This window comes from Microbacterium sp. P2_F9 (genome assembly GCF_056403635.1).
The window spans coordinates 1-41,282 of record NZ_JBFUFC010000009.1 but is presented as its reverse complement, the minus strand read 5'-3'; the positions used below and the strand labels follow the sequence as shown (position 1 = coordinate 41,282).

Annotated in this window: 35 protein-coding genes, 2 tRNA genes, 1 other RNA gene and 1 pseudogene; 12 read left to right on the top strand and 27 right to left on the bottom strand. The window is 69.5% G+C overall.

Translation table 11 applies throughout. The annotated features are described in order from the left end of the window. Positions 1 to 505 (bottom strand): annotated as a pseudogene (locus AC1DVT_RS02055) (hypothetical protein); the annotation flags it as partial. Between the two features lie 396 nt (positions 506 to 901). Between AC1DVT_RS02055 and acs the strand changes: the two are divergent. Then, entirely contained in the window at positions 902 to 2,872 is a 1,971-nt protein-coding gene (gene acs, locus AC1DVT_RS02050; protein ID WP_477386086.1) for an acetate--CoA ligase, read from the top strand. Positions 2,873 to 2,956: 84 nt separating this feature from the next. Here the strand turns inward: acs and AC1DVT_RS02045 are convergent, their stop codons facing one another. Next, complete coding sequence (locus tag AC1DVT_RS02045) at positions 2,957 to 3,424, bottom strand: RidA family protein (RefSeq protein WP_457099241.1); 468 nt, start codon at positions 3,422 to 3,424, stop codon at positions 2,957 to 2,959. Positions 3,425 to 3,428: 4 nt separating this feature from the next. Further along, positions 3,429 to 3,644, bottom strand: coding sequence for a DUF4177 domain-containing protein (locus AC1DVT_RS02040; RefSeq protein WP_457099240.1), 216 nt, complete (start codon positions 3,642 to 3,644; stop codon positions 3,429 to 3,431). A gap of 134 nt (positions 3,645 to 3,778) precedes the next feature. Between AC1DVT_RS02040 and AC1DVT_RS02035 the strand changes: the two genes are divergently transcribed. The 4 genes from AC1DVT_RS02035 to AC1DVT_RS02020 all read left to right on the top strand — a co-directional run bounded on the left by AC1DVT_RS02035 (position 3,779) and on the right by AC1DVT_RS02020 (position 8,308). Then, positions 3,779 to 6,412, top strand: coding sequence for a transglycosylase domain-containing protein (locus tag AC1DVT_RS02035; protein ID WP_477386083.1), 2,634 nt, complete (start codon positions 3,779 to 3,781; stop codon positions 6,410 to 6,412). Beyond that, complete coding sequence (locus AC1DVT_RS02030) at positions 6,412 to 7,344, top strand: metallophosphoesterase (protein ID WP_477386081.1); 933 nt, start codon at positions 6,412 to 6,414, stop codon at positions 7,342 to 7,344. Before AC1DVT_RS02035 ends, AC1DVT_RS02030 begins: the two co-directional genes overlap by 1 nt. Before the next feature lie 65 nt (positions 7,345 to 7,409). After that, positions 7,410 to 7,483 (top strand) — tRNA-Pro (locus AC1DVT_RS02025). A gap of 60 nt (positions 7,484 to 7,543) precedes the next feature. Beyond that, complete coding sequence (locus AC1DVT_RS02020) at positions 7,544 to 8,308, top strand: HAD-IIB family hydrolase (protein ID WP_477386079.1); 765 nt, start codon at positions 7,544 to 7,546, stop codon at positions 8,306 to 8,308. A gap of 74 nt (positions 8,309 to 8,382) precedes the next feature. Here AC1DVT_RS02020 and AC1DVT_RS02015 read toward each other — a convergent pair whose 3' ends face one another. Next, positions 8,383 to 9,666: an alpha-hydroxy acid oxidase gene (locus AC1DVT_RS02015; protein ID WP_477386077.1), complete on the bottom strand. Its 1,284-nt coding sequence runs from the start codon at positions 9,664 to 9,666 to the stop codon at positions 8,383 to 8,385. 14 nt (positions 9,667 to 9,680) lie between these two features. Then, positions 9,681 to 10,415: a FadR/GntR family transcriptional regulator gene (locus AC1DVT_RS02010; protein WP_457099235.1), complete on the bottom strand. Its 735-nt coding sequence runs from the start codon at positions 10,413 to 10,415 to the stop codon at positions 9,681 to 9,683. A 91-nt stretch (positions 10,416 to 10,506) separates the two neighbouring features. Between AC1DVT_RS02010 and AC1DVT_RS02005 the strand changes: the two genes are divergently transcribed. Continuing rightward, positions 10,507 to 11,349 (top strand): DUF1295 domain-containing protein, encoded by an 843-nt coding sequence (locus tag AC1DVT_RS02005; protein ID WP_477386075.1) that lies wholly within the window; start codon positions 10,507 to 10,509, stop codon positions 11,347 to 11,349. 12 nt (positions 11,350 to 11,361) lie between these two features. On the opposite strand, the gene AC1DVT_RS02000 is transcribed toward AC1DVT_RS02005, so the two are convergent. Genes AC1DVT_RS02000 through AC1DVT_RS01975 form a run of 6 tightly spaced genes read right to left on the bottom strand, consistent with a single transcriptional unit; the run spans position 11,362 to position 17,867 of the window. Beyond that, on the bottom strand, positions 11,362 to 12,009 hold the full coding sequence (locus tag AC1DVT_RS02000; protein ID WP_457099233.1) for a thymidine kinase: 648 nt from the start codon (positions 12,007 to 12,009) through the stop codon (positions 11,362 to 11,364). Between the two features lie 9 nt (positions 12,010 to 12,018). Beyond that, positions 12,019 to 12,456 (bottom strand): pyrimidine dimer DNA glycosylase/endonuclease V, encoded by a 438-nt coding sequence (locus AC1DVT_RS01995; protein ID WP_477386073.1) that lies wholly within the window; start codon positions 12,454 to 12,456, stop codon positions 12,019 to 12,021. Beyond that, complete coding sequence (locus AC1DVT_RS01990) at positions 12,453 to 14,447, bottom strand: DUF2207 family protein (RefSeq protein ID WP_477386071.1); 1,995 nt, start codon at positions 14,445 to 14,447, stop codon at positions 12,453 to 12,455. The genes AC1DVT_RS01995 and AC1DVT_RS01990 overlap by 4 nt, the downstream gene beginning before the upstream one ends. Before the next feature lie 33 nt (positions 14,448 to 14,480). Beyond that, positions 14,481 to 15,953, bottom strand: a complete 1,473-nt coding sequence (locus AC1DVT_RS01985) for a malate:quinone oxidoreductase (protein WP_477386069.1) — start codon at positions 15,951 to 15,953, stop codon at positions 14,481 to 14,483. A gap of 53 nt (positions 15,954 to 16,006) precedes the next feature. Next, positions 16,007 to 17,095: an aspartate-semialdehyde dehydrogenase gene (locus AC1DVT_RS01980; protein ID WP_477386067.1), complete on the bottom strand. Its 1,089-nt coding sequence runs from the start codon at positions 17,093 to 17,095 to the stop codon at positions 16,007 to 16,009. A gap of 40 nt (positions 17,096 to 17,135) precedes the next feature. After that, positions 17,136 to 17,867 (bottom strand): NRDE family protein, encoded by a 732-nt coding sequence (locus AC1DVT_RS01975; RefSeq protein ID WP_477386065.1) that lies wholly within the window; start codon positions 17,865 to 17,867, stop codon positions 17,136 to 17,138. A 71-nt stretch (positions 17,868 to 17,938) separates the two neighbouring features. Here AC1DVT_RS01975 and coaBC point away from each other — a divergent pair, with 71 nt between their 5' ends. Then, a complete protein-coding gene (gene coaBC / locus AC1DVT_RS01970) occupies positions 17,939 to 19,150 on the top strand; it encodes a bifunctional phosphopantothenoylcysteine decarboxylase/phosphopantothenate--cysteine ligase CoaBC (protein ID WP_477386063.1) in 1,212 nt (403 codons plus the stop codon). Here coaBC and AC1DVT_RS01965 read toward each other — a convergent pair. The 9 genes from AC1DVT_RS01965 to ffs all read right to left on the bottom strand — a co-directional run bounded on the left by AC1DVT_RS01965 (position 19,147) and on the right by ffs (position 31,251). Beyond that, on the bottom strand, positions 19,147 to 20,433 hold the full coding sequence (locus AC1DVT_RS01965; RefSeq protein WP_457099425.1) for an aspartate kinase: 1,287 nt from the start codon (positions 20,431 to 20,433) through the stop codon (positions 19,147 to 19,149). The genes coaBC and AC1DVT_RS01965 overlap by 4 nt on opposite strands. A gap of 141 nt (positions 20,434 to 20,574) precedes the next feature. Then, the gene (locus tag AC1DVT_RS01960; protein ID WP_477386061.1) at positions 20,575 to 21,501 is read right to left on the bottom strand and encodes a DMT family transporter; all 927 of its coding nucleotides are present in this window, start codon (positions 21,499 to 21,501) and stop codon (positions 20,575 to 20,577) included. After that, entirely contained in the window at positions 21,501 to 22,094 is a 594-nt protein-coding gene (recR, locus tag AC1DVT_RS01955) for a recombination mediator RecR (protein WP_457099225.1), read from the bottom strand. Before recR ends, AC1DVT_RS01960 begins: the two co-directional genes overlap by 1 nt. Before the next feature lie 3 nt (positions 22,095 to 22,097). Next, positions 22,098 to 24,257, bottom strand: coding sequence for a DNA polymerase III subunit gamma and tau (locus AC1DVT_RS01950; RefSeq protein ID WP_477386059.1), 2,160 nt, complete (start codon positions 24,255 to 24,257; stop codon positions 22,098 to 22,100). Between the two features lie 55 nt (positions 24,258 to 24,312). Beyond that, the gene (locus AC1DVT_RS01945; RefSeq protein ID WP_477386057.1) at positions 24,313 to 26,838 is read right to left on the bottom strand and encodes a glycoside hydrolase family 65 protein; all 2,526 of its coding nucleotides are present in this window, start codon (positions 26,836 to 26,838) and stop codon (positions 24,313 to 24,315) included. After that, positions 26,835 to 27,566 (bottom strand): HAD family hydrolase, encoded by a 732-nt coding sequence (locus tag AC1DVT_RS01940; RefSeq protein WP_477386056.1) that lies wholly within the window; start codon positions 27,564 to 27,566, stop codon positions 26,835 to 26,837. Before AC1DVT_RS01940 ends, AC1DVT_RS01945 begins: the two co-directional genes overlap by 4 nt. A gap of 132 nt (positions 27,567 to 27,698) precedes the next feature. Next, complete coding sequence (locus AC1DVT_RS01935; RefSeq protein WP_457099221.1) at positions 27,699 to 28,922, bottom strand: acetate/propionate family kinase; 1,224 nt, start codon at positions 28,920 to 28,922, stop codon at positions 27,699 to 27,701. Continuing rightward, a complete protein-coding gene (pta, locus tag AC1DVT_RS01930; protein ID WP_457099220.1) occupies positions 28,919 to 31,063 on the bottom strand; it encodes a phosphate acetyltransferase in 2,145 nt (714 codons plus the stop codon). Before pta ends, AC1DVT_RS01935 begins: the two co-directional genes overlap by 4 nt. 91 nt (positions 31,064 to 31,154) lie before the next feature. After that, positions 31,155 to 31,251: signal recognition particle sRNA small type (gene ffs / locus AC1DVT_RS01925), an RNA gene on the bottom strand. A gap of 148 nt (positions 31,252 to 31,399) precedes the next feature. Here ffs and AC1DVT_RS01920 point away from each other — a divergent pair. From AC1DVT_RS01920 to AC1DVT_RS01905, 4 genes are all read left to right on the top strand, one after another. After that, positions 31,400 to 32,416, top strand: a complete 1,017-nt coding sequence (locus AC1DVT_RS01920; protein ID WP_457099219.1) for an AAA family ATPase — start codon at positions 31,400 to 31,402, stop codon at positions 32,414 to 32,416. A gap of 21 nt (positions 32,417 to 32,437) precedes the next feature. Next, complete coding sequence (locus AC1DVT_RS01915; RefSeq protein ID WP_477386053.1) at positions 32,438 to 33,685, top strand: DUF58 domain-containing protein; 1,248 nt, start codon at positions 32,438 to 32,440, stop codon at positions 33,683 to 33,685. After that, positions 33,672 to 35,999 (top strand): transglutaminase TgpA family protein, encoded by a 2,328-nt coding sequence (locus AC1DVT_RS01910; protein ID WP_477386051.1) that lies wholly within the window; start codon positions 33,672 to 33,674, stop codon positions 35,997 to 35,999. Before AC1DVT_RS01915 ends, AC1DVT_RS01910 begins: the two co-directional genes overlap by 14 nt. Before the next feature lie 91 nt (positions 36,000 to 36,090). Beyond that, positions 36,091 to 36,178: transfer RNA gene (locus tag AC1DVT_RS01905), tRNA-Ser, on the top strand. A gap of 49 nt (positions 36,179 to 36,227) precedes the next feature. Here AC1DVT_RS01905 and AC1DVT_RS01900 read toward each other — a convergent pair. From AC1DVT_RS01900 to AC1DVT_RS01880, 5 genes are all read right to left on the bottom strand, one after another. After that, positions 36,228 to 36,890, bottom strand: coding sequence for a dihydrofolate reductase family protein (locus AC1DVT_RS01900; protein ID WP_477386049.1), 663 nt, complete (start codon positions 36,888 to 36,890; stop codon positions 36,228 to 36,230). 43 nt (positions 36,891 to 36,933) lie between these two features. Beyond that, positions 36,934 to 37,449: a glycine cleavage system transcriptional repressor gene (locus AC1DVT_RS01895; protein WP_477386047.1), complete on the bottom strand. Its 516-nt coding sequence runs from the start codon at positions 37,447 to 37,449 to the stop codon at positions 36,934 to 36,936. After that, positions 37,446 to 37,901, bottom strand: coding sequence for a hypothetical protein (locus AC1DVT_RS01890; protein WP_477386045.1), 456 nt, complete (start codon positions 37,899 to 37,901; stop codon positions 37,446 to 37,448). Before AC1DVT_RS01890 ends, AC1DVT_RS01895 begins: the two co-directional genes overlap by 4 nt. A gap of 12 nt (positions 37,902 to 37,913) precedes the next feature. Further along, positions 37,914 to 38,426 (bottom strand): bifunctional nuclease family protein, encoded by a 513-nt coding sequence (locus AC1DVT_RS01885; protein WP_477386043.1) that lies wholly within the window; start codon positions 38,424 to 38,426, stop codon positions 37,914 to 37,916. Positions 38,427 to 38,488: 62 nt separating this feature from the next. Beyond that, on the bottom strand, positions 38,489 to 38,854 hold the full coding sequence (locus AC1DVT_RS01880; protein ID WP_477386041.1) for a bleomycin resistance protein: 366 nt from the start codon (positions 38,852 to 38,854) through the stop codon (positions 38,489 to 38,491). Positions 38,855 to 38,938: 84 nt separating this feature from the next. Between AC1DVT_RS01880 and AC1DVT_RS01875 the strand changes: the two genes are divergently transcribed. Next, entirely contained in the window at positions 38,939 to 39,976 is a 1,038-nt protein-coding gene (locus AC1DVT_RS01875) for a serine hydrolase domain-containing protein (protein WP_477386039.1), read from the top strand. A 15-nt stretch (positions 39,977 to 39,991) separates the two neighbouring features. On the opposite strand, the gene AC1DVT_RS01870 is transcribed toward AC1DVT_RS01875, so the two are convergent. Next, positions 39,992 to 40,714 (bottom strand): NUDIX hydrolase, encoded by a 723-nt coding sequence (locus AC1DVT_RS01870; RefSeq protein ID WP_477386037.1) that lies wholly within the window; start codon positions 40,712 to 40,714, stop codon positions 39,992 to 39,994. A 4-nt stretch (positions 40,715 to 40,718) separates the two neighbouring features. Beyond that, positions 40,719 to 41,282, bottom strand: a 564-nt coding sequence (locus AC1DVT_RS01865; RefSeq protein ID WP_477386035.1) for an NUDIX hydrolase, incomplete at its 5' end; no start/stop codon positions are given.

Genomic DNA, 41,282 nt, shown 5'->3' with positions numbered 1-41,282 from the left:
GCGCCACCGGCGGCAGCACCGCGTGCACACGCAGTCCGTCCTCGAGCCGCACGTCCGCACAAGGCCAGGCATCGTCGAGGTGCCGGCCGCCGAGCGCGATCAGAGCGACCGCGAGTTCGCGCACGTCGTCTTCGGCCGCGCGCCACTCGGGAGCGCGAACGGCACCGGTTCCGCGATCGACGAACAGCCCGTCAGCGCCGTTGACGAACAGATCGGTCACATCCGGATCCTCGAGGTAGCCGGCGAACGGCGCCAGCACGGCATGACGCACTTTGGGAGCCGACGGCGGAGGGGGCGCCACCGCGGATTCCGGCCGCTCCCGGTCGACTGCGCGAGGCGGCCGCGGCGGTGTCCATCCTCCGGCGGGGGCATCGGACGGCGCGGCTGTCGTGCGGAGCAGGATCGGCAGATCAGCCGGGTCAGCGGGGGATGCGGCGAGGACCGGCGCAGCGGCGGAACGCGCGGGCGCCGCTAGGCGCGGATGGATCACGAACGGCTCGGGCATGCCCCGAAGCTAGAGGTGCCCATCACGGCCGGCCGAGGCATCCGTCCGCTCCGTGGACGGGCGCAGGACGCCGCAGCGTGGGGAGGAAAGGGCCCCCGAAACAGGGGCGGCATCCCATGGGGGGAATGGGATGCCGCCGCGCGCGACACCCGCATATCGGGGGGTGCATCGGGTGCCGCAATGCCAGAATCGATGTTCGGCCGCGACCGAGCATACGCAGGTCGTCGACGTCCATCCAAACAATTCAGGGCCGTACGCTGAGATATATCGGTCCCACGTCCAGCGGAACCGACCGCTACCCACTTCCGGAGGTACCGGCCCCCGTTGGAGGGTGGGTAGATTGCATCCGGCTCAGCACGTCCCGCCATTCGTCCAAGCCGCAAAGGAGCGCGCCCCATGAGCAGCCAGATCGACCACCTTCTCGACGAGACCCGACGGTTCGCACCGTCCGCGGATTTCGCGCGCAACGCCGTCGCCACCTCGGACCTGTATGAGCGCGCCGCCGCGGATCGAGAGGGATTCTGGGGGGATCAGGCACGCGACATCCTGCATTGGCACAAGCCGTTCACGCAGGTGCTCGACTGGTCGAACCCGCCGTTCGCGAAGTGGTTCGCCGATGGCGAGCTGAACGTCGCCTACAACTGCCTCGACCGGCACGTGGCGGCCGGCAACGGCGACCGGGTCGCGCTGCTCTGGGAAGGCGAGCCCGGCGACGCCCGCCGCGTGACGTACGCGGAACTCACCGATGAGGTGAAGCGACTCGCGAACGTGCTGGAGGGACTCGGCATCCGCGAGGGCGACCGCGTCGCGATCTACCTGCCGATGATTCCAGAGGCGATCGCGGCGATGCTCGCGGTCGCGCGGCTCGGCGCGATCCACTCCGTCGTCTTCGGCGGGTTCTCCGCCGACAGCCTGCGCTCGCGCATCGACGACGCCGGGGCGAAGCTGGTCATCACCGCCGACGGCGGCTACCGCAAGGGGAAGGTCTCTCCGCTCAAGCCCGCCGTCGACCTCGCTCTTGCCGACCGCAACGGCTCCGGCGTGCAGGAGACCGTCGAGAACGTGCTCGTGGTGCGCCGTGGCGGCAACGATGTGGAGTGGACCGAGGGCCGCGACCTCTGGTGGCACGACGTCGTGACACAGGCCTCGAACGACCACGAGGCGCGGCCGTTCCCCGCGGAGACCCCGCTGTTCATCCTCTACACCTCCGGCACCACCGGCAAGCCGAAGGGGATCCTGCACACCTCGGGCGGCTATCTCACTCAGGCCGCATTCACCAACAAGGTCGTGCACGACATCCACCCCGAGACCGACGTCTTCTGGTGCACGGCCGACATCGGCTGGATCACCGGACACTCGTACGTCACCTACGGCCCCCTCGCGAACGGGGCGACGCAGGTGCTCTACGAGGGCACGCCCGACACCCCGCACCCCGGGCGCTGGTGGGAAGTCATCGAGAAGTACGGCGTCACGATCCTCTACACGGCGCCCACCGCCATCCGGTCGTTCATGAAGATCGGGCGCGCGGTGCCCAAGAAGTTCGACCTGTCGTCTCTCCGACTCCTCGGCTCGGTGGGTGAGCCGATCAACCCGGAAGCCTGGATGTGGTACCGCAAGATCATCGGCGGCAAGACGGCCCCTATCGTCGACACGTGGTGGCAGACCGAGACCGGCGCGATCATGATCTCCGCCCTCCCCGGCGTCACCGAGACGAAGCCCGGCTCAGCCCAGGTGGCGCTCCCCGGCGTCACCGTCGACGTCGTCGACGAGGACGGGAGCCACGTCGGCAACGGCAACGGCGGACTGCTCGTCGTCACCGAGCCGTGGCCGAGCATGCTGCGCGGCATCTGGGGCGACCCAGAGCGGTTCGTCGAGACCTACTGGGAGAAGTTCCAGAAGCAGGGGTACTACTTCGCCGGCGACGGTGCGCGCCTCGACGAAGATGGCGACGTGTGGCTGCTCGGACGCGTCGACGACGTTATGAACGTCTCCGGCCACCGGCTGTCCACGACCGAGATCGAGTCGGCACTCGTCGCGAACGAAGCGGTCGCCGAAGCCGCCGTCGTCGGGGCGTCGGATGAGACCACCGGGCAGGCGGTCGCCGCCTTCGTGATCATCAAGCAGAGCTACCTGGCCGCGCACTCCCCCAACGGCCTCGCCCAGTCGCTGCGGGCGTGGGTCGCTGAGCAGATCGGGCCGATCGCCCGGCCGCGCGACGTCTACATCGTCGAGGAGCTGCCCAAGACGCGCTCCGGCAAGATCATGCGGCGGCTGCTTCGGGACGTCGCGGAGGGACGAGAGGTGGGCGACACCACGACCCTCGCCGACACCGCCGTCATGAGCGTGATCTCGGCGCAGGTGCACTGACCCCGGGCAGCAATGCGAAAGGGTGGATTCCCGCCGTTGTGAACGGCGCGAATCCACCCTTTCGTGCAGTGCGGACGAGTCAGGTCACTCGAACGAAAAGACGACCTCGACCTCGACGGGGGCGTCGAGCGGAAGAACCGGAACGCCGACCGCCGAGCGGGCATGCCGACCGGCCTCGCCGAAGATCTCGCCGAGCACCTCGCTGGCGCCGTTGACGACGCCGGGCTGGCCGGTGAACTCGGGAACGGATGCCACGAACCCGGTGACCTTGACGACACCGGTGAGGCGGTCCACCCCGCCGACCGCGGCCGCCGCCGCGGCGACGGCGTTGAGCGCGCACTGGCGGGCATAGTCCTTGGCGTCCGACGCGGGCACGAGCCCGGGACCTTCGCCGACCTTGCCGGTCGCGGGCAGGGCTCCCGAGATCATCGGCAGCTGGCCTGCCGTGTAGACGAGGTCGCCGTGCGCCTTCGCGGGAACATAGGCGGCCACGGGCGGCACGACATCGGGAAGGGCGATGCCGAGCTCGGCGAGCTTCTGCGAGATCGTCATCGGATCAGTTCCCTTCGAACTGCTCTGCGGCCACGGCCGCGGCAGAAAGACCCGTGTTCGCGGTTCCGGCGCCGGTCGGACGCTTCAGATATGCCACCAGCCCGCCTTCGGGCCCCGGTACGACCTGCACCAGCTCCCAGCCCTGCTTTCCCCAGTTGTTGAGGATCGCAGCGGTGTTGTGGATGAGGAGGGGCGTGGTCAGATATTCCCACGTGGTCATAGCGGCTCCGGTTTCGTTCGCGGGGTCGGTCGCGTGTCGGCACTTGAGAAAAGGCCAGATGAGAGAGAATTGCGGACGTCCTGGACGGCGACGCATGAAGGGTTCGCCCAGGGTTCTCCCTTACGATCAAGCCTATGCCCGATACGAAACGGACTGCTAGCGGCGTGCTCGGAGGCTTTGCCGGCCTCATCGGACTGAGCGCGGTCGCAGGCGTGCTCATCACCGCCACCGTCACGCCCGCCATCGCTGTGTCCGGCGCCGCCGCAACCGGCGCCATCGAGATGTTCGACAATCTGCCGAGCGTGCTCGACATCGAGAAGCTCATGCTTCCGACGACGCTGTATGCGAAGAATCCCGACACCGGCGAGTACGTCGAGCTCACCCAGTTCTACGACCAGAACCGCTCTCCCGTCGTCTTCGACGAGATCGCGCCGGTCATGTACGACGCGATCCTCTCCAGTGAGGACAAGAACTTCTACAAGCACGGCGGCATCGACCTCGTCGGCACCGTCAGCGCCGTCTACGACAACGTCCGCGGCCACGACACCCGCGGTGGCTCGTCGATCAGCCAGCAGTACGTGAAGAACATCCTCGTCCAGCGTTGCGAAGCCAACGCGACGGCGGTCACCGAGGAGAAGGACGGCCAAACCGTCGAGGTCATGTCCCAAGAACAGGTCCTCGCGAAGTGYTACACCGACGCGACGACGTCCACGGGCACGGAGGGCCTGCAGCGCAAGCTCCAGGAGATGCGCTACGCGATCGCCCTCGAGCAGAAGTACTCGAAGAACGAGATTTTGCTCGGCTACCTCAACATCGCAGCATTCGGCGGGCAGACCTACGGTATCGATGCCGCGGCCCGCTACTACTTCAACGTCGCGGCGAAGGACCTCTCGGTCGGCCAGGCCGCCGCCCTCGCCGGCATGGTGCAGAACCCGAACTCGTACCGTATCGACTTCGCGAACGGCTCCACCACGAATTCGAAGGGCGAGCCGGTCAACAGCGCGGCCGACGGCTACAAGCTCACGAAGGATCGTCAGGTCTACGTACTCGACCGGCTGCTCGCCGACGGCAAGATCACCCAGGAGCAGCACGATACGGCCGTCGCCGAGCCGATCGCACCCGCGATCACGAAGCCCAAGATCGGCTGTGCGTCGGCGCCCTCGGCGCAGTACTTCTGCCAGTACGTCAAGAACATCATCAAGACTGACCCCGCCTTCGGTGCGACGCCGGAGGACCGCACGAAGGCCCTGCAGCGGGGTGGGCTCAAGATCTACACCACGCTGGACTCCCGCCTCCAGAACAACGCGCAGGACATCATGTCCCAGACCGCGCCGGGAGCGATCGCCGGCATGAATTTCGGCGCCTCCGCGGTCAACGTCGAGGTCGGGACCGGCCGCGTGCTCTCGATGGTGCAGAACACGCAGTTCAGTGAGGACAAGGCCAAGACCGACTCCGATCCGTCGTTCAAGACCCTCGTCTACGCGGCCGATCAGAAGTACGGGCAGTCGATCGGTTTCTCGGCCGGCTCGACGTTCAAGCTCTTCACGCTCATCGACTGGCTCGAGAAGGGACACTCCGTCAAGGAGGTGCTCAACGGCAACGTGCGCGTCATCAAGCGCGTGACCAACACGTGCGACGGTGACTGGGTCAACGGCGACAACGTCAAGGTCCTGAACTACAAGAAGGCGCGCGGCTTCGTCGGCACGCCGATGCAGTTCACCGCCGCGTCGCTCAACTCGGGCTACTTCGCGATGGCCGAGAAGCTCGACCTCTGCGACATCAAGAATGTCGCAACGAAGATGGGTGTCACCAAGGGCGAGGGCACGCCCGTCGAGATGAAAGATCTGTTCTCGGTGGTGGGCTCGAACAACGTCACACCTCTCGCCATGGCGGGCGCCTACGCGACAGTCGCGTCGAACGGCATCTACTGCCAGCCCAAGGCGATCGACCGGGTCACCGACGCCGACGGCGTCGACCTGCCGATCCCGGCCACGACGTGCACGCAGGTGCTCGACCCGAAGGTCGCCGCCACCGCGGCCTTCGTGCTGCAGGGCGTCATGACCGGCAGCGGCACCGGCGCCATCTCGAACCCCCGGGACGGCACCCCCGTGATCGGCAAGACGGGCACCAACGAGGACGACCAGACCTGGATGGTCGAGTCGTCGACCAAGGTCGCCACGGCGGTCTGGGTCGGCAACACGATTCGCCCCTACGCCTCCCTCGAGCATCAGTGGGCGAACGGCATCCAACTCAACCAGATGCGTCACCGGATCGCCCCGGTGATGCAGCGGACCGCGGATGCGGCCTACGGGGGCGCTGCGTTCCCACAGCCCGACAACGACCTGACGAAGACCGTGCTCACCGATCTGCCCAACGTCGTGGGCAAGTCCGTCGAGGAGGCCACGAATGTCCTTCATGAGGCCGGCTTCGATGTCATCGTGGGCGCCCCGGTCGACTCCAGCGAGGGCGCCGRCATCGTCGTCGCGCAGAACCCCGGGGCCGGCAAGGCCGCCGGCGGCACTGCCATCACGATCAGCCCGAGCAACGGTCAGGGTGTCACTGTGCCATCGGATGTCGCGGGCAAGCCGATCGGCGAGGCGCTCGCCTATCTGAGCACGACGTTCCMCAACGTCAGACCAGGCACGTGCACGGCGGAGAAATCCGCCAAGGGCAACGGCATCGCGACGGGCACCAACCCGCCCGGTGGCACGGTCGTGAACCGGAACACCCAGATCACCGTCGACTACAAGAGCGAGCACTGCAGCTAGTGCCGACGACAGCCGGCCGCTCCGCCCTCACCGCCCTGGCTGCGGTGGGGGCGGTCGGCGTCGGGTCCGCAGTCTGGGGCATCGGGATCGAGCGGTACCTCTACGCGGTCCGCCGCCACGCGCTGCACCTGCTGCCGGAGGGTTCCGCCCCGATCCGCATCCTGCATGTGTCCGATGCCCATATGGCGCCCTGGCAGGAGCGCAAGCAGGCCTGGATCGCCTCGCTGGCGGAACTCCAGCCCGACTTCATCGTCAACACGGGCGACAATCTCGGCCATCAGGAGGGGCTGCGGGGCCTCCGGCGCGCGTTCGACCCGCTCCGCGGCATCCCCGGGGTGTTCGTGCACGGATCGAACGACCACGCGGCTCCGTCGCCCCGCAATCCCCTCCTCTACTTCACCGGCCCGTCCAAGACGACCCCGACCGTCGAACCCCTCGACACGCGGGCGCTCGATGCCTATCTTGTGGAGGACCTCGGCTGGACCGACCTCAACAACAGCGTCACGACGCTCGACCTCGACGGTCTTCGCATCGACGCGTTCGGGGTCAGCGACGCGCACCGCGGCTGGGACCGGCTCGACGCCCTCCCCGATCCACTGGACGAGCTGCGCGGCGAGGGAACCGCCGACCTCGAGATCGGCGTGACGCACGCACCGTACCGGCGGGTGCTGGACGGCTTCACCGACCTCGGCGCCGACATGATCTTGGCCGGTCACACGCACGGCGGACAGGTGCGACTTCCCGGCTTCGGCGCGCTCGTCGCCAATTGCGACATCCCCCTCCGGCAGGCACGGGGCCTGAGCGAGTGGAGCCACGGTGGTCGCACGGTGCCGCTGAACGTGAGCGCCGGCATCGGCCACTCGATCTACGCCCCGGTGCGATTCGCCTGCCGACCCGAGGTGTCGCTGATCACCCTTCTTCCCGGACTCTGACGTGCCACGCGCGGCCGGACGGTTCGGAGCAGGTCCACTCATCGGGTAGACTTGGAGGGTTGCCACGGGGTGTGGCGCAGCTTGGTAGCGCGCGTCGTTCGGGACGACGAGGCCGCAGGTTCAAATCCTGTCACCCCGACAGCAGAGAGGCTCCACCAGCAATGGTGGAGCCTTTTGCATCCCAAGAACAGGAGCATGAATGTCGGCACCCCGCCTCGTCGCCTTCGATCTCGACGACACGCTCGCGCCATCCAAGAGCGCGATCGACGCCCGCATCGGCGACCTGCTGATCGCACTCGCGGAGCATGTCGAGGTAGCGGTCATCTCAGGCGGTCAGCTCGCCCAGTTCCAGAAGCAGGTGGTCGACAGACTGCCGGATGCCTCGGCCGAGGTGCTCTCGCATCTGCACCTGCTGCCGACCTGCGGGACGCAGTACTACCGACTCCAGGGCGACGGGGTGACCACCGTCTACGCGCACGCGCTGACCGAAGACGAGAAGAAGCGCGCGCTCGCCGCTGTCGAGGAGGAAGCCCGCGGGCTCGGACTCTGGGAGAGCGAGACCTGGGGCGACATCCTCGAAGACCGGGGATCCCAGATCACCTTCTCGGCGCTAGGCCAGTCGGCTCCCCTGGCGGCCAAGACCGCGTGGGATCCGACCGGGGCGCGCAAGAACGCCCTGCGCTCGGCCGTCGCGGCGCGCATCYCCGATCTCGAGGTGCGCTCCGGCGGCTCCACCTCGGTCGACATCACCCATCGCGGGATCGACAAGGCCTACGGCATGYGCCAGCTCGCCGAGCAGACCGGCATCCCCCTCGACGACATGCTCTTCATCGGCGACCGGCTCGACGCCGACGGCAATGACTATCCGGTGCTCGCGATGGGCGTGGCGTGCCACGCCGTCGAAGGCTGGGAGGACACCGCCACGTTCCTCGAGAACCTCATCCCGACCCTCCCGGAACGCTGAGCCGGACCCGAACCGTCGAAAGGGTGGATTCACGCGCGGCGTGAATCCACCCTTTCTCCGTCACCGGGCGTGCGTCACGATCGCGCGGCCGAACGGGGCCGCGGGGTGACCCGCGAAGGACCCGGCTGACCGACCGGCACCAGCCGCTGGAGCTGAGTCACGTGCTTGGGCTCGAGCTCGGCCAGCGAGGACACCCCGAGCAGCTTCATGGTGCGCTCGATCTCGCTGCGCAGGATCGCGATCGTGCGATCCACACCCTGGCGTCCGCCGGCCATCAGGCCGTAGAGGTACGCGCGGCCGATCAGGGTGAACTTCGCGCCGAGGGCGACGGATGCCACGATGTCCGCGCCGTTCATGATGCCCGTGTCGATCATGACCGTGGCGTCCTTGCCGACCTCGCGCACGACGGTCGGCAGCAGGTGGAAGGGGATCGGCGCTCGGTCGAGCTGGCGCCCGCCGTGGTTGGAGAGGATGATCCCGTCGACGCCCAGGTCGATCAGGCGCTTGGAGTCCTCAACGTTCTGCACGCCCTTCACGACGATCTTGCCCGGCCAGATGTCGCGGATGATGGCGAGGTCGTCGAAGCTGATCGTCGGGTCCATCGCCGCGTTCAGCAGCTCCCCCACCGTGCCGCCGGTGGTCGACAGCGATGCGAATTCGAGCTTGGGCGTGGTGAGGAAGTCGTACCACCACCACGGCCGCGGGATGGCGTTGATGATCGTGCCGAGCGTGAGCTGCGGTGGGATCGCGAACCCGTTGCGCTTGTCGCGCAGTCGCGCTCCCGCGACCGGGGTGTCGACCGTGAACTGCAGCGTGTCGAATCCTGCCGCGGCCGCGCGTCGGGCGAGCGCGTAGGAGATCTCGCGGTCGCGCATGACGTACAGCTGGAACCAGTTGCGCCCGTGCGGATTGGCCTTCTTGACGTCTTCGATGGACGTCGTGCCGAGCGTGGAGAGCGTGAACGGGATGCCGGCTGCCCCGGCCGCGGACGCGCCGGCGGTCTCGCCTTCGGTCTGCATCAGCCGGGTGAAGCCGGTCGGCGCGATGCCGAACGGCAGCGCGCTCGGGCCGCCGAGGATCGTCGTGGACATGTCGACGTTCTCGGCCGGGCGGAGGATGCCGGGATGGAACTCGATGTCCTCGAACGCCTGACGGGCGCGGCTGAGCGAGAGCTCGCCTTCGGCGGCGCCGTCCGTATAGTCGAACGCGGCCTTCGGCGTGCGCCGTTTCGCGATCGCACGCAGGTCGGCGATCGTGAGGGCCGCCTCGAGCCGGCGCTTACKGCCGTCGAGCTCGGGCTTCTTGAACTGCATGAGTTCGAGCAGCTCGGCCGGTTTGGGCAGTTGTCGAGTGACCATGGGAGATCCTTCCTTCAGCCTCGGGAGAGGCCCGTGGCGGCGTAGTAGCCGACGATGTGATCGTGGACGAGGGTGCGGGCTGCTTCTGCATCGCCGGCGTCGATGGCCTCGAGGATCCGGTGATGCTCGTGGCGCAGGGTGACGGCGATGGCGTCCCAGTCAGCGACCTTCTCCGCGCCGGCGCGGACGTAGCCCTCGATGGCGGCACGCAGGCCGCCCATCGAGGCTGCGACGACGACGTTTCCCGACGCATCGGCGAGGTCGAGGTGGAACTGCGCGTCGAGGGCGAGGAACTCGCCAGGCGTGAGACTCGGATCGTCCATCGCCGCGACAGCGGCGCGCGCCTCGGTCAGATCATGGCCATCGGCTGCGGCCAGCGTGCGAACGATCCACTCCTCGAACAGCAGGCGGGTCGCGACGACGTCCTCGAGGGGAAACCCGTGGGCGGCGACCTGCAGGCGCAGAAGGGCGGCCAGTCCGCCGCGGGGTGTGGCGGTGATGATGGCGCCGGAGGTCGGGCCCGAGCCGGTGCCCGTGCGGATGAGGCCCATGACCTCGAGCACGCGCAGCGCTTCGCGCACGCTGGATCGGCCGACGCCCAGGGTCGTGGACAGCTCACGCTCGGGAGGGAGTCGGTCGCCTGGGCCGAGGCGACCCTCGAGCAGGTCGGTCTCGATCTTCTCCAGCACGACGCGCCAGGCGCGTGCGGGAGCCGGTGCTGCTGGTGCGGCGGCGGCATTGTCGGGCACAGGGGCTCCTCTGTCACAGGTGTGGTCCGGTCACACTACACGCTGTGGTCAGACCTCGCAACCCCACCGCCCCGGGACCTACGCTGTTGCTATGGATCCCCTCGCCCTCGTCCTCATCGCCGCGGCGGTCGTCAGCGCCTTCTGCTGGGTCGCGTCGCTGATCACGAAGGACACATCCTGGGTGGACCGGATCTGGTCGATCGTCCCCGTCGTCTACGTGTGGATCTTCGCGGCAGCGGCCCTCGTCGACGGTGCGAACGCCATGCGCCTGGTCGTCATGGCCGTCCTCGTGACTGCGTGGGGCGTGCGGCTGACCTTCAACTTCGCCCGCAAGGGCGGCTACAGCGGCGTCGAGGACTACCGCTGGGCGGTCCTGCGCGGGCGCATGAAGCCCTGGCAGTTCCAGCTCTTCAACCTCTTCTTCATCGTCCTTTACCAGAACGCCCTTCTCGTCCTGATCTCATTGCCGGCTCTCATCGCGTGGCAGAATCCCGTGCCGTTCACTGGTTGGGATGCCGCGTTCGCGGTGCTCTTCGCGGGCTTCCTGTTCGGCGAGTTCGTGGCCGACCAGCAGCAGTGGAGGTTCCATCAGGCCAAGCGCGCTGCCGGCGGACAGCTCGAGCCGGGATTCGCGACGTCCGGGCTCTTCGCGTACAGCCGCCACCCCAACTTCTTCTTCGAGCAGGCCCAGTGGTGGGCGTTCTATGCCCTCGGCGCCACCGCGGCCGCGGCATCCGGACTCGGCGTGTGGGGTGGGGCGATCAACTGGACGATCGCCGGCGCGGCCCTGCTCACCCTGCTGTTCATCGGATCGACCATCTTCACCGAGTCGATCACCTCGGCGAAGTACCCCGCCTATCGGGACTACCAGCGCGCAACATCGATGGTCATCCCGCTCCCCCGCCGTCGGCGTGAAGCCGAGGCGACCGCCTGAGGCCCGACCGGCTCAGCCGAGTCGGCCGCCTGACTCGCGCAGATAGCACTCCGCGCACATCGACTCGTAGGTGACCCGCTCGGTGGACAGCTCGTCGATGGCGACCTGATCGCCGTCGAACACGAACCGACCGCCGACGAGCCGCGCGTTGAAGATCGCCTTGCGCCCGCACCGGCAGATCGTCTTGAGCTCTTCCAGGCTGTGCGCGAGTTCGAGCAGGCGCCGCGATCCGGGGAACGCCTGGGTCTGGAAGTCGGTGCGGATGCCGTACGCGAGCACGGGCACACCGTCGAGCACCGCGATCCGCAGCAGATCGTCGACCTGCTCGCGGGTGAGGAACTGCGCCTCGTCGATCAGCAGGCAGGCGACGTCGACTGGGTGGTCGTCGGATTCGGGAACGAGGGATGCCGCGGCATCGCGCTGCACCCGTGCGCGCTCCTGCGCGAACAGCGCGCGCACGCCCGCGCCGGGGCCGATCAGGAAGTCGACCGGACGGCTCACGCCGAGGCGGCTGGAGATCTCGTCGGCACCCTTGGTGTCGATCTCGGGCTTGGCCAGCAGCACGTGCTGGCCGCGCTCCTCGTAGTTGTAGGCCGCTTGCAGCAGTGCCGTCGACTTGCCGGAGTTCATCGCCCCGTAGCGGAAGTAGAGCTTGCCCACCCAGCGAGTCTAGGGGGCTGTCGAAGCGCGCTCCCACGGCTCCACCCCGCCGTGGACCACCACGAACGTCGGCGCAGCGAGCGCCACCGCCGGAATCCGCGGCAGCCAGGCGGCGTCGCGGAGGGCGACCTTCGCGCGCAGGTGCGCCAGCTCGAGGGCGAGCTGGCCATCGGTGACCGGGATGCACGGCGACGGGGCATCCGTCCGCCCGATGAGCGAGCCGTCGAAGCGATAGCCGCGTGCCGTCGCCTCGGCGCGCAGGGCGCCCAGGAAGTGGCCGATGGCGTCGGCGGGCTCCGCCGTGGCGCGGAAGCGCTCCAGCTGCGGGTGACGGGTGTAGCCGCGCGTCCCCCCGGCCAGCACCTTCTGCGCGAGCAGGCCCTCGCGCCAGCACGCGACCAGCGCAGCGCGGTCGAGGATCGACGGGTGCAGCGACCAGAGTCTCATCGGCCGCCGAAGCCGCCTCCGCCGCCACCGCCGCCGGAGAAGCCGCCGCCGCTGGATCCGCCTGAGGACGACCAGCTGCTCGAGGACGAGCTCGACGAGCCGCTCGACCCCGCGCGGGACACGGGAGTGACTGCGAGGTGCCCGATCGATGACGAGGCATCCGACAGCGAATCGGTCGAAATCGAGTCGAGCAGCGCCAGCCGGCCGGCTTCGATCTGCGGCTGCGCGGCGTGCAGCACCTTCACCCAGTCCTTCTCGAGGCCGTAGAGGACGGCATAGGGCAGCAGGCGCTCGTAGAGGTTCACGACATCGGCGCCCGGCGCGTTCGGGGCATCGCCATACGACCGGTGGCCGCCGGAGACGAGATCGGCGGTCTCCGGGGACTGTGCGGCGCGCAGGCGCTCCTCCTCGGCGAGTCTGAGGTAGTCGCGGATGCCGTCCAGGTAGGTGCGGTGGATGCCGCCCGCCAGCGTCAGCGTGGTCTTGGGCAGCCCCACCAACGGGAGGATGAAGAACGCGGCGAAGCCGCTGACGATCGCGAGGACGTTGATCCATCCGCCCCACGCGCCGAGGTCCAGCAGCACCGAGGGCACGGAGTCGAGGAAGAACATCAGCAGGAACGCGACGACGATTCCGACAATCGCGAACGCCCCGCGCATCGCGACCACCCAGTTCGGCACCGCGCTGCGGTACCCGCGCTGGACGGTGAAGTCCACGATGCGGCGCACATAGGTCACCGCGCGCACTGGCGGCTTGCGCGAGAAGCTGCCGAGGTCGACGATGTCGCCGCGCTTGGCGTCCTTGCCGAAGATCGTCGTGACGATGCGCAGGTCGTCGTGCTGCAGACCCTCGAGGTCGCGCAGCACGACATCGAAGTCGGCGACATCCTGACGATCCCCGGATGCCGTGATCTCGACCTTGTCGCGCACCGCGAGGTCGACGACGTKGGCGGCGAACGCGCGGGCGGGCACATCGAGCACGCCGGCCGAGAGGGTCGGGGACTCGTCGACGGGTGGGGTGTACTGCACGATGATCGGCGAGTCGTCGGGATTGCGCCGCAGCACCGTCTTCATGACCAGCAGGTAGATGAGCCCGCCGATCCCGGCGAACAGGCCGAGCCCAGGCAGGATCCACTCCCACCACGGGTACGGCGGCGGAGGCGGCGGGGTCGGGGCGGCGAACGTGCCCAGCTCGAAGCCGAGCGCGACCGTCACGTTCTCATCCGGGCCGAGATCGGTGTCGGTCGCCGTGAAGGTGACACCCGACGCCGGCGGCTCGGGGAGGCCGCGGCCCGCCATCCAGGCCACGACCGGCAGCGGCCACTCGCCCCCCTCGGCGGGTCCGCTGATCTCGCACCGATCCGTCGATCCCTCCGGCCCGGTGTAGCAGAACGCGCGCCCGGGAAGAAGGCCGGCCGCGGCATCCCCGGCGATGTGCACCTTCGCCGTCACCCGCTGGAACGGCTGCGCGTGGTCGGTGCCGATGGTGTCCCAGTAGAACTCGTCGGCCTCGGTGGTGTCGGCGTAGCGCAGCACGACCTCGTCCATCCAGTACGAGATCACGTACGTCTGGGGTCCGTGCACATACGTGTCGTCACCGGTGAGGACGTAGACGTAGTCGTCGTCCTCCTCGAACCACCACGGCACCGGCGCCCCGTTCGCCCCGGTCACCGAGACGATCTCGCTGGCGTGCGCGATGCCCGAGTCGGCCTTGGGCAGCCAGCGGACGATCCCCTTGTTCTGATCGGTTTCGGGGAACTTCGCCACGAGCGTCTCGGTCACGAAGAGGTGGCTGGCACCGCCCGGACCCCGCACGAGCCAGTACTCCCCGTCGAAGGAGTCGTAGCTGAAGTCGTCGACCCCTGTGGGCAGGTGGGCGGGGACGCGGACGTCATGCGGAACGGATGCCGCGGCCGGCGCAGCCGGCAGGCCCGCTCCGAGTCCGAGCGCACACGCGAGCGCGACCGCGCGCGCGATCGTCCGGAGCCCCATCCGCCCAGACTAGGGGCGGGAGCGATCCAGCCGCTATGCGGTGAGGGCGAGCGTCGCCGCCGTCTCGCTGAGCGACTCCTCGGCGACCTCGGGCTGCGGGTTGAGCTTCTCGCCGTAGCTCGGAATGAGCTCGCGCAGGCGCGGCTCCCAGCCTTCGATCCGGTCGGGGAAGCAGGTGCCGAGGAGCGAGAGCATGATCGAGACGGCCGTCGAGGCGCCAGGCGAGGCGCCGAGAAGCCCTGCGATCGTGCCGTCCTCGGCGGTGACCACCTCGGTGCCGAACTGCAGCACGCCGCCCTTCTCCGGGTCCTTCTTCATGACCTGCGCGCGCTGGCCGGCCTGGATGAGCTCCCAGTCCTCGTCCCGCGCGGTCGGCACGAACGTGCGGAGGCTGTCGACCTTCTTGGCGTGGTTCTTCAGCAGCTCGCTGACGAGGTACTTGATCAGGCCGGGGTTGTCCCATGCCACCTTGGTCATCGGCCAGAGGTTGCCCGGGCGCACCTGGGTCACCAGATCCAGCGGCGATCCGTTCTTGAGGAACTTCGGGCTGAAGGTCGCGAACGGTCCGAACAGCAGCGACGCCTGGCCGTCGACCACGCGCGTGTCCAGGTGCGGCACCGACATCGGCGGAGCGCCGACCGACGCCTGCGAGTACACCTTGGCCTTGTGCTGGGCGACGAGCGCCGGATCGCTGGTCTTGAGGAACTGCCCGCCGATCGGGAACACGCCGTAGCCCGAGATCTCGGGGATGCCGGAGCGCTGCAGGAGCTTGAGCGCCCAGCCGCCCGCGCCGACGAAGACGAAGCGAGCCTTGATGTCACCAGGGGTGCGGCCGATCGTGTTGCGCCAGCTGAGCCGCCAGGTGCCGTCGGACTGCTTCTTGAGCCGGCGCACCTCGCGGTTGAGGACGACGTCGACTCCCCTGTTGCGCAGGTTGTCGAACAGCTGGTGGGTCAGCGCGCCGAAATCGACATCCGTCCCCGCTGGAACGCGGGTCGCAGCGAACGGCTCACCGACGCGGCGCTTCTTCATGAGCAGCGGCGCCCAGGTGTTGATGACCCGAGAGTCATCGCTGAACTGGATGCCGGCGAACAGCGGCTCGGTCTTGAGCGCCTCGTAGCGCTTGCGCAGGTATTCGACGTCCTTCTCGCCGCGCACGAAGGTCATGTGCGGGGTCGTGTTGATGAAGGTCTTCGGCGCGTCGAGCACGCCCGCCTCCACGAGCGACGCCCAGAACTGGCGGCTCTGCTGGAACTGTTCGTTGATCGAGATCGCCTTGGCCGGGTCTACGGTCMCATCGGGGCCTTCCGGCATGTAGTTCAGCTCGCACAGCGCCGCGTGACCGGTGCCCGCGTTGTTCCAGGCGTTGGAGCTCTCGAGGCCGACATCGCCGAGACGCTCGATGACCGTGATCTTCCAGTCCGGCTGGAGTTCGGAAAGGAGGGTTCCCAGGGTGGCGCTCATGATGCCGCCACCGATCAGGACAACGTCGACAGTCTCGGTCATCATTCGATTCTATGGCTCCGCCGGGCGCCGCCGAGTCCCGCGCCGACCCGCGCTCAGGCGGTGACGCCACCCTTCGACAAGCTCAGGGACCGGGCCGCGACGACCTCGGCGATCTGCACGGCGTTGAGCGCGGCGCCCTTGCGCAGGTTGTCGTTGCTGATGAACAGCACGAGGCCCTTGCCTTCTGGGGCGGACTGGTCGGCACGGATGCGTCCCACGAAGCTCGGGTCCTTGCCGGCCGCCTGCAGCGGGGTGGGGACCTCTTCGAGGGCGACACCGGGCGCTGCCGCGAGCAGTTCGCGGGCGCGCTCGGGGGTGATGTCACGGGCGAACTCGGCGTGGATCGACAGCGAGTGACCGGTGAACACAGGCACGCGCACGCAGGTGCCTGCCACGCGGAGGTCGGGAAGCTCGAGGATCTTGCGGCTCTCATTGCGGAGCTTCTTCTCCTCGTCGGTCTCGTTCAGGCCGTCCTCGACGAGATTGCCGGCGAACGGGATGACGTCGAAGGCGATGGGCGCGACGTACTTCTCCGGCGCCGGGAAGTCGATCGCGGAGCCGTCGTGCACGAGACGGAGGGTGTCGCCCTGGGCGAGCACGCCCTCGACCTGGCCGAGGAGCTCCTGAGCGCCGGCGATGCCGGAGCCGCTGACCGCCTGGTAGGTGCTGACGATGAGGCGCTCGAGGCCCGCCTCGGCGTGCAGGACCTTGAGCACGGGCATCGCGGCCATGGTCGTGCAGTTCGGGTTCGCGACGATGCCCTTGCGCGCCTCGTCGATCGCGTGCGGGTTGACCTCGCTGACGACGAGAGGCACGTCGGGGTCCATGCGCCAGGCGCTGGAGTTGTCGATCACGAGCGCGCCGGCCGCGGCGAACCGCGGTGCGTGCGCGCGACTGCCGGTCGCACCGGCAGAGAACAGGGCGATGTCGATCCCGGCGGGATCGGCGGTCTCGACATCCTCGATCACGACCTGCTGTCCGGCGAATTCGACCGTCGTGCCGGCGGACCGCGCCGTCGCGAACAGGCGCAGCTCGCCGATGGGGAAGGCCCGCTCGGCGAGAATCTCGCGCATGACGGTGCCGACCTGGCCAGTGGCGCCCACGACGGCGACGGAGAGTCCGGATTCGGAGATGCGGGTCATGACGAACGTCCTCAGGGTGCGGGGATGGAGACCCCCGAGTCTACCGGGGCTGTCTGAGGGTGAGCGTGTTCCAGTGGCCGGGCTCGTCGAACGCCCCCGACGCGAGGTCGACACCATCGGGACCGACCGTGGCGACGCACACCAGCAGCGACAAGGTCGGGAACCCATGCGGGCGGTTGTCGCGGACGATTGCGCGATCATCGGTCGCGGGAAGCGCGGTGGACGCCTCGAGCAGTTCGAGCCAGGGGGCGAACCACTCCGCCGGGTCACCGGCATCCGTCCGCTGCTCGGCGAAAGCGGCGAGCCACTGGGCGATCCGCGGTGTCGCGGCGTCGTCGACGCCCTCGTGCGCGATCATGTGTGTTCCGGGCGGAAGGTCGGTGGTGCGCACCTCCACGCCGTCCCACGTGGTCACGCGCGTGCGCGAGCCTTCGACCTCGACGAGATTGAAGCCGTGCGTGGGCGGGCTGTCGCCGGGCGATCGCCCAGCCACAGCCTCGAGCACGACGCCCCCGCGCGACTGCAGCTCGTCGCCCTCGACGGCGGCCAGCTCGGCGCGATTGAGCAGCACCGCGAGCCGGCGCGCCTCGGCGCTCGCGGCCAGCCACGCTCCCCCGGCGCGCACGTCGCGTACGCCGACGACGGCGGGGTAGGTATCGGGCCACCACGCGCCGGGCGGCTGCCAGGGCCGCGCGGGGTCTTCGTCGCGCACGGCCAGCACGCGAGTGGGCTGGTCAGCGCTCTCGGGCACATGGACGATGACGGTGCACATCGGTATCCGCTCTCCGGAGTGGTGCGCGCAGAGCCGGCCAGATGGAAAGCGGTGCGTGGGAGGATCGAGGAATGTTCATCGTAGTCGGTGTGACGGGCGGGATCGCCGCCTACAAGACGGTCCAGCTCGTCCGCATCCTGGTGCTGGATGGCCACGATGTGCACGTCATCCCCACGCAGGACGCATTGAAGTTCGTCGGGCTGACGACCTGGGAGGCGATCAGCCGCAACCCGGTCACGACGAGCGTGCACGAGGACGTCGCCGAGGTGCGCCACGTCGCGCTCGGCCGTGCCGCGGATCTCGTCATCGTCGCACCGGCGACGGCCAACACCCTCGCGTCGATGGCCGCGGGTCTCGCGGACGACCTGCTCGGCACGACCCTGCTGGCCACCAGCGCGCCCGTCGTCGTCGCGCCCGCGATGCACACCGAGATGTGGCGGCATCCCGCCACGGTCGCGAACATCGAGACCCTCCGCGGCCGCGGGGTGCGGGTGGTGGGACCGGCCGACGGCCCGCTCACCGGCGGCGACAGCGGACCCGGACGGATGTCGGAGCCCGACGAGATCGCCGCGTTCGCGCTCGCGGTCGCCTCCGAGGGCGGCGACCTCGCGGGGCTCCACGTCGTCGTGTCCACAGGCGGGACCCGCGAGCCGATCGACCCCGTGCGCTACATCGGCAACCGGTCGAGCGGCCGTCAGGGCGCGGAGGTCGCCGTGGCCGCGGCCGACCGCGGCGCCGACGTCGTGCTCGTCGCCGCACATGTCGACGAGTCCGCACTGGGCGCGGCATCCGTCCATCCCCGGGTGACGATCGTGCGAGTCGGAACCGCCGCCGAACTCGGCGCCGCCGTGCGTGAGGCGGCATCCGCCGCGGACATCGTCGTCATGGTCGCCGCGGTCGCCGACTACCGGGTCRCGAACGTGTCCGACCACAAGCTCAGCAAGGAGGACGGGCCGCTGCAGACGCTCGAACTCGTGCAGAACGACGACATCCTGGCCGGGCTGGTCACGGACCGCGCCCCGGGCCAGACCATCGTCGGGTTCGCCGCCGAGACGCCGGCGGATGCCGATGATCTGCTCGATCGGGCGCGCCGCAAGCGGCGCCGCAAGGGCGTCGACCTTCTCGTCGTCAACGAGGTCGGGTGGGCCAAGGGGTTCGAGGCCGCCGACAACCACGTGCTGGTCATCGATGCCGACGACGCCGTGGCCGCGGAGGCCGCGGGCACGAAGCGGCAGGTGGCCGACGCGGTGTGGGACGCCGTGCGGGTGAGCCGGGAGTCCTAGCGACCGCTGCCGGCGTGGATGACCGCGTCGGTTTCGCCGTCGAGGCCGTAGGCGGTGTGCACCACGCGCGCCGCCGCAGCGAGGTCGTCGCCGCGCACGACGACCGAAATGCGGATCTCGGAGGTCGAGATCATCTCGATGTTGATCCCGGCGATGCTGAGCGCCTCGAAGAGGGTCGCCGAGACGCCGGAGTGGGTGCGCATCCCGGCCCCGACGACCGAGAGCTTGCCGATCTGGTCGTCGTGCACCAGGTTCTCGAAGCCGACCTCGGCCTGATCGCCGGCCAGCGCCTTGAGCGCCAGGGTGGCGTCGCCCTTGGGGAGTGTGAAGGAGATGTCGGTGCGGCCGGTGGCCGCCGCTGACACGTTCTGCACGATCATGTCGACGTTCGCACCGGACTTGGCGACGATCTTGAAGATCTCAGCGGCCTTGCCCGGCACGTCGGGCACGCCGATCACCGTGATCTTGGCCTGTCCGAGATCGGTCGCGACGCCCGCGACGATCGGCTCTTCCATCTCTGCTCCCTTTTGGCTGTCCGGCAGGGTCATGCCCGCACCGAGCACGTAGGTTCCCACGCTCGAACTGAACGTGGATCGGGCGTGGATGAGCACGCCATGACGGCGGGCGTACTCTACGGCGCGGATGTACAGCACCTTCGCCCCGTTCGCCGCAAGTTCGAGCATCTCCTCGGACGAGACGACGCCGAGCTTCTTCGCCTTCGGCACGACGCGGGGATCGGCGGTGAAGATGCCGTCGACGTCGCTGTAGATCTCGCAGACATCGGCGTTGAGCGCCGCGGCGAGCGCGACGGCTGTCGTGTCCGAACCGCCGCGTCCGAGGGTCGTGATGTCGCGGGTGTCGCGGTTGAATCCCTGGAAGCCGGCGACGATCACGATCGCGCCCTCATCGAGCGCTTCGCGCAGTCGCACCGGGGTGACATCGACGATCCGGGCGGCGCCGTGCGTGGCATCCGTGATCATGCCGGCCTGGCTGCCGGTGAACGAGCGCGCCTCGAATCCCATCGAGTGGATCGCCATCGCCAGCAGCGCCATCGAGATGCGCTCGCCGCTGGAGAGCAGCATGTCGAGCTCGCGCGGTGCCGGGATCGGGGCGACCTGCGCCGCGAGGTCGAGCAGCTCGTCGGTGGTGTCACCCATGGCGCTCACGGCGACGACGACTTCATGGCCGGCGCGGCGCGCGTCGACGACGCGCTTGGCGACCCGCTTGATGCTCTCCGCGTCGGCGACGGAGGACCCGCCGTACTTCTGGACGATCAGCGCCACGTTGGAACTCCCCGGAGATGCCGCGGCGGCGGCATGCGTGTGGTGACGGGCCGCGAACGGATGCCGCGCCCAGTCGTCCATCTTACGTTCGCGGCCACTCGGCAACTCGCCATGTGACCGCTGGCGCGGCGCCCTCGAGTGCTACGAGGAGCCGGTCGACGTCGGAGCCGGAAGCGCGCGCACCCTGCCGCCGGTTGCCGCCAGCCAGCAGCCTGCGACCACGAGCGGGAAGCCGATCAGCAGTCCGAGCGTGATCTCCTCGCCGAGGATGATGCTCCCCAGGATGATCGCGACGATCGGGTTGACGTAGGTGAACAGCGGGGCGCGCACGGGCCCCACCCGCGCGATGAGCGCGAAGAAGACGACGAAGGCGATCGCGGTGCACAGCACGGCCAGCGCGACGAGCGACAGCGTGCTGCGCGCGGTCGGCACCTCGTGCTGGGTCAGCAGCGCGATCGGCAGATAGAACAGCCCGACCGCGAAGAGCGACAGCGTCACGGTGCCGAGCGAGGGCACGTCGTCGAGCCGGTGGGCGACGATGAACGGCGCGGTGGCGTAGCAGATCGCGACGAGAAGCACTTCGCCGACGGCGATGAGCCCGGCACCGCCCTGCACCGCGAGACCAGGGCCAGCGACGATCACCGCCACACCGGCGAAGCCGATCGCGAGCCCGATCGCACGGGCGGGCTTGAGCACACTGCGATCGCCGCCGGTGAAGGCGATGATCGCGGCGAACAGCGGAACTGTGGCGACGAGGAGGCCGGTCAGCCCCGATGGGAGGGTCTGCTCGGCATGCCCGAGCAGCAGGAAGGGCCCCGCCATCTCGATCGCACCGAACGCGAGCACCCACCCGATCTTGCGCAGCGCGGGGCGGAGGGCCCGCTGGCGCAGGGCGAAAGGCAGCAGCAGGAGCCCGCCGAGCAGCGTCCGCCCGGCAACCACCGCGGCCGGCGAGTAGGAGTCCACGGCCTCCTTGATGAACAGGTACGGGATGCCCCACAGCACCGCCATGGCCGCGAACAGCGTCCAGGCGCGCGCGTCGAAACGCTGCACGGTCGGAGCGGCCATCAGATCGACCGGCGCCCCTCGAAGGCCCGGCCGAGCGTCACTTCGTCGGCGTACTCGAGGTCGCCGCCCACCGGCAGCCCAGATGCGAGGCGGGTCACGCTGATCTCGATCGTGTGCAGCAGGCGGCTGAGGTAGGTCGCGGTGGCCTCGCCCTCGAGGTTCGGGTTCGTCGCGAGGATGACCTCCTGCACGGTGCCGTCGGCGAGACGCTGCATGAGCTGGGTGATCCGCAGGTCTTCCGGCCCGATCCCGGCGATCGGACTGATCGCACCGCCGAGGACGTGATAGAGCCCGCGGAACTCGCGGGTGCGCTCGATGGCGGCRACATCCTTCGCGTCCTCCACTACGCAGATCAGCGCAGGGTTGCGGCGCGGGTCACGGCAGATCGAGCACCGATCCTGCTCGGACACATTGCCGCACACCTCGCAGAACCGCACCTTCTCGCGGACCTCGCTCAGCAGCACCGCGAGACGCGACACGTCGAAGGACGGCGTCTGGAGGATGTGGAACGTGATGCGCTGCGCGGATTTCGGGCCGATGCCGGGAAGGCGGCCGAATTCGTCGATGAGGTCTTGGACGATGCCGTCGTACATGGCCTAGCTGAACCTCGTGGGCGGCTCGTAGGGCTCTTCGCGCACGAAGGTGGCGCCCAGCACCTGTCGCACCACCGCCTCGCCGTAGCGCGGGCCGCGACCGTGGGCACCGCGTGCGGGTTCGACCGGGGGCGCCGCGCGCGGCGGTGCGATGGCCGGCGGCACCGGAAGGTCGACGGGTGCCGTGCCAGCCGTCTCGTCGTCGTCCTCGTCGCGCTCGATCGACGCGGTCACGACGTTGTCGGGCAGCACGTCGCCTTCGCGGACCGGGTCAAGCGTCACCGTGCGCAGCCGCGCACCCACGGTGGCGGCGTCTTCCGGCTCGTCGTCGACCGCGAACTGCGCCACCGACGCGGAGGCGCCGCGCGCGGCGTCGATCGACGCCGAGGCGAACCCGGCTGGGGACTCCGCGCCGGGAATCGACGCGACCGCCCATTCGGTGACCGGCGCCGCTGACGCACGTGCCGGTGCGGCGCCACGCGCGGGCGGTCGTTTGGCGGCGGGGGGCTCCGAAGGCGGCCCGGATGACGGCGGCGGCGATTCCGGCGCGTCCGGCGGGGGCGGCGGCCCGTCGTCAGGGGGCACGACATCGTGCTTGGCGATGTACTTCACCCGGATGCCGAGCACTGCCTGGATCGCGGTGCGCAGGTCTTCGCTGGGCCCTGCCCCTGCCGAGAGCTGCTTGAACTTCGCGACGTCGCTCTGGCTCTGGAAGGTGAGGGTGAGCACGTCGCCGCTCAGCTGGACGGGCTGGGCTGCAGCAGCGAGCAGCCACGACGAACGGCTGATCTTCTCGAGGCGACCGAGCACCTCCGGCCAGGCCGCGCGGAGCTGCGGCAGGGTGATGGGGCCGCTCGGCATGGGGGCTGCCGCTTCGTCCGGCTTCGCTCGCTCGGCAACCGGCGGAGGACCCGCGCTCTCGGTGGCGGGAGGCGGGCCGGCAGCCGCAGGCGTTTCGTCTCGCTTCGCTCGCTCAATGACCGGGGGAAGGCCCGCTCGCTCGACGACCGGGGGCGCGACGGCCGCGACCACGGCCGGTGCTGCGACCGCGGCACCCTGGGCGAGCACGCGGGCCACGAGCAGTTCGAGCTGCAGGCGGGGCGAGGTGGCACCGGTCATCTCATCGAGCGCGGTGATGACGAGGTCGGCCGTGCGGGAGAGCGCGGCGGCGCCGAAGGCATCGGCCTGGCGCGCCATGCGGGCCAGCTCCTCCTCCGAGCTGCCGCGCAGCACGGCGGCGGCGCCCTGGCCTGTCGCGCTCACGATGATGAGGTCGCGCAGGCGCTCCAGCAGATCGTCGACGAACCGGCGAGGGTCTTGACCGGTCTGCACGACTCGGTCGATCGCGGCGAAGGCGGCAGCGGCATCCCGCGCGGCGAACGCGTCGACGACCTCGTCGAGCAGCTCGGCGTGCGTMTAGCCGAGCAGCGCGACGGCGCGTTCGTAGCGGACGAGCACCGCGCCATCGGCGGGGTCCGATCCGGCGATGAGCTGATCGAGCAGCGACAGCGTGTCGCGGGGTGAGCCACCCCCGGCGCGGACGACGAGGGGCAGCACGCCGGGCTCGACGGTGACGCCCTCGGTCGCCGAGAGCTGCTGCACGTATTCGAGCATTGCCGCGGGCGGCACGAGCCGGAACGGATAATGGTGGGTGCGCGACCGGATCGTGCCGATGACCTTCTCGGGCTCGGTTGTGGCGAAGATGAACTTGACGTGATCGGGCGGCTCTTCGACGAGCTTGAGCAGAGCGTTGAAGCCCTGCGGCGTCACCATGTGCGCCTCGTCGAGGATGAAGATCTTGAACCGGTCGCGGGCCGGGGCGAAGATCGCGCGTTCACGCAGGTCGCGCGCATCGTCGACGCCGTTGTGGCTCGCGGCGTCGATCTCGACGACGTCGAGCGACCCGCCGCCGCCGCGACCGAGCTCGACGCAGCTGTCGCACTCGCCGCACGGGGTGTCGGTCGGTCCCTTGGCGCAGTTGAGGCAGCGGGCGAGAATGCGCGCCGACGTCGTCTTGCCGCAGCCGCGGGGCCCCGAGAAGAGATAGGCGTGCCCGACCCGGTCGCCGCGCAGCGCCGTCATGAGCGGCTCGGTGACCTGGGACTGCCCGATCATCTCGCCGAACGCCTCGGGACGGTAGCGGCGGTACAGGGCGGTGGTCACCGCTCCACCCTACGGTGTGGCGCCGACATGCCGGCGGGCCGTGCGCGCGCTCGGATCACACATCGATCGGATCGATGGTGCCGTCCGGGTTCTCCGTGATGATCGTGATCGACGTCGTCACGGTGGGCACGGAGGCCGACAGGATGGTCCCGTCTTCGCGGCGGGCGTCTTCGAACTCGATCAGCGATGGCCGACCGGCGATCACCGGCCCCTGATCGGCGAGCGGCACCGTGACCGTCTCGCCCGGAGACACCCGGTAAGGGGCACCACGCACCTCGAACTCGACCTCGAGGCCGCCTTCCGCCTCGATGCGCAGCTCGCTGCGGCTGACGGCGACGGCCAGGCGGGTGCCGTGCCAGTGCACCGTGTAGGCGAGCTCGTCCCACGACGCGGGCAGCCGCGGGTCGAACGTGAGCTTGCCGAAGTGGTCGCGCATGCCGCCGAAGCCGGCGACCACCGCGGTCCAAACCCCGCCCGCGGAGGCGACGTGCACCCCATCGGACGCGTTGTGGTGCAGGTCGCCGAGGTCCACGAAGGCCGACTGCAGGAAGTAGTCCAGCGCGAGGTCCTGGTAGCCCACCTCTGCCGCGAGGATCGCCTGCACGACCGCGGACAGGGTCGAGTCGCCCGTGGTCAGCGGGTCGTAGTACTGGAAGTCGGCGAGCTTCTCGTCCTGGGTGAAGTGGTTTCCCTGGAGGAACAGCGCGAGCACGACATCCGCCTGCTTGAGCACCTGGTACCGATAGATCACCAGGGGGTGGAAGTGCAGCAGCAGCGGGCGCTTGTCGGGCGGCGTGTTCTCGAGGTCCCAGATCTCGCGCTCGAGGAAGACCTCGTCCTGCGGATGGATGCCGAGGGCCGCGCTGTAGGGGATGTGCAGCGCCTCTGCGGCGCGCTCCCACGCCTCCGGCTCGCCGGGATCGAGGGCGAGGCGGTCGACCATGAGCCGATAGGCCTCGGGAGCGTCATCCGCCATCTCGCGCACCGTGCGTGCGGCGAACCGCAGATTGAAGCGGGCCATGACGTTGGTGAACAGATTGTCATTGACCACGGTCGTGTACTCGTCCGGGCCGGTCACGCCGTGGATGTGGAACGTCTCCACTCCGCCGGTGTCTCCGTCGCTCGTGCGCCAGAAGCCGAGCGAGTTCCACAGCCGCGCCGTCTCGACCGCCATGTCGATGCCCTCCCGATGGAGGAATTCCACGTCGCCGGTCGCGCGGACGTACTTCGCGAGGGCGAAGCTCACGTCGGCGTTGATGTGGTAMTGGGCGGTGCCGGCGGCGTAGTAGGCGGACGCCTCTTCGCCGTTGATGGTGCGCCAAGGGAAGAGCGCCCCCGCCTCATTGAGCTGACGGGCACGGCGACGGGCGGCCGGGAGCATGAGATACCGCATGCGCAGGGCGTTGCGCGCCCAGAGCGGCGTCGTGTACATGAGGAACGGCAGGACGTAGATCTCGGTGTCCCAGAAGTAGTGACCGCTGTAGCCCGACCCGGTCATGCCCTTCGCGGGCACGCCCTGGCCGTCGGCGCGCGCCGCCGCCTGCGCGAGCTGGAACATGCACCAGCGGGTCGCCTGCTGGAGCTCGTCATGGCCGGCGATGCGCACGTCGGACCGATGCCAGAAGTCGTCGAGCCAGGCACGCTGTTGCGTGAAGTGCGCATCGACGCCGACGATCTTGGCGCGGTCGAGAGTGCGACGGCAGCGGTCGACGAGTTCGCGCGCCGGTACGCCCCGGGACGTGTGGTAGCTCACGAGCTTCGTGACCCGGATCGGCACACCCGCTCTGGCCTGCACGCGGAACACGTTCTTGGCGATGTCGGCTTCGATCGTGGCGCGGGCCGAGTATTCGTTCGCGGTCTCGATGACGTGGTCGGCGGCCAGGCCGATGGTCATCCCCGATTCGGTCACCCGGTACGACAGTGCGGAGCGACCGCCGTCCTGCCAGAACTCCTGCGGCTGCAGCACGCGCTGGTGGATGCGCTCCGCCTTGCGGGGGTCGAATCCCGGCTTCTTGCCTCCGACCGGACTTCCGCCGTAGACGTCTTCGCCGTCCTGCCGGTTGATCATCTGGCAGGAGACCGTGACCGGGGCGTCGGCGTTGAGCACCGTCACATCGACCCGCATGATCGCCAGGTGCTTCTCTTCGAACGAGACCATCCGCTCGAAGTCGATGCGCACCTCCTTTCCGGAGGGCGTCACCCAGATGAGGTGCCTGCGCAGCACGCCGTCGCGCAGATCGAGCGAACGCTCGTACTCGCGCACGTCGGCGAAATCGAACGACAGGGGCTCATCGTCGACGTAGACGCGCATCACCTTCGCATCCGGCGCGTTGATGATCGTCTGACCGACCTCGGCGAACCCGTAGGCCTGCTCGGCGTGCCGGATCGGGAACGTCTCGTGGAACCCGTTGATGAACGTGCCGTGCTCGAGCGCGTGGCGGCCCTCGGGCTGATTCCCTCGGAGCCCGAGGTAGCCGTTTCCGACCGCGAAGAGGGTCTCGGTCACGCCCGCGTCTTCGAGGCTGAACGACTTCTCGACGAGGCGCCATGGGTCGACGGGAAAACGGTCGCGATCGATCATGGGACGAGCTCCTCCAGGTCCTGAACGACGATGTGGGCACCGGCGGCGGTCWGATCGTCCGCGCCGACGCCGCGGTCCACTCCGACGACCAGACCGAAGCCGCCGGCGACGGCTGACTGCACGCCGCTCAGAGCGTCTTCGACCGCGACGCTGCGGGCTGGATCGACCCCCAGCATCCGTGCGGCTTCGACGAACACATCCGGGGCGGGCTTGGAGGCGAGGTGGTCGCGCTCGGCGATGACCCCGTCCATCACGATCGGGAAGCGTTCACGGATGCCGGCGGCCTCGAGCACCTCTTCGGCGTTCTTCGAGCTGGACACGACTGCGACGGGCGTGCCGGCGGCCTCGAGCACCTCGAGCAGCGCGATCGAGCCGGGGTAGGGAGCGATGCCATCGCGCCGCAGTACGCGCGCGAAGACCACGTTCTTGCGGTTTCCCACCCCGCACACCGTGTCGACCTCGGGCGCATCGGACGGATCGCCCCAGGGCAGCTCGACATCGCGGCTGCGCAGCAGGCTCGCGACGCCGTCATAGCGCTTCTTGCCGTCGAGGTACTCGAAGTAGTCGCGCTCGGCATAGGGGGGCTCGATCTCCCATGCGGCGAAGAGCTCCTCGAACATCGTCTGCCACGCGTGCATGTGCACCTCGGCCGTGGGCGTCAGCACCCCGTCCAGGTCGAACAGCACGGCGTCGTACGAGGTCAGGTCGAGGGGCACATCGGCGGGCACGGAGCCTCCATATCGGGTGCGAGGGCGAAGGAACGGCTCGTCTCCGCGGCGTGGTGCCAGCGTAGTTGCTGGGGGTTGCGCCGCACAGCGAGGCGACGTTACGGATGGATGAAAGATCGCCGAGCGCCGGGATCAGACCGCCACCGCGAGGGTCTGGCGGGCGATCTCGAGCTCCTCGTTCGTGGGCACGACGAGGACCGTCACGGGCGAGGCATCCGTCGAGATGACCCGGATGCCGCGGCCGCGCGCATCGTTGCGCTCCTGGTCGATCTCGACTCCGGCGAACCCGAGTGTGGCAAGGGCACCGGCGCGCACGATGGGCGCGTTCTCGCCGACCCCGGCCGTGAACGAGATCACATCGACCCCGCCCAGCTGGGCGAGATAGGCGCCCGCGTAGGCGCGGAGCCGATGCAGGTAGACCTCCATCGCGAGGGTGGCCGCGGCATCCCCGTTCTCCATGCCGATCTCGATGTCGCGCATGTCGGCGACGCCGGCGAGGCCGAGCACTCCGCTGCGCTTGTTGAGGAGGTCGTCGAGGTCGTCGATGGACAGGTTCGCGCGCCGGGCGAGGTGAAACAGCACCGCCGGGTCGATGTCGCCCGACCGCGTGCCCATGACCAGCCCCTCGAGCGGGGTCATCCCCATCGAGGTCTCCACGGAGCGCCCGCCGTCGACGGCGGTGACGGAGGCCCCGTTGCCGAGGTGGAAGACGATCTGCTTGAGCTCTCCGAGGGGGCGGCCGAGGAAGGCCGCGGCGGCCTCGGAGACGAACTTGTGGCTCGTGCCGTGGAAGCCGTAGCGGCGGATGCGGTGGGTCTCGGCGAGTTCCCGGTCGATCGCGTAGGTGTACGCGGCCGGCGGCAGGGTCTGGTGGAACGCGGTGTCGAAGATGGCGACGTGCGGCAGGTCGGCGAAGGCGGCCTTTGCGGCCCGGATCCCCTGGAGCGCCCCGGGGTTGTGCAGCGGCGCGAGCACGGACAGCTCGTCGATGTTGATCTCGACGAGCGGCGTGACAAGGGTGGGCTCGAAGAAGCGGGCTCCACCGTGCACGACGCGGTGCCCTACCGCGACCGGTGCCCGGTCGTCCAGCGAGGGGCCGTGCTCGGCGAACGCGTCGAGCATCACCCGGAACCCCGCCGTGTGATCGGGGATCGGCAGCTCCCGCTTGTATGTGGCGTCGAGCATGGCCGGGGCGTCAGATCCGAGGGAGGCCGATGTGACCGTGTGCTTGGAGGTGCCCACCTCTTCGCCGATGCGCTCGACCAGACCCGAGGCCAGCACGGCCTCGGCATCCATGTCGATGAGCTGGTATTTGAACGACGACGAACCGCTGTTGACGACGAGCACAACACTCATGCGGGATGTTCCCCCTGGGCCTGGATCGCGGTGATCGCGATGGTGTTGACGATGTCGTCCACGAGCGCCCCGCGCGACAGATCGTTGATCGGCTTGTTGAGACCCTGCAGCACCGGACCGATCGCGACTGCGCCGGCCGATCGCTGCACCGCCTTGTACGTGTTGTTCCCGGTGTTCAGATCGGGGAAGACGAAGACGGTGGCGCGCCCGGCCACGGCGGATTCGGGCATCTTCGCCTTCGCGACAGCGGCATCCGCTGCCGCGTCGTACTGGATCGGACCTTCGACGAGCAGCTCGGGTGCACGCTCGCGCACGAGAGCGGTGGCCTCGCGCACTTTCTCGACGTCGGCTCCCGATCCCGACTCGCCGGTCGAGTAGGAGAGCATCGCCACGCGCGGGTCGATGCCGAACTGGGCCGCGGTCGCCGCCGACGAGATCGCGATGTCGGCGAGCTGCGCCGCGGTCGGGTCGGGGATCACCGCGCAGTCGCCGTAGACGAGCACGCGGTCGGCGAGCGCCATCAGGAAGACCGACGACACCACCGAGACGCCGGGCTTGGTCTTGATGATCTCGAACGCGGGGCGGATCGTGTGCGCCGTCGTGTGCGCCGCGCCGGACACCATGCCGTCGGCGAGGCCGAGGTGCACCATGAGCGTGCCGAAGTAGGAGACATCGGTCACCGAGTCGGCGGCCTGCGCATAGGTGACGCCCTTGTGGGCACGCAGGCGCTCGTACTCACGCGCGAACTTGTCGACGTGGACGGCATCGAAGGGACTCAGGACCGCCGCCGCGCTCAGATCGATGCCGAGTTCGAGGGCGCGGCCGCGCACCTCGATCTCCTCGCCGAGGATCGTGAGATCCGCGATGCCGCGGGCAAGCACCTTCGCGGCCGCGCGGAGCACGCGATCGTCGGTCCCCTCGGGCAGGACGATGCGCCTGCGATCGGACCGAGCACGGTCCATCAGCGCGTACTCGAACATGAGCGGGGTGACCACCGCCGAGTGCGCGAGGCCGAGGGACTCGACAAGCCTCTCGGTGTCGATGTGCGTGTCGAACATCCCGAGCGCCGTGTCGTACCGGCGCTGCGAGTCCGCCGCGAGCCGCCCGCGGGTCGCCATGACGCTCACGACGGTCTCGTAGGTGTCGAGGTCTGCCGTGATGATCGGCAGCGTGACCCCGATCCCGTCGATCAGTCGGTTGATCTCCTCGGGCAGCTCGAAAGGCCCGTTCAGGATGATGCCCGACAGCGTCGGGAAGGTTCCCGATCGGTCGGCGAGGATGGCGGCCAGCAGCACTTCGGTGCGATCGGCCGGGATGATCACGAGTGCGCCATCGAACAGGCGCGGCAGTACGTTGACCATCGACATGCCGCCGATCACTACCCCGAGCACCTCTCTGGTGAGGAGGTCCTGGTCGCCCTTGAGGAGGGTGCCGCCGACGGAGCGGACCACTTCGCGCACCGAGGGTGCGACGAGGAGCCGATCTTCCGGGAGCGCCCACACGGCGATCGACCGATCCGCGGCGGCGTGGCCGGAGCCTTCCACGGCATCGACGACCGCCTGGATCCGGGTGACGATCTCGACCAGGTGCTCGGGGTCGGCACGATTGGCGACGACCGCGAGCAGGCCGGCGCGGCCGTGGGTGAGCTCGGCGAGGGCCAGCGCGGTCAGCTGTCCCATCTCGTCAGCGGTGCGCGCCGGCGACGTGCCGAGCTGCTCGGCCTGTCCTTCCCGGCCGCTGAGCACGAGGAGCACCGGGGCGCCAAGGTTCGCCGCGATCCTGGCGTTGTAGCCGAGCTCGGTGGGACTGCCGACGTCGGTGTAGTCGCTGCCGACGATCACGACCGCGTCGCACCGCGACTCGACGGCCTTGTAGCGTTCGACGATCTTCGCGAGCGCGGCATCCGGATCCTGGCGGACGTCGTCGTAGGACACGCCGACGCACAGGTCGTAGTCGAGGTCCACCCCGTCGTGGTCGAGGAGCATCTCCAGCACGTAGTCGCGTTCGGCGGTGGAACGGGCGACGGGACGGAAGACGCCCACCCGTGGGGTCGCGCGACTGAGCGCTTCGAGCACCCCCAGCGCAACCGTCGACTTTCCGGAATGACCTTCTGCGGAAGTGATGTAGATGCTCTGCGCCACGGGCTCAGCCTATGGGCGCGGCGCCGGTCGAACCAGGGAGCGAGCCCGGAGAAATCGCCGAAACGAGCACGAAGTCGGCTGTTTCCGGGCAAAGAAAGACTCTCCGCGAACCCGGCAGAGCCCGGTTACCCTTGCTACGTTTCCGTCCTGGGGGATTTGGCCTGGATGCCGCCTCGCGGAGAGCTGAGACAAGTCTACCCGGCCCCGGCGAATGCTCCGAACCGCTGCCGCTTCGATGCCCGGTCACTTCCCAGGAGCCAGGCGGTCAACAGGTTGTTACGATCAGAGAAGTGAGCGACGGCGCTCTGGAACGACGGACGGACCGAKGGGGGTCCCATGGCGGACACTGCGATGACGGATGCCTCGGCCGACGCGGTCGCCGAGCTCACTGCCGAAGACTTCGCCCGCGCGACCGAGGAGATCCTCGCCTCGGTGAGCAGTGTCATCGACGGCAAGCCCGAAGCGGTCCGGTCCGCCCTGGTCTGCCTCCTCGCGGAAGGGCACCTCCTGATCGAGGACGTGCCAGGTGTCGGCAAGACGATGCTCGCCCGGGCGCTCGCGGCCTCCGTCGATGCCACCGTGCGGCGCATCCAGTTCACCCCCGACCTGCTTCCCGGCGATATCACCGGGGTGAGCGTCTTCAATCCGGTTGAGCGCGAGTTCGAGTTCAAGCCCGGCGCGATCTTCGCGAACCTCGTGATCGCCGACGAGATCAACCGCTCCTCCCCCAAGACGCAGTCCGCGCTCCTGGAGGCCATGGAGGAGGGACAGGTGACCGTCGACGGGCGCTCGCACCTGCTTCCTGACCCGTTCCTCGTCGTGGCGACCCAGAACCCACTGGAGATGGAGGGCACCTACGCCCTGCCGGAGGCGCAGCGAGACCGCTTCATGATGCGCATCTCGATGGGCTACCCGGACGCGAAGTCCGAAGCCCTCATGCTGCGTCAGCGGGATGCGATCAACCCGCTCGATGAGCTGGTGCCTGTGGTGTCGGCGGCCGAAGTCGCCGAACTGGTCTCGTGGGCGCGGGCGGTGCATGTCGCTCCGACGATCGAGGACTACGCCGTGGCCCTGGCGAACGCGACCCGCACCCACCCCGATCTGCGCCTGGGCGCAAGCCCCCGCGCGACGCTGCAGCTCGTGCGCGCCGCGAAGGTGTGGGCCGCCCTCGACGGGCGCGGCTTCGTCATCCCGGACGACATCACCGCCCTCCTCATCCAGGTGTTCGCCCACCGCCTGATCCCGACCCGCTCCGCCGGCGGTGCTCGTGCCCGATCGGGCGCTGATGCCATCGTGGGGATCCTCGAACGCATCGCGCAGAGCGTGCGCGTTCCCATCGCCGCACGCCAGTAGCCGGCCGTCTGCGAGCACCCGATGAAGCGTCTCTGGCCGTTCACCGCCCGTGGGACGGGCGGTCTGCTGCTCGCGCTCGGCTGCTTCATCGCGGCGAGTGAACTCGGCGTCACCGTGCTGATGTACTTCGGGCTCCTGCTGCTCGCACTGCTCGTCGCGGGGCTCGTGTCGCTGCATCTCACCCGGCGCACCGACAAGGTCACCCGGTCGCTGTACCCGGAGGTCGTCACGGTCGGCCGGTCGGCGACCGTGACCGCGCACGTCGGCATCCGCAGTCCCGTGCCCACTGCCCCGGGCACGTGGGAGGACACCCTGCCGAAGGGGCTCGACGGCCGGCCGCACGGGGTCTTCCCAGCGCTCGGCTCAGCGCTTCGCCGCGCGGACTGGTCGGTCGACATCGAATATCCGGTGACCGGGCTGCGCCGTGGCATCCATCCCACCGGTCCCCTGATCGTGACCTCGACCGATCCGTTCGGACTCGTGCGGCGGCGCACTGTGTTCACCGACCGCACGGCGGTCACGGTCGCACCCGCGATCGTCGACCTGTCCGCGCTGACCGACATGCTCGGCAACACCGGCGGGACGCTGCACACCGAGAACAACCAGCTCGGCCAGGGCGCCGACAACCTCATCGCGCGGCTGTACCTGCCCGGCGACTCGATGCGGCGCATCCACTGGCGCGCGTCCGCGCACCGCGGTGAGCTCATGGTGCGGCAGGAGGAGCAGGAAACGACCCCCGAAGCGGTCGTGGTGCTCGACCGCAGCGCTCGCCGATGGGCGGCCGAGGCGATGGGTTCGACCGGGGCCGATCCCGGCTTCGAGTCGGCCGTGACGACGTGCGTGTCGGCGGTCGCCCGGCTGGTGGTCGACGGCTACTCAGTGGACGTCATCGATTCCGACGGCACCGTCCTCGCCGATCGCATCGAAGGCGGCGACCTGAGCGGTGTCGAGGATCTGCGCACGCATTTCGCCACCGTCACCGCCCGGCGCGAAGACCACCTGCCTCAGCTGGCCCGGCTGTTCAACGGCGTGACCACCGGACCGCTCGTGCTGATCGTCGGACGACTCGATTCCGCGGATGCCGAGACCCTGGCGCCGCTCGTGCATCACTGCACGCTTCCGCTGCTCTTCGCCGTCGCCCCCGAGCGCGCGGCGGCGGACCTGGCCGCCGAGTTCGGCTGGCGGGTGGCGACGATCGGTCCCGATGACGAACTTCGGGCCGCGTGGACCGGCACCGTGGATCGGGGGGTGAGCAGTGGTCATCGCTGACCGGACCGTCGACCAGACGGCCGAGCGCGCGCCGATGCGCGCCGACCTCGCCCTGAGCCTCGGCGTGCTCCTGGCGATCTTCGCCGCCCTGCTGCCGCTGCTGACGGTGCTCAAGCCCGGCCCGTGGCTCCCCGCCGCCGTGCTGCTCACCGCGATCGTGCTCGCGGCCGGCTACTTCGGCCGCAGGATCGGGCTGCGCGCGCTGGTGGTGAGCCTGATCGAGATCCTCCTGTGGGCGCTCTTCCTGACCTTCGTGTTCTTCCGCGAGACCGCCCTGCTCTGGTTGATCCCCACCCCGGCGACTGCCCGGGAGGTGCCTGACGCCCTCGCAGCGGCGTTCCAGGACATCAATCTCGGGTCGGCCCCGATGACGGTCAGCGCTGAGCTGGCGTTCCTCATCGTCGGTGCGACGGCTCTCCTGGCGATCATCGTCGACCACGTCGTGCTGACGGCCCGGATGCCGCTCCTCGCGGGCGTCGGGCTGGTCGCCGTGTCGCTCATCCCCTCGATCGTCGTGCCGCAGGGCGTCGACATCATGGCGTTCGCCCTTCTGGCGGGCGCCGTGCTGTACCTCATCAGGACCGAGACACGCTCCCGTGATCTGCCCGCCGCGCGCGAGGCATCCCGAGCCGCCGGCGTACCGGCCACTGCACTCGGGATCGGGGCGATCGCGATCGTCGTCGCGATCGTGGTCACTCCCCTGCTCCCCCCGCCCACGCCGATCGTCGCAGGTCAGCCCGGTCTCGGGCAGGGAATCGATGTGACGCTGCAGCTCGGCGACGATCTGCGTCAGCCTCGCATCACCGAAGCGCTGCGCCTGCACACGGATGCGCCGGCACCGCCCTACCTGCGTGCCGCGACGCTCTCGGTGTTCACGGGAGCCGTCTGGCAGCCCGATCGCATGCGAGCCGTCCCGCTGGACAGCGACAACGCGCTCAGCGAGGTCGCGGTGACCTCKGGCGTGAAGGTGTCGGAGTACACCACCGAGGTCGAGGTGCGCGAACTCGTCGCCTCGTGGCTGCCAGTCGCGTTCCCGGCCGTCGCCGTCACCGGACTCGACGGCACGTGGAAAGTGGTGCCGTACAACCGCACGGTGCTCAGCCAGTCCGGATCGACCAGAGGCCAGACCTATCAGGTCGTCACCCACGTGCCCCGACCCACGCTGGAGCAGATCCGCGTCGCCGAGGCCGGCGGACCGCAGATCCGCGACGACACGACGGCGCTGCCGCCCGACCTGCCGCCGATCATCGCCGAGACGGCGGCGGCGGTGACCGCGGGCACGTCGACGGATTACGACGCGCTGATCGCCCTGCAGCGCTGGTTCCGTGGCAGCGACTTCCGCTACTCGCTCAAGGCGCCGGTGGAAGAGGGCTTCGACGGCAGCGGCGCCGACGCGGTCGCGAAGTTCCTGGAGGTGAAGCAGGGCTACTGCGTGCACTTCGCGTCCGCCTTCGCGCTCATGGCGCGCACCCTCGGCATGCCCACTCGGATCGTCGTCGGCTATCTGCCCGGCAACCCCACGACCGAGAAGACCCCGGAGCAGACCGGCGAGCAGACCGGCGGGCAGACCATCTATTCGGTGTTCAGCAGCCAGCTGCACGCCTGGCCCGAGGTGTACTTCAACGGCGTCGGCTGGGTGCCGTTCGAGCCCACCGCCAGCCTCGGCGTGCCGACCAGCTTCTCTCCTGCATCGACGACCCTCGGAGATCTCGGCGCCGGGACCGATGTCACGTCGACGCCGAGCCCCACGGCATCGGGGGCGACGGCGAATCCCCTGGATGACGGACTCGACGGCGCACCGTCCGAGAGCGGCTCCGCGGTCCCCCGGGTCGACCCGCTGCCCACCGTCAGCATCATCTTCGGCATCCTCCTCGCCCTGTCGATCCCGGCCCTCCTGCGAGCCTTCCGCGGACGCCGACTGCTGCAGGCGGCGCGCGATGGCGATGCCGCCGCGGCGTGGGTACTGGTGCAGGACTCCGCGATCGACCTCGGCATCGCGGCGCCCGGGAGCGAGTCGCCGCGCGCGTTGGCCGCGCGTCTGGTGGGCGAGCATGGGGCCCCGGCCGAGCCGATGCGAGAGCTCGTGGTCGCGATCGAGCGGGCCAGCTACGCGCCTGGTGCGGCGCGGCGACGGTGGACGGATGCCTCGATCCCGGCCGCGGCCGTGTGCCGGGGACTCTTCCGCGAGGCGCCGCGGGCTCGGCAGCTCCTCGCCGTCTTCGCGCCGCGGTCCCTCATCGTGCGACCCGGTTCGGTGTACGCCGCAGCGGGTGCCGGACCGGCGGCAGAGCGGGCGACGGCGCGGGAGCGATAGCGCGCATCGGGAAGCGGTCGGCGTCGGGGTGGCCCGCGTCGGGAAGACGGCGCCCGGCAGGATAAGATGGTCTGCGGCCCGCGAGGGCCGAGGAGGATTCGCCTAGTGGCCTATGGCGCACGCTTGGAAAGCGTGTTGGGTGCAAGCCCTCGGGGGTTCGAATCCCCCATCCTCCGCCATTTGATGTCCGAGGACATCGTGAACGGCTGAGTCCCTGGAGACGGGGGCTCAGCCGTTTTCACGTGGGTCGCGGCGGAACGTGACGTGAGTGACGCCACTCGGCGCCGACTCCGACGTCACCCGGCAGCCGGCCTCGAGTCCCCGCAGGTCGTCCCACAGACGCACGCCCCGGCCCAGCAGGATGGGGACGATCGCGACATGCAGATCATCCACCAGCCCGGCTCGGAGGAACTCGCGCACGGTGGTCGGGCCCCCGCCGATGCGGACATCGCCGCCATCCGCCACCGCGACAGCGCGCGCGAGCGCCTCTTCGGGAGACGCGGTCAGGAAGTGGAACGTCGTGCCGCCGTCCATCTCGATCGAGGCTCGCGGCGTGTGGGTGAGGACGAACACGGGAACCCGGAACGGCGGCTCGTCTCCCCACCAGCCGCGCCAGTCAGGATCGTCGGGGTGCTCGTGCAGGCCGAACATCGCGGCGCCCATGATCTCGGCGCCGACGGCCTCGAAGTAGCGTGCGGCGTACTCGTCGTCGACGCCGGTCGTGCCGGCGCCGCTGGAGTCATGCAGGACGCGCTCGCGGAACGTACGGGTGGCGACGTAGGCGTCGGTGAGGCGTCCCCAGTCGTCGCCGAACGGGTTCTCCGGCGTCTGGTCGGTCGTCGTGGCGAAGCCGTCGAGTGAGATGTTGAGGTCGACGCGGACTCGGGTCATCGGTGAATCTCCCAGGTGGATGATGGATCGGCGTGGGGTGGTCTCAGTCGAGCAGCGTGACGTCGACCTGGAGTTCGGCCGCGAGTCGTTCCACTTCGGCCGTGAGCGCGTCGACGTCGACGGATGCCGGCACACTTGCCGCGATCGTCGCCTCGAACAGACGCCCACCCGCCATGGCTGCGTCGCGCGTCTCGGTGGTCATGCGGTCGATGCTGACGCCGTGCCCGCCGAGGGTCGCGGACAGCTCGCGCACGATCCCGGGATGGTCGTTGCCGAGCACCTGGAACACGAAGCGGCGCGGGGGCGAGGCATCCGTCGGCGCGGTGGGCGCTGCAGGGAGCGCGACCGTCACGAGTCCTTCGAGCTCGGACAGGGCGGAGCGCAGCGCCTCGGCGCGGTCGGCGGCGATCGACACCTCGATGATTCCCGCAAAGGCGCCGGCGAGCTCGGCAAGCTGGCTGTTCTCCCAGTTGCCCCCGTGGGAGTCGATGACGCCGGCGACCGCGGYGACCAGCCCGGCGCGATCATCTCCGACGACGGTCAGGACGAGGGTGGTCATGGGCTCAGCGTACCGAGCGCATCGGACAGCCGCTCGTACAGACGACCGCGTGCGAACTCGGCCTGACGGGTCATGTAGCCGAGCAGGGGCGGCGGCGCCGAGACGGCGACGGTCTCCGTGACGCGCGCGCCGCCGGGGGCCTTCACCGCGCGAGCGGTGATGTCCAGTCGGCATCCGGGTGCCGGACGGACGACGCTCGTCATGGAGGTGCCGGTCGTCCTGGTCGTTCGCGTCGGAAAGCGGAGCGGGTAGGAGAACGGGCCGACCCGGGACGTCTCCGTGACCCTCCAGTCCGTCCAGGGCCCGTCGGCATCCGATCCCTCCGCGACGATCTCCGCGTGCGTGAAGTAGGGATGCAGCCCCGGGTGCTGGTCGAGGCGCAGCAGGAAGTCGATCGCCTCGGCAGGCGGAACGCCTACGGAGGTGTCGAGATCGAAGGTTCGCGTGGCCATGGCCCGATCATCTCAGCCGCGGAAGTCCTCCGGGTCGACCTCGTTCAGGAACCGCTTGAACTCGTCGACGCGCTCCTCTTCGTCCGGCAGCTCATCGTCATCGTCCGCCGTGGTCATGTCGGGGATGCCGGCTTCGTCCATCACTTCGTCCGCCACCCAGATCGGCGCACCGACGCGGGTGGCGAGCGCCACGGCATCCGACGGCCGCGCGTCCACGGTGCGGGTGCCGAGCGCCGTCAGGAGGGTGATCTCGGCGTAGTAAGTGCCCTCGTCGATGCGCGTGACCTCGACGCGCTGCACCTCGGCCCCCGCCCCTTCGAGCAGCGATCTCATCAGATCGTGGGCGAGCGGGCGTGGGACCGGGGTGCCCTGCAGCGCGACCATGATCGAGGTCGCCTCGAGGGAACCGATCCAGATCGGCAGCATCCTGCCGCTGCCGGGCGGCTCGCCGAGCGGCTTGACCAGCAGCACGTGCTGCCCCGCCTCGTCGAGGGCGAGGCCGAGGACGCGTACCTGGACGACCATGGCGGCTCCTCCGGTCGGATGCACCTCCATGGTAGGCACGCGGGGCGCGATGCGCTGGGCTCTCAGCCACCGTCTTCGATGAGGTGGAGCTGCGTCCCGTCGATGTCGATCAGGTACCCGGCGCGCTGACCCCACTCCTGGAGTGCGATCGGCAGGAGCCGGGGCATCCCGGCCGGCGTCTCCGGCACTCCGCTCCGACGGACCGCCGTGAACAGCTCCTCGAGGTCGTGCACGCGGATGCTCGTCATGAACCAGCTCGAGTACGGGTCGTGCTCGGGGGCGAGGAAGAACTCCAGCACGACCGTGCCGCGACCGAGGATGAGCCATCCTCCGTCGCGATACGCCACCTCGAACCCGAAGCCGCCGTAGAAGTCGACCGTCGCATCGAACGAACGAGAAGGAAGGTTCGGCACCGCGCGATCGGTCACGACCCGAACCTACGTCCAGCAGTGGCCGAGCGGAAGATGCGTTGAGGGAGTTGACTGGTTCCACACTCATCGCGAGGAGGACACATGCTGACCCTCGACCCCGAATCGATCGAGACCGCCGTCGCCGAGCGGGCTTTCACCGGCGTGGTCGCCGTGGATTCCGCCGACGAGAGGATCTTCGAGCGCGCCAGCGGATTCGCCCATCGCGCCTTCGAAGTGCCCAACACCGTCGACACGCAGTTCGGCATCGCCAGCGGCAGCAAGGCGTTCACGGCGCTGGCGATCATGCGACTCGTCGAGGACGGCAACCTGAGCCTCGACACGCCTGCGCGCCAGATCCTCGGCACGGACCTTCCCGAGATCGACGATGCCGTCACGATCGAGCACCTGCTCACCCACACGTCCGGCATCGGCGACTATCTCGACGAAGAAGCCGAGTGGGAGCCGTCCGACTACGTCCTCTCCGTGCCCGTGCACACCCTCACAACGGCCGAGGCGTTCCTGCCGCTCGTCGACGGGTTCGAGCAGAGCTTCGCCCCGGGCGAGCGCTGGGCATACTGCAACGGCAGCTACGTCGTGCTCGCGATCATCCTCGAGCGGGTGACCCGGGAGGTCTACCACGACGTCGTGCGCCGCCTCGTGTTCGCGCCGGCGGGCCTGCAGAGCACCGACTTCCTGCGACTGGATGAGCTGCCCCGCCGAGCGGCCCTCGGCTACCTCTTCGACGAGGGCGACCGGGTCAACACGCTGAACCTCCCCGTGCTCGGCAGCGGAGACGGCGGCGCGTTCACTACCGCGGCGGACCTGCATGGGTTCTGGCGCGCGCTGTTCGCCGGGCAGATCGTCTCGCCCGCCGTGGTCGCCGAGATGGTCCGGCCCCGCCACGTTCCCGATCAGGGCATGCGCTGCGGGATGGGCTTCTTCCTGCACGCGACCGCGCCGGCCGTGCTGATCGAAGGGTACGACGCCGGCGTGTCGTTCCAGTCGACGCACCTCCCGGCATCCGCCACCACGGCGTCGGTGCTCGGCAACAGCTCCGAGGGGGCCTGGCCGGTCGTCCGGGTCGTCACCGGTGCCATCGACCGTCTCGGCGCGGATGGAGGTGGCGGCGCAGGGGGGTGAGGCGTATTCAGGCCGTCAGTCCGGCAGCACGAGCGGCAGCTCGCTTGTCTCGTCCCACGGCTCCGTCCAGCCCAGCCGATCGAACATCGCATCGAGCAGCATGCCGGTGAAGCCCCACACCAGATGCTCACCGCCCGCGTGCGGCACGAGAAAGCCGGGGCCGCGCCACTCCTGTCCGTCGCGGCGGATGACCGTCGACCCGCGGTGCGCGGGGTCGAGCAGATCGGCCACCGGCGCGCGGAACACATCCGACGATTCGGCTTCGTCGACGACGTGCACGGGGGACGGATGCCGCCACCACCCGAGCACCGGAGTCACGAGGTGCTGCGAATACGCCAGCGGAATGGGTTCGAGCATGCCCAGCACCTCGACGCCCGCGGGGTCGAGACCCGTCTCCTCCCGAGCCTCGCGGAGAGCAGCCGCGACGAGTCCGTCGTCCTCGGGATCGACCCGTCCGCCTGGGAACGCGACCTGCCCGGGGTGCGAACGGAGCGTCGACGCACGCGCCAGGAGGAGCACGTCGAGATCGCGTGACACCGCACTCGCATGAGCGTCGTGATCGCTGGGAAGCGCGTCGAGCACTCCGAAGAGGATGAGCACCGCCGCCGGGCGTGAATCCGCCGCCTCGGGCAGCTCTGCGATCCGGGGGAAGAGACCGACGCCGCTGCCCGCAGCCACGGCATCGGCGAGTGCGAGGAGCTGCGCCCGCGCGCTCTGGACGGAGATTTCGGCAGGCATTCGTTCAGGCTACGCCGGGTTCGGGGGCCGGGCGCCGGTAGAGCTCGGCCGGTCGGCCGCGCCCTTCGCTGAACAGGTCACCGGTGGGCTCGAGCCCGGCGAGCATAGTGCGCCGGAACGTGTCGGGCAGCAGCCGCTCCCCGGCCACCGCCTCGTGCACTTGGCGCAGCCGGCGGATCGTGAACGGTTCGGGAAGGAATCCTGCGGGGTCGGGTGCGCGGCGATACTCGGCACGCAGGGCAACGACTGCGAACGCGATGATCTTCGCGTGGTCGTATTCCAGAACCGGCAGGGCGTCGACGTCGACGATCCGGGTCCGGTCGGATGCCGGCATCCGCTCCTCTCGCACGACGTCGTAGTGCGCGACGCTGAGCACCCATCCGCGATCGTCGCGGCCCGGCTCGTCGAAGACGTGCAGCTGCCGTGGCTCGAGCCCGACGATCCCCGCCTTGTTCTGGAGCGAGCGCCGCACGGCATCCGCAAGCGTCTCGCCGGGATGGAGGAAGGTGCCAGGAAGCCGCCACTCCGGGCTGCCGCCGCGAGCCGCGTCGTTCGTCAGCGTCAACAG

Coding starts and splice junctions, on each gene's coding strand:
- AC1DVT_RS01915 (WP_477386053.1), top strand. CDS start 32,438: ATGAAGCGTCTCTGGCCGTTCACCGCCCGTGGGACGGGCGGTCTGCTG.
- AC1DVT_RS02040 (WP_457099240.1), bottom strand. CDS start 3,644: ATGACCACGTGGGAATATCTGACCACGCCCCTCCTCATCCACAACACC.
- AC1DVT_RS01890 (WP_477386045.1), bottom strand. CDS start 37,901: ATGGCCACGCGAACCTTCGATCTCGACACCTCCGTAGGCGTTCCGCCT.
- AC1DVT_RS01975 (WP_477386065.1), bottom strand. CDS start 17,867: ATGTGCACCGTCATCGTCCATGTGCCCGAGAGCGCTGACCAGCCCACT.
- AC1DVT_RS02045 (WP_457099241.1), bottom strand. CDS start 3,424: ATGACGATCTCGCAGAAGCTCGCCGAGCTCGGCATCGCCCTTCCCGAT.
- AC1DVT_RS01980 (WP_477386067.1), bottom strand. CDS start 17,095: ATGACCCGCATCTCCGAATCCGGACTCTCCGTCGCCGTCGTGGGCGCC.
- AC1DVT_RS01885 (WP_477386043.1), bottom strand. CDS start 38,426: ATGGTCGTCCAGGTACGCGTCCTCGGCCTCGCCCTCGACGAGGCGGGG.
- AC1DVT_RS01935 (WP_457099221.1), bottom strand. CDS start 28,922: ATGAGTGTTGTGCTCGTCGTCAACAGCGGTTCGTCGTCGTTCAAATAC.
- AC1DVT_RS01960 (WP_477386061.1), bottom strand. CDS start 21,501: ATGGCCGCTCCGACCGTGCAGCGTTTCGACGCGCGCGCCTGGACGCTG.
- AC1DVT_RS01900 (WP_477386049.1), bottom strand. CDS start 36,890: ATGACCCGAGTCCGCGTCGACCTCAACATCTCACTCGACGGCTTCGCC.
- acs (WP_477386086.1), top strand. CDS start 902: ATGAGCAGCCAGATCGACCACCTTCTCGACGAGACCCGACGGTTCGCA.
- AC1DVT_RS01995 (WP_477386073.1), bottom strand. CDS start 12,456: ATGAGACTCTGGTCGCTGCACCCGTCGATCCTCGACCGCGCTGCGCTG.
- AC1DVT_RS01870 (WP_477386037.1), bottom strand. CDS start 40,714: ATGCCTGCCGAAATCTCCGTCCAGAGCGCGCGGGCGCAGCTCCTCGCA.
- AC1DVT_RS01920 (WP_457099219.1), top strand. CDS start 31,400: ATGGCGGACACTGCGATGACGGATGCCTCGGCCGACGCGGTCGCCGAG.
- AC1DVT_RS01875 (WP_477386039.1), top strand. CDS start 38,939: ATGCTGACCCTCGACCCCGAATCGATCGAGACCGCCGTCGCCGAGCGG.
- AC1DVT_RS02005 (WP_477386075.1), top strand. CDS start 10,507: ATGGATCCCCTCGCCCTCGTCCTCATCGCCGCGGCGGTCGTCAGCGCC.